The organism is Mesorhizobium sp. ES1-6, assembly GCF_020164775.1.
Classification (GTDB): Bacteria; Pseudomonadota; Alphaproteobacteria; order Rhizobiales; family Rhizobiaceae; genus Mesorhizobium.
In genome coordinates this window covers 225,634-274,239 of sequence record NZ_JAIUGU010000007.1, presented here as the reverse complement: position 1 = coordinate 274,239, position 48,606 = coordinate 225,634, and the positions used below count along the sequence as shown (strand labels likewise).

Annotated in this window: 47 protein-coding genes, 1 tRNA gene, 1 pseudogene and 1 riboswitch (1 of these 50 only partly in view); of the genes and pseudogenes, 12 read left to right on the top strand and 37 right to left on the bottom strand. The window is 63.9% G+C overall.

The genetic code is table 11. The features are described 5' to 3' along the window. Positions 1 to 104: 104 nt before the first annotated feature. From LB564_RS19605 to LB564_RS19575, 7 genes are all read right to left on the bottom strand, one after another. Positions 105 to 692: an NAD(P)H-dependent oxidoreductase gene (locus LB564_RS19605; protein ID WP_224540195.1), complete on the bottom strand. Its 588-nt coding sequence runs from the start codon at positions 690 to 692 to the stop codon at positions 105 to 107. Next, entirely contained in the window at positions 692 to 1,273 is a 582-nt protein-coding gene (locus LB564_RS19600; RefSeq protein ID WP_140701740.1) for an NAD(P)H-dependent oxidoreductase, read from the bottom strand. Before LB564_RS19600 ends, LB564_RS19605 begins: the two co-directional genes overlap by 1 nt. A 205-nt stretch (positions 1,274 to 1,478) precedes the next feature. Beyond that, a complete protein-coding gene (locus tag LB564_RS19595) occupies positions 1,479 to 2,882 on the bottom strand; it encodes an FAD-binding oxidoreductase (protein WP_224540213.1) in 1,404 nt (467 codons plus the stop codon). A gap of 10 nt (positions 2,883 to 2,892) precedes the next feature. Further along, positions 2,893 to 4,197, bottom strand: coding sequence for a cytosine deaminase (locus LB564_RS19590; protein WP_224540193.1), 1,305 nt, complete (start codon positions 4,195 to 4,197; stop codon positions 2,893 to 2,895). Between the two features lie 4 nt (positions 4,198 to 4,201). Continuing rightward, the gene (locus tag LB564_RS19585) at positions 4,202 to 5,053 is read right to left on the bottom strand and encodes an ABC transporter permease (RefSeq protein WP_140701742.1); all 852 of its coding nucleotides are present in this window, start codon (positions 5,051 to 5,053) and stop codon (positions 4,202 to 4,204) included. Continuing rightward, positions 5,040 to 5,864 (bottom strand): ABC transporter ATP-binding protein, encoded by an 825-nt coding sequence (locus LB564_RS19580; RefSeq protein ID WP_224540191.1) that lies wholly within the window; start codon positions 5,862 to 5,864, stop codon positions 5,040 to 5,042. The genes LB564_RS19585 and LB564_RS19580 overlap by 14 nt, the downstream gene beginning before the upstream one ends. Positions 5,865 to 5,876: 12 nt before the next feature. Beyond that, positions 5,877 to 6,881, bottom strand: coding sequence for an ABC transporter substrate-binding protein (locus LB564_RS19575; protein WP_224540188.1), 1,005 nt, complete (start codon positions 6,879 to 6,881; stop codon positions 5,877 to 5,879). Positions 6,882 to 7,144: 263 nt separating this feature from the next. On the opposite strand from LB564_RS19575, the gene LB564_RS19570 reads away from it, so the two are divergent. Then, positions 7,145 to 7,528: a RidA family protein gene (locus LB564_RS19570; protein ID WP_224540187.1), complete on the top strand. Its 384-nt coding sequence runs from the start codon at positions 7,145 to 7,147 to the stop codon at positions 7,526 to 7,528. A 219-nt stretch (positions 7,529 to 7,747) separates the two neighbouring features. Next, a complete protein-coding gene (locus tag LB564_RS19565) occupies positions 7,748 to 8,551 on the top strand; it encodes a creatininase family protein (RefSeq protein ID WP_224540185.1) in 804 nt (267 codons plus the stop codon). A 348-nt stretch (positions 8,552 to 8,899) separates the two neighbouring features. On the opposite strand, the gene LB564_RS19560 is transcribed toward LB564_RS19565, so the two are convergent. Next, entirely contained in the window at positions 8,900 to 9,409 is a 510-nt protein-coding gene (locus LB564_RS19560) for a tyrosine phosphatase family protein (protein ID WP_224540183.1), read from the bottom strand. 29 nt (positions 9,410 to 9,438) lie between these two features. Then, on the bottom strand, positions 9,439 to 10,452 hold the full coding sequence (gene cobD / locus LB564_RS19555; RefSeq protein ID WP_224540181.1) for a threonine-phosphate decarboxylase CobD: 1,014 nt from the start codon (positions 10,450 to 10,452) through the stop codon (positions 9,439 to 9,441). Between cobD and cbiB the strand changes: the two genes are divergently transcribed. Beyond that, positions 10,451 to 11,425, top strand: coding sequence for an adenosylcobinamide-phosphate synthase CbiB (gene cbiB / locus LB564_RS19550; RefSeq protein WP_140701749.1), 975 nt, complete (start codon positions 10,451 to 10,453; stop codon positions 11,423 to 11,425). The genes cobD and cbiB overlap by 2 nt on opposite strands. Here the strand turns inward: cbiB and cobO are convergent. From cobO to LB564_RS19530, 4 genes are read right to left on the bottom strand one after another with little or no spacing between them, the layout of a single operon-like run. Beyond that, the gene (gene cobO / locus LB564_RS19545; RefSeq protein WP_224540179.1) at positions 11,422 to 12,051 is read right to left on the bottom strand and encodes a cob(I)yrinic acid a,c-diamide adenosyltransferase; all 630 of its coding nucleotides are present in this window, start codon (positions 12,049 to 12,051) and stop codon (positions 11,422 to 11,424) included. The genes cbiB and cobO overlap by 4 nt on opposite strands. A 1-nt stretch (position 12,052) precedes the next feature. Continuing rightward, entirely contained in the window at positions 12,053 to 12,568 is a 516-nt protein-coding gene (gene cobU / locus LB564_RS19540; RefSeq protein ID WP_224540177.1) for a bifunctional adenosylcobinamide kinase/adenosylcobinamide-phosphate guanylyltransferase, read from the bottom strand. Continuing rightward, positions 12,561 to 13,364: a CbtA family protein gene (locus tag LB564_RS19535; protein WP_224540175.1), complete on the bottom strand. Its 804-nt coding sequence runs from the start codon at positions 13,362 to 13,364 to the stop codon at positions 12,561 to 12,563. The genes cobU and LB564_RS19535 overlap by 8 nt, the downstream gene beginning before the upstream one ends. A 15-nt stretch (positions 13,365 to 13,379) precedes the next feature. Continuing rightward, positions 13,380 to 13,559 carry a CbtB domain-containing protein gene (locus LB564_RS19530; protein WP_127280551.1) on the bottom strand — a complete coding sequence of 60 codons (180 nt, stop codon included), beginning with the start codon at positions 13,557 to 13,559 and terminating at the stop codon, positions 13,380 to 13,382. A 36-nt stretch (positions 13,560 to 13,595) separates the two neighbouring features. Beyond that, positions 13,596 to 13,795, bottom strand: a riboswitch (cobalamin riboswitch). A gap of 143 nt (positions 13,796 to 13,938) precedes the next feature. Between LB564_RS19530 and LB564_RS19525 the strand changes: the two genes are divergently transcribed. Continuing rightward, on the top strand, positions 13,939 to 15,105 hold the full coding sequence (locus LB564_RS19525; protein ID WP_224540173.1) for an aromatic ring-hydroxylating oxygenase subunit alpha: 1,167 nt from the start codon (positions 13,939 to 13,941) through the stop codon (positions 15,103 to 15,105). Between the two features lie 50 nt (positions 15,106 to 15,155). Here LB564_RS19525 and LB564_RS19520 read toward each other — a convergent pair whose 3' ends face one another. Beyond that, entirely contained in the window at positions 15,156 to 16,355 is a 1,200-nt protein-coding gene (locus tag LB564_RS19520; protein ID WP_224540172.1) for an MFS transporter, read from the bottom strand. Positions 16,356 to 16,590: 235 nt separating this feature from the next. Between LB564_RS19520 and LB564_RS19515 the strand changes: the two genes are divergently transcribed. Continuing rightward, positions 16,591 to 17,589 (top strand): DUF1624 domain-containing protein, encoded by a 999-nt coding sequence (locus LB564_RS19515; protein WP_224540170.1) that lies wholly within the window; start codon positions 16,591 to 16,593, stop codon positions 17,587 to 17,589. Then, positions 17,586 to 18,074, top strand: coding sequence for a methyltransferase family protein (locus LB564_RS19510; protein WP_140701755.1), 489 nt, complete (start codon positions 17,586 to 17,588; stop codon positions 18,072 to 18,074). Before LB564_RS19515 ends, LB564_RS19510 begins: the two co-directional genes overlap by 4 nt. Positions 18,075 to 18,135: 61 nt before the next feature. On the opposite strand, the gene LB564_RS19505 is transcribed toward LB564_RS19510, so the two are convergent. Both LB564_RS19505 and mgtE read right to left on the bottom strand, forming a co-directional pair. Then, positions 18,136 to 18,522: a MerR family transcriptional regulator gene (locus tag LB564_RS19505; protein ID WP_006203215.1), complete on the bottom strand. Its 387-nt coding sequence runs from the start codon at positions 18,520 to 18,522 to the stop codon at positions 18,136 to 18,138. Positions 18,523 to 18,658: 136 nt separating this feature from the next. Further along, positions 18,659 to 20,071, bottom strand: a complete 1,413-nt coding sequence (mgtE, locus tag LB564_RS19500) for a magnesium transporter (protein WP_140701756.1) — start codon at positions 20,069 to 20,071, stop codon at positions 18,659 to 18,661. 425 nt (positions 20,072 to 20,496) lie between these two features. Here mgtE and LB564_RS19495 point away from each other — a divergent pair, with 425 nt between their 5' ends. The 5 genes from LB564_RS19495 (at position 20,497) to sucD (ending at position 25,536) form a co-directional block, all read left to right on the top strand. Then, positions 20,497 to 21,117: a response regulator transcription factor gene (locus LB564_RS19495; RefSeq protein ID WP_224540211.1), complete on the top strand. Its 621-nt coding sequence runs from the start codon at positions 20,497 to 20,499 to the stop codon at positions 21,115 to 21,117. A 137-nt stretch (positions 21,118 to 21,254) separates the two neighbouring features. Continuing rightward, a complete protein-coding gene (locus LB564_RS19490; protein WP_140701758.1) occupies positions 21,255 to 22,445 on the top strand; it encodes an aminotransferase class V-fold PLP-dependent enzyme in 1,191 nt (396 codons plus the stop codon). Between the two features lie 12 nt (positions 22,446 to 22,457). Continuing rightward, positions 22,458 to 23,420, top strand: a complete 963-nt coding sequence (locus tag LB564_RS19485) for an HpcH/HpaI aldolase/citrate lyase family protein (protein ID WP_140701759.1) — start codon at positions 22,458 to 22,460, stop codon at positions 23,418 to 23,420. Positions 23,421 to 23,440: 20 nt separating this feature from the next. After that, the gene (locus LB564_RS19480; RefSeq protein ID WP_224540168.1) at positions 23,441 to 24,622 is read left to right on the top strand and encodes a malate--CoA ligase subunit beta; all 1,182 of its coding nucleotides are present in this window, start codon (positions 23,441 to 23,443) and stop codon (positions 24,620 to 24,622) included. A gap of 14 nt (positions 24,623 to 24,636) precedes the next feature. Further along, positions 24,637 to 25,536, top strand: coding sequence for a succinate--CoA ligase subunit alpha (gene sucD, locus LB564_RS19475; RefSeq protein WP_224540167.1), 900 nt, complete (start codon positions 24,637 to 24,639; stop codon positions 25,534 to 25,536). A gap of 201 nt (positions 25,537 to 25,737) precedes the next feature. Here the strand turns inward: sucD and LB564_RS19470 are convergent. After that, positions 25,738 to 25,822, bottom strand: a tRNA-Leu gene (locus LB564_RS19470). Positions 25,823 to 26,002: 180 nt separating this feature from the next. On the opposite strand from LB564_RS19470, the gene lipB reads away from it, so the two are divergent. Further along, on the top strand, positions 26,003 to 26,746 hold the full coding sequence (gene lipB, locus LB564_RS19465) for a lipoyl(octanoyl) transferase LipB (RefSeq protein ID WP_140701762.1): 744 nt from the start codon (positions 26,003 to 26,005) through the stop codon (positions 26,744 to 26,746). 95 nt (positions 26,747 to 26,841) lie between these two features. Here lipB and LB564_RS19460 read toward each other — a convergent pair whose 3' ends face one another. The 20 genes and pseudogenes from LB564_RS19460 to nuoE form a co-directional block, all read right to left on the bottom strand. Beyond that, on the bottom strand, positions 26,842 to 28,092 hold the full coding sequence (locus tag LB564_RS19460) for a site-2 protease family protein (RefSeq protein WP_224540165.1): 1,251 nt from the start codon (positions 28,090 to 28,092) through the stop codon (positions 26,842 to 26,844). Positions 28,093 to 28,578: 486 nt separating this feature from the next. Continuing rightward, positions 28,579 to 29,307, bottom strand: coding sequence for an ABC transporter ATP-binding protein (locus tag LB564_RS19455; protein WP_224540163.1), 729 nt, complete (start codon positions 29,305 to 29,307; stop codon positions 28,579 to 28,581). After that, on the bottom strand, positions 29,259 to 30,545 hold the full coding sequence (locus tag LB564_RS19450; protein WP_224540161.1) for a lipoprotein-releasing ABC transporter permease subunit: 1,287 nt from the start codon (positions 30,543 to 30,545) through the stop codon (positions 29,259 to 29,261). Before LB564_RS19450 ends, LB564_RS19455 begins: the two co-directional genes overlap by 49 nt. Further along, entirely contained in the window at positions 30,542 to 31,870 is a 1,329-nt protein-coding gene (gene proS, locus LB564_RS19445; protein ID WP_224540159.1) for a proline--tRNA ligase, read from the bottom strand. Before proS ends, LB564_RS19450 begins: the two co-directional genes overlap by 4 nt. Before the next feature lie 641 nt (positions 31,871 to 32,511). Then, entirely contained in the window at positions 32,512 to 32,796 is a 285-nt protein-coding gene (locus LB564_RS19440; RefSeq protein WP_140701767.1) for a DUF1467 family protein, read from the bottom strand. Then, positions 32,793 to 33,197 carry a methylmalonyl-CoA epimerase gene (mce, locus tag LB564_RS19435; RefSeq protein ID WP_140701768.1) on the bottom strand — a complete coding sequence of 135 codons (405 nt, stop codon included), beginning with the start codon at positions 33,195 to 33,197 and terminating at the stop codon, positions 32,793 to 32,795. The genes LB564_RS19440 and mce overlap by 4 nt, the downstream gene beginning before the upstream one ends. A 74-nt stretch (positions 33,198 to 33,271) precedes the next feature. Continuing rightward, complete coding sequence (locus LB564_RS19430; protein WP_224540157.1) at positions 33,272 to 34,942, bottom strand: ribonuclease J; 1,671 nt, start codon at positions 34,940 to 34,942, stop codon at positions 33,272 to 33,274. 94 nt (positions 34,943 to 35,036) lie between these two features. Further along, entirely contained in the window at positions 35,037 to 35,858 is an 822-nt protein-coding gene (locus LB564_RS19425; RefSeq protein WP_224540154.1) for a biotin--[acetyl-CoA-carboxylase] ligase, read from the bottom strand. A gap of 4 nt (positions 35,859 to 35,862) precedes the next feature. After that, positions 35,863 to 37,299 (bottom strand): NADH-quinone oxidoreductase subunit NuoN, encoded by a 1,437-nt coding sequence (gene nuoN / locus LB564_RS19420; protein ID WP_224540152.1) that lies wholly within the window; start codon positions 37,297 to 37,299, stop codon positions 35,863 to 35,865. Between the two features lie 19 nt (positions 37,300 to 37,318). Continuing rightward, the gene (locus LB564_RS19415; protein WP_140701772.1) at positions 37,319 to 38,824 is read right to left on the bottom strand and encodes an NADH-quinone oxidoreductase subunit M; all 1,506 of its coding nucleotides are present in this window, start codon (positions 38,822 to 38,824) and stop codon (positions 37,319 to 37,321) included. Next, a complete protein-coding gene (gene nuoL / locus LB564_RS19410; RefSeq protein WP_224540150.1) occupies positions 38,824 to 40,797 on the bottom strand; it encodes an NADH-quinone oxidoreductase subunit L in 1,974 nt (657 codons plus the stop codon). The genes LB564_RS19415 and nuoL overlap by 1 nt, the downstream gene beginning before the upstream one ends. A gap of 10 nt (positions 40,798 to 40,807) precedes the next feature. Continuing rightward, positions 40,808 to 41,116: an NADH-quinone oxidoreductase subunit NuoK gene (nuoK, locus tag LB564_RS19405; RefSeq protein ID WP_019858930.1), complete on the bottom strand. Its 309-nt coding sequence runs from the start codon at positions 41,114 to 41,116 to the stop codon at positions 40,808 to 40,810. A 1-nt stretch (position 41,117) separates the two neighbouring features. Continuing rightward, the gene (locus LB564_RS19400; RefSeq protein WP_224540148.1) at positions 41,118 to 41,738 is read right to left on the bottom strand and encodes an NADH-quinone oxidoreductase subunit J; all 621 of its coding nucleotides are present in this window, start codon (positions 41,736 to 41,738) and stop codon (positions 41,118 to 41,120) included. A gap of 261 nt (positions 41,739 to 41,999) precedes the next feature. Further along, the gene (nuoI, locus tag LB564_RS19395; protein ID WP_023812382.1) at positions 42,000 to 42,491 is read right to left on the bottom strand and encodes an NADH-quinone oxidoreductase subunit NuoI; all 492 of its coding nucleotides are present in this window, start codon (positions 42,489 to 42,491) and stop codon (positions 42,000 to 42,002) included. Continuing rightward, positions 42,488 to 42,745, bottom strand: a complete 258-nt coding sequence (locus tag LB564_RS19390) for a hypothetical protein (RefSeq protein ID WP_140701775.1) — start codon at positions 42,743 to 42,745, stop codon at positions 42,488 to 42,490. The genes nuoI and LB564_RS19390 overlap by 4 nt, the downstream gene beginning before the upstream one ends. Next, positions 42,745 to 43,788 carry an NADH-quinone oxidoreductase subunit NuoH gene (gene nuoH / locus LB564_RS19385; protein WP_140701776.1) on the bottom strand — a complete coding sequence of 348 codons (1,044 nt, stop codon included), beginning with the start codon at positions 43,786 to 43,788 and terminating at the stop codon, positions 42,745 to 42,747. Before nuoH ends, LB564_RS19390 begins: the two co-directional genes overlap by 1 nt. Before the next feature lie 2 nt (positions 43,789 to 43,790). Next, positions 43,791 to 45,872, bottom strand: a complete 2,082-nt coding sequence (gene nuoG / locus LB564_RS19380) for an NADH-quinone oxidoreductase subunit NuoG (RefSeq protein ID WP_224540147.1) — start codon at positions 45,870 to 45,872, stop codon at positions 43,791 to 43,793. Between the two features lie 73 nt (positions 45,873 to 45,945). Then, positions 45,946 to 46,641 (bottom strand): NADH-ubiquinone dehydrogenase, encoded by a 696-nt coding sequence (locus LB564_RS19375; protein WP_224540144.1) that lies wholly within the window; start codon positions 46,639 to 46,641, stop codon positions 45,946 to 45,948. Between the two features lie 65 nt (positions 46,642 to 46,706). Beyond that, positions 46,707 to 48,011 (bottom strand): NADH-quinone oxidoreductase subunit NuoF, encoded by a 1,305-nt coding sequence (nuoF, locus tag LB564_RS19370; RefSeq protein ID WP_224540142.1) that lies wholly within the window; start codon positions 48,009 to 48,011, stop codon positions 46,707 to 46,709. A gap of 22 nt (positions 48,012 to 48,033) precedes the next feature. Further along, positions 48,034 to 48,606 (bottom strand): annotated as a pseudogene (gene nuoE, locus LB564_RS19365) (NADH-quinone oxidoreductase subunit NuoE) (its annotated part continues 438 nt past the right edge of the window); the annotation flags it as partial.

The window sequence follows — 48,606 nt, the reverse complement described above, 5'->3', positions numbered from 1 at the left end:
GACGGAAAACAACCGTCTCACGGGGCATGCGCATGCGGCATTTCGATTCACCAGATACTTTCCCCGGACAGCCCTGCGTAAACGGGGAGAAGGACGCTATCCCCTTAAAACCGCTCCAATCTCGCCCGCACCTTCACCAGAAACGCCGCCCTCGTCGCCGGCGTCGAGGCGTCCATCAGATAATGTGCCAGGAAGAACGTCTTGCAGCGTCTGGCGCACAGCGCCCGCATGCCGCGCAGCAGGGTCTTGCGGCCGGGCTGGCCGACGACGACGCTCCACCAGGTCGGCGCACCGCAGGTGGTGATGACGCCAACCTTGGTGACATGCGTCATCAGCGACTTGATCCCGCCCTTGCCCGCCGGCAGCTTGAAGGCGATGTCGGTCGCCCACACCCGGTCGAGCCAGCCCTTGAGCATGGCTGGCAGGCCGTACCACCAGGTCGGGTAGACAAACAGGATCGCCTCGGCCCAGGCGAGCAGCTCGAAATGCGGTTTCAGTGCCGGATCCTGTGGCGCCTGGTTGTTGTAGCTGCGCCGCTCCTCGCAGCCCATCACCGGATCGAACTTTTCCGCATAGAGGTCCAGCAGCCGCACCTCCCAGCCTCGCCGCGTCAGCACATCCACGGCGGTGTCGCGAATCCCTGCGCAAAAGCTCTCTGGCACCGGATGGCAATAGACGACAAGCACACGCATCAGAACGCATCCATGCTGGCCGCGACCTTCGTCATGAAAGCCTTGCGCGTTTCGTCGGTCGACAGGTTCATCGCGTAGTGGGCGAGGTAAGTCACCGACGCGCCGGGTTTTACGGTTGCGCGCAGCATGCGCTTGATCAGTTTGCGCGGCGGGTCACCCATCAGCACGGCGCGGAACCGGCTGCCGCCATAGGTGGTGATCGCCGCGACCTTCCTGATGTTGTGCAGCGACGGCTGCACCTTGCCTTCGACCAGCTTGAACGAAACGCCGGGCAGGAAAACGCGGTCGAAAAACCCTTTCAGGATCGCCGGAAAGCCGTAGTTCCAGACCGGATAGGCAAGCACCAGCGCATCAGCGCGCAGCAGGCGCTCGACATAAGGCGCCGCCGGATCCTCGGGGCCACGCTGGTTGTGATAGTCCAGCCTCTCCCCGCGCGTCAGCCGCGGATCGAAATCCTCGGCGTAGAGATCGCAATCATCGATCGTATGCCCCGCCGCCGTCAGCCGCTCGACGATCAACCGGTGCAGACCGGCATTGAAGCTGGTCTCGACCGGATGGGCGTAGAGGACGAGGATGTTCACGGGAGAACATTCCGAAGGTCAGCGCGAGACGCCCCCCTCTGCCCTGCCGGGCATCTCCCCCTCAAGTGGGGAGATTGGCAGCTTCTGGGCCGCACCTGTCTTTCCAGAGTTGGAGATTGGCGAAAGCGGCGAAGCAAATAATCTCCCCCCTTGAGGGGGAGATGGCCGGCAGGCCAGAGGGGGGTGCAGCGCCATACGCTGGTCATCAGCTCGCCTTTTGCAGCCCCTTGAACAAAAAAGTCCGGCCGGATCGGTAGTCGTAGTCCGGGTTTTCCCAGGCGATCATCTTGCCGGGGTTGAGCAGGCCTTGCGGATCGGTCTCGCGCTTGAAGGCGAGCTGCACGGCGTCGGTCTGCTTCATGCCGCCCTCTTCCAGCGTGTAGCGGTGCGGGTTGAAGATCGGACAGCCATTGTCCTCGTGCAGGCGGATGATCTCGTCGAGCCGCGCCTCGGTGGTGAACTTGACCAGCGGCAGGCCAAAGCAGGTGATGTTGCCATCCAGCCGCACGAATTCGAGATGCGAGAACACCTCGCCAGGGAACATCGCATCCATCTTCTCGACCAGCGCCAGCTGGTTCGGGAAAGGATAGAGCGATTGCAGATAGGTGATCGACGGATCGACCCGCAGCGCCCTCAGCGTCGTGTGGTTCCAGGCCAGCTCATAGGCCGGCGGCAGGCCCTTTTTATCCTCCGGCGCGGCAAGGGCGGCGTCGTAGATAACCTCGCCACCAGCCCGGCGCGTAAAGGCCAGAAAAGCGTCCAGCCCATGCCGCGCAACCATGACGACGCAGATGCTTTGCCCTTCCCTGAAAAACTTCTGGTGCCGCTTGAAATAGAGTTGCGGCACGGGTGCCGCGATCGGCGTGATCAGCTTGGTCAGAATGCCGTCCTGGCAGGCCAGCGCATTGCCATAGCGCGCCGCATCCATGAATTGGTTGAAGCCGACGATGACGTCGATCCAGTCATAGGCCGCTGTCAGCGGCATCTCGACCTCGGATATGATGCCGTTGGTGCCATAGGCATGGGTCACCTTGTGCAGGTCCTCGCCGGTGAGTTCGAGCACTTTCGGCTCGGCCTCCATCGTCACCACGCTCAGCCGCAGCACATTGCCGAAATCGCGCAACCCGCCGAAGTTGATTGAGCCGACGCCGCCCGAACCCCCGGCGATGAAGCCGCCGATCGAGGCGGTGTTGTAGGTCGAGGGCGACAGCCTGAGCTCCTGGCCGGAATGCGCCCGCGTCGCCTTGTCGATGTCGGCCAGGATCGCGCCCGGCCCGGTCACCACGCGGCCCGGCGCGATCGACTTGATCTCGTTCATCTCGGCGAGGTTGAGCACGACCCCACCCGACAGCGGCATTGCCTGGCCGTAATTGCCGGTGCCGCTGCCGCGCGGCGTCACCGGCACGCCATGGCGGTGACAGGCGGCCAGCACGCGGATCAGTTCGGCCTCGCTCTTCGGCGTCACGATGAGGTCGCCGGTGACATGGTCGAGCTGCCGTTTCAGCACCGGGCTATACCAGTAGAAGTCGCGGCTCTTCTGCTGGACGATCGCCGGATTATCGTCGAGTTTTATCCCGTCGAGATCACGTTTGAGTGCCGAAACATCCATCATTCCACCATCAGCTCGCCACCATCAGCTCGTCGAGTTCGGCATAGTCGGGCAATTGCCGGTCGATCGCGCGTCCGGCGCGCACGACGATGCGATCCGATTCGGGCCGCGACAGCAATTCCGTCCAGCTTCGACCTTTGAACAGGACGAAATCCGCGTCACCGCCGGCGGCAAGCGTGCCGAAGCCATCGAGCCGCATTATCTTGGCCGGCGTCGCGGCGACCGCTTGCGGCCAGTCGGCGACCGGATGGTCGAAATGCAGGATGCGCGTCGCCATGCGGTAGACCTCCAGCATGTCGAGATCGCCATAGGCATGAAACGGGTCGCGCGTGTTGTCGGAAGCAACGGCCACCGGAATGTCTCTCGCCTTCATCTCGTGAAGCAGCGTCACGCCGCGCCAGCGCGGCGTGGTGCCGTCGCTCCGTCGATCCTGCAGATAGAGATTGCACATCGGCAGCGACACGATTGCCAACCCGGCCTTCGCCGCCTTGTCCAGCGTGTCCAGCACTTCGAGATCTGGCTGCCGCGCCAGCGAGCAGCAATGGCCGACGAGGATCTTGCCCTCGAAGCCGTTCCATAGGGCTGCCTCGGCGATCTTCTTCAGCGAGATCGCGGCGACATCGTCGGTCTCGTCGGCGTGGAAATCGAGGTCGAGCCCATGCTTGATCGCTTGCGCGAAGACGTGGTCGAGCAACTCCTCCAGGTCCGGCACCATATAGGTGACCACGCCCAGCACGCCCTTGGCGGCGGCCACCCGTTTGGCCAGCCTGTCGAACCATTTCCTGTCGCGCACGCCCTCAATGCCGAGCAGGCAGGCGCCCTGCAATTCGATGCGGCCGCGCCATGCCTCGCGCATCGCCTCGAACACCGGCCAGGAGATCTCCTCCTGCGGGGCGACGCTGTCGATATGCGTTCTGAGCGCCCTGGTGCCATGCGCGTAGGCCGAGCGCAGCGAGAAATCCATGCGCTTGGCAAGATCCTCGGCGCTCCAGCGGGCCACGCGGTCGGCGCCGGTGGCGTTCAAAGCGCCCATGAAAGTGCCATCGGGATTGGGCTTTCGCGGCCAGATATGGCCCTTGTCGATATGCGTGTGGCAATCGACAAAACACGGCAGCACGATACGGCCGCCCAGGTCGATGGCGCCGGCTGGTACCTTCGATGCGGCATGCGCGCCGATGCTGGAAATCTTGCCATCGACGACAATGATGTCGGCCGGCGCGAAACCGTCGAGGTCGAACGGCGCGGCGAGGCTCGGCGTCAGCGACGCATGAAGCCGGGCATTGGTCAGGTGGTAGGGACCGGAGGTTGGTATCAAGGCACTAGCGCTCCTGCTTCAGCGCGCTTTCGTGCCAGCGCCGCAGAATGAGATGCGATATCAGCGACAGCACGAGGAAGATCAGGATGCCGGTGAGCGAGATCAAGAACAGCGCCGCGAAAAGCCTGGGCGCGTTCAGCCGGTAGCCTGCCTCGATGATGCGCGAGGCGAGCCCCGACGACTGGCCGGTGGCGCCGGCGACGAACTCCGCCACCACGGCGCCGATCAGCGAAAGGCCGCCGGCAATCTTCAGCCCGCCGAGAAAATACGGCATCGCCGCCGGCAGCCTGAGATAGCGCAGTTGCTGCCAGCGCGTCGCGCCATTGAGCTTGAACAGGTCGCGCAGATTGCGGTCGACGGAGTTGAGGCCAAGCGTGGTGTTGGACAGGATCGGAAAGAAAGCGACGATCCAGGCACACAGCAGGAGCTTGGTCGTCTGGTTGTCGACATAGATGTTGATCAGCGGAAAGATCGCCACGATCGGCGTCACCTGCAACACGATGGCGAACGGGAAGAACGACATCTCTACCCATTTCGACTGCGCGAACAACACCGCCAGGCCGACGCCGCCGACGACCGCGAGGAGCAGGCTGAGGAAGGTGATGCGCAAGGTGACCAGCAGCGCCGAGAACAGCAGGCCGGCATCGTTGTAGAGCGTCGACAGCACCACACCGGGGCGCGGCAGTATGTATTGTGGAATCCCGTTCCAGACGCAGATGCGGTCCCACAGCCAGATCGCCAGGATCATGATCGCCAGCGGCAGCACCCAGCGGCCGATGCGCTCGAACCGCTCCTGACGCACCCGCCGTGCTTCCTCGGGGTCAAGTTTGAGCACCCCTTCGTCAATGACCGTCATGATGCGCGCCCGCGGTTGAATTGATGGCATTGACCAGAACGTCGGAGGCCTGCCGGCAGAGCGCCGCATAATCCGGCGACGTGCGAAACGCCTCGTCGCGCGGATAGGCCGCCTCGATGGCAAGTTCGTCGAACACCCTGCCCGGCCGTGCCGCCATGACGACGACCCGGTTCGAGAGAAACACGCTTTCGAACACGCTGTGGGTGACGAAGACGACGGTGAAGCGCTCGTCCTGCCACAGTTCAAGCAGGTCGTTGTTGAGCTTGAAGCGAGTGATCTCGTCGAGCGCTGCAAATGGCTCGTCCATCAACAGCACGCGCGGCTTGGTCACCATGGCCCGCGCGATCGAGACGCGCATCTTCATGCCGCCCGACAGTTCGCGCGGCACGGCATCCTCGAAGCCAGTGAGGTGCACCCTTTCCAGCATTTCCTTCACCGCTGGTGCGGCCTTGGCGCGAGAAATGCCCTTCAGCCTGAGGGGCAGCCAGACATTGTCGAAGACACTGGCCCACGGCAGCAGCGTCGGCTCCTGGAAGACGAAGCCGATATTGGCGCGGTCGAGCGAGCCGCCGCCGCGCCAGTCGAGCACGCCTGACGTCGGCGTCGACAGGCCGGCGATCAGCCGCAGCGCCGTCGACTTGCCGCAACCGGACGGTCCGAGCAGGCTGAGGAAATCGCCTTCCCGGATCGTCAGGTCGACGTCGCTCAGCGCCGTCACGCCGTTGGAAAACACCTTGCCGACGCCACGCAACGCCAGCAAGGTCGGAGCAACATCCGAGGCTGGCGCTTGCGCCATCTTTTCCCTGGTCATGCCGGGGCCGGCCTATTTCTTCAGGTCGAGCCCGACACCCTTGTTGATGAAGGCCAGCGTGTAGGCCTTCGTGATGTCGATGCCTGCGGGCGTGACCTTGGCCTTGACCATCTTGTCGTAGAAGCTCTTGATACGTTCTTCCTTCATGGCGCCGATGCCGAGCTTCTCGGTGTCGCCGGAATCGGCAAGGCCGAACTTCTTCATCTGCTCGATCGAGAAGGCGATCTGCTCGTCGCTCATGTCAGGATTGTCTTTCTTGATCATGTCGTTGGCGGCCTTGTTGTCGCCGTAGAGATATTTGTACCAGCCCTTGGCCGAGCCATCGACGAAGCACTGGACCATCTCGGGCTTCTTGTCGATCGTGTCCTGCATCACCTCGATCGTCGTCGAATAGGTATCCCAACCGTAGTCGGCGAGCAGGAACTGGTTCGGCACGAAGCCACCTTCCTTCTTGACCGCGAACGGCTCCGAGGTGACGTAGCCCTGCTGGATCGACTTCTTGTTGGCGAGGAAAGGAGCGGTGTTGTAGGTGTAGGGCACGCGCTTTGAAGCGTCGAAACCGAGCTCGATGACCATCCATTGGAAGAAGGTCTGCGCGCCTTCGTCACCCAATATGTACTGCTCGGCGTTCTTCAGGTCTTCCCATTTGTCGAGCCCCTCGCCCGGGTGAGACATGATGACCTGCGGATCCTTCTGGAAGTCGGCGGCCACCACGCGCATCGGAATGCCTTGCTGGACGGCATCGAAGGCCGACAGCAGATTGCCGCCCATGTAGAAATCGATCTTGCCGGCGAGCAGCATCGGCCGGCCGCTGACCTGCGGGCCGCCTGGCATGATGGTGACGTCGAGGCCGCAGGCGGCATAGGTGCCGTCCGCCACGGCCTGGTAATAGCCGCCATGTTCCGGCTCGGCGAGCCAGTTGGTGCCGAAGGTGACTTTCTCATTCGCCGCAGCGCCCAGCGTGCTGGCCGCAAGCAGGGCCACCACCGCCACCGAAATCTTCTGTTTCAAGTACATTGACACCACCCTTTTTCGCTCCGGCGCGTCGTGCGCCGTGCTGGACACCAAAGATTCAAGAAGCAAGACACATGCCACCGGCGTCGCGCGCCGGGACCCGCCCGCCTGCACCACAGCCATCTGCAAAAGCCGGAAAGGTCGTGCTGCACCGGAGGCATCGTGCCTATTTTTTGAACGCCTGTCCACAATCGCTCCGGCAACATGCACCGCCATCTTGAGGGTGTGGCGGATCCGGTCTTAAGTGACGGTATCAGGAGATTGCCATGTTCAAGTTTCTCACCCCGAAGTCGATCAAGCCGCCCTTTGCCCGCTACAGCCACGGTGTCGAGGTGCCTGCCGGCAAGCGGCTGGTGCTGTGCTCGGGTCAGGTCGCCATCACGGCGGACGACCAGATCCCTGAAGACGCCGGCGCGCAGGCCGAACTCTGCTTCCAGAACATCGCCGCCATCCTCGGTGAGGCCGGGCTGGGGCTCGGCGATATCGTGCGCATCAACGCCTATGTCACCGACCGCGCGCATCTGCGGCCCTATATGGATGTCCGCGACCGGCTGTTTTCCAGCCCGGCGCCCGCCTCGACGCTGATGATCGTTTCCGGCTTCGCCCGGCCCGAATTCAAGGTCGAGGTCGAAGCCATAGCGGCCGGGTGAGAAGCGCCGGCTTAGCGCTACGATTCGACGGGCCGATGGTCTAAGGTCAAACTATCGGGGTTGGCGCCGCCCCTCATCCGCCTGCCGGCACCTTCTCCCCGTATAGTGACGGGGAGAAGGGTCTGGCTCCAACGCTGGCGATCCCTCCCCGTTCTTCACGGGGAGAGGGTAAGGGTGAGGGGCAGCGCCGACGCCAAATCAGTTCCGTCGAGGCACAAAATGAACGAGACAAAAAGACGCGCGTGGTGGGGCGATTACCGGACATCGGAATACGCCTCGATCGATCCCGAGGCGACGATAGCGGTGCTGCCGCTGGCGGCGATCGAGCAGCACGGGCCGCATCTGCCTGTGTCGACCGACACCTCGATCATGAACGGCATGCTCGACACGGTGATCGCCCGCCTGCCCGACGATCTCGACATCCGCATCCTGCCGGTCCAGGCGGTGGGCAAGTCGAACGAACACCTGCACGCGCCCGGTACATTGACCTTGCCGGCAACGACGCTGGTCGAGGCGTGGACGGAGCTTGGCCTTTCGATCGCGCGCGCCGGCGTGCGCAAGCTCATCGTCGTCAACTCGCATGGCGGCAATGAGGAGATCATGGGCATCGTCACGCGCGAATTGCGCGTGCGCGAGAATATGCTGGCGGTGAAGACGAGCTGGCAGCGCTTCGGCCGCCCGGCCGGTATGTACACCGAGCTTGAGGACCGCCACGGCATCCATGGCGGCGATGTCGAGACCTCCTTGATGCTGCATTTCCGGCCTGACCTTGTCGACATGGGCAAAGCCGACAATTTCATTTCCAACGTCGCCAAGGCCGAGAAGGACTTCACGCTGCTGCGTCATACCGGCACGCATGCCTTCGCCTGGATCGCTGGGGATCTCAACCCAAACGGCGTGGTCGGCGACGCCAGCATCGCGACAGCCGAGAAAGGTCGGCTGACCGCGGAGCATCAGGCCGACGGGTTCATCAGCCTGCTGCGGGACGTGCGCAAGGCCAAGCTCGCGGAGTGGTTGAAGTAGCCATCGTTCGATGCCACGTCTCGCCCTTCCAGGGTGGGCAGAAGCCTCCCCAACTTCGTCATCCACGGGCGAAGCAGGAGCGAAGCTCCGTCGCGGAGACCCGAGGATCCATGCCGCGACCTCAGCCGCAGAGTGCAGCGGCGCAGAATTCTGCACCGTCGCAGCGCTTCCGAGTCCCGGCATGGATCCTATGGTCTGCGCCGCGTCGCTTCGCTCCTTGCTCCGCCATAGGATGACGAAAGACGAGGCTTCGCCCCACCCTGGAATGGCGCATCAGTCCGACAGAACGAACGACAGATGGCGCCTGACCAACAAACTGGAGTCGGCGAAAATCACGAGGTCGAAGGGCTACACGTCGATCTTCAGCCCAAACGGCGTGCCTTCAAACGCATCCGCCCCGCGCCCGATAGACTGGATCGCCTCGACCATGCGGCCATTGCGCTCGAGCAACGTGTCCGCCACCGCGATCAGCCGTGGATTGGGTGTCGCCGAGGGGGACAGCGCCCGCAGCGTTCGGGCCAGTTCGGCCTCGTCGCGTTTCGGCGCCAGTGCGGCGGCAATGATGTAGGCCGACGCCGTTGAGCGGCTGATGCCGGCGTAGCAATGCACGACCATCGGCCTGGCCCGGTCCCAGCGGCGCGCGAAGTCGAGCAAATTGCGAACATGCTCCTCGCCAGGCATGGTCATGCCGTCCTGCGCGACCGCGATGTCATGCATGACCAGATGGAGATGGTTTTCCCTCGGGATCGAGGCCGGACGCGTCACATCGGTCCCGACAGAGAGCAGCGACAGCATGTGGCCGGCACCGGTCCTTGCCACGGTTTCATCGATCTTCGCCAGCGAGCAGACATGGATCATCGTTTTGAACCCTTCGATCGATTCTCGCGCTACAACGCCCATTCGGCAAGGGCGGATTCGAGCCGCTGCCATTCCCCCTGACTCCCCGGCAGACCAGCGCGCAAGACATCAGGCCGATCGGCAAAATGCCGAAGCAGGATGCCGCTCTCGCCAAGCGCGGAAAACAGGCCGTCGGCATCGGGCAGGCTGAGATAGCGGAACAATGTGGTGCCACCCACAACAGGCGCGCCAAAGCGGCCGAACAACGCGTCGAGCCGCGCCGCCGCATCCGCCAGCGACGCCCGCATCGCATCCTGCCAGTCGATATCGGCAAGCGCGCGGATGCCGTATTCCAACGCCGGCCCGGCGACGGCCCACGGCCCGAATTGTGTCTCCAGCCGCTCGACAGTCGGCGCATCGGCAAGCGCGAACCCAAGCCGCAACCCGGCCAGGCCAAAGAACTTTCCGAATGAACGCAACACGACGATGCCGCCCTCGGGGACGTCGCCGGCGAGACTGTGTTCGCGCGGGCCGACATCCATGAACGCCTCGTCGACGACCAGCAGCCCGCCCTTGGCGCGCAGTTTGGCGGCCAGCGTCAGCAGCCGGTCACGTTCGATGACGCGCCCATCCGGATTGTTCGGATTGACGATGATGGCGAGATCGGCGTCGACAAGCGTCGCGAGATCGCCGACCTCGGCCACCTCGTGCCCGGCAATCGCCGCGGCTCGCGCATGTTCGGCATAGGTCGGCCCCAGCACCAATGCCTTTCCGGGCCGCACCAGCGATGCCACGCGCGGCAGCAGAATCTGCGTGCCAGGCGCCGCCACGACGTTGTCTGGGGAAGGCGCGCCATAGGTGCTGGCCGCGATCTCTATTAGCTCAACGCTGCGCGCGGCCTCCGGCAATCGCCACAGGGAGGTGGCGGGCAGGTCGAAAAGCGGGTAGGAGTGCGGATTGATACCGGTCGAGAGGTCGACGAAAGGCAGCACGGCATTGGGGAAAAGCGCCCTTGCCCGGCCAAGACTTCCCCCATGGTCCACCGCTCCTTCAAGAAGCTTCATGTCAGTTCTGATCGCTTTCCTGTCATTGGCCGTCGAACTCGTCCTGGGTTATCCAGACTGGCTGTTTCGCGCCATCGGCCATCCCGTAACATGGTTCGGCAGGCTGATATCCTTTCTCGATGTCAGGCTCAACCGCGCCACTGATCCCGACGCGCTGCGTCGCCAACGTGGTGTCCAGGCGCTTCTGGTCATCGTGCTGGTGCCGGCGGTGATTGGTCTTTGCCTACAGCTTGTCCTGCTCTGGTTCGTCCCCTTGGGATTGATCATTGCCGTCTTTCTGGCGACATCGCTTCTGTCGCAGAAGAGCCTCTATGAACATGTCGAAGCCGTCGCCGACGCGCTCGACAGTGGCGGACTCGATATGGGCCGGGCCGCCGTGTCGCGGATCGTTGGCCGCGATCCCGAAACGCTGGACCGCGCCGGCGTCTGCCGCGCGGCGATCGAGAGCCTGGCGGAGAATTTCTCCGACGGCATCGTCGCCCCTGCCTTCTGGACCGGTGTCGGTGGCCTTGCTGGCGGTGCTGCCTACAAAGCCGCCAACACCGCCGATTCGATGATCGGCCACCGCACTCCGCGCCATGAGGCGTTCGGCTGGGCGGCGGCGCGCTTCGACGATTGGATCAACCTGCCGGCATCACGGCTGACGGCGCTGCTGATCGTGCTGGCGGCTTTCCTGGTCAAGGATGCCGACCCCGGCAATGCCTGGCAGGCGGTATGGCGCGACGCGAAAAAACACCGCTCGCCCAATGCCGGCTGGCCCGAAGCGGCCATGGCCGGTGCGCTTGGCCTCGCGCTCGCCGGACCGCGCAGCTATGGCGGCGTCGTGGTCGACGATATCTTCATGGGCGAAGGCGGCCGCCGCGACGTCGACAGCGGCGACATCAGGCGGGCGCTGCAACTCTATCGTGTCGCCGACTATTTGCTGATTGGCCTGTTTGGCCTGGTCGCGGTGATCGCGGTCATGGCGTTCTAGAACTCGATGCCCTGCTGCGCTTTTACGCCAGCGGAAAAATGGTGCTTCGTCAGTCCCATCTCGGTGACAAGATCAGCGGCCTCGACCAAGGCCGGCTTGGCGTTGCGGCCGGTGACGACGACATGCAGGCCCTCGCGGCGGACCTTGAGCGCACCCACCACCTTGTCGAGATCGAGATAGTCGTAGCGCAGCGCGATGTTGAGTTCATCGAGCACGACGAGGCTGATCGAGGGATCGTCGATCAATTCCAGCGCCTTGGCCCAGGCGGCCTCGGCGGCCGCGATGTCGCGCTTCAGATCCTGCGTTTCCCAGGTGAAGCCCTCGCCCATCGCGTGCCAGACGACGCGGTCGCCGAAGGCGGCGAAAGCGTCCTTCTCGCCGGTGTGCCATTTGCCCTTGATGAACTGGACGACGCCGACCCGCTTGCCGTAGCCGAGCATGCGCAGCGCGAGACCGAAGGCAGCCGTGGTCTTGCCCTTGCCGGGGCCGGTGTTGACGATGAGCAGACCTTTCTCGATCGTCTTACCCGCCACCTCGGCGTCCTGCACGGCCTTGCGCTTGGCCATCTTGGCGCGATGGCGTTCTTCATCCCGATCTTTGGCGTCCTTGTCGTCGATGTCAGTCATTTCACTTCACCTTGAGCGGTAGTCCCGCCACCATCAGCAGCACCGTATCGGCGACCGCGGCGACCCGCTGGTTGAGCCGGCCGGCGTCGTCGCGAAACCGCCGCGCCAGTACATTGTCGGGCACGATGCCTTGGCCGACCTCGTTCGACACCACGAACCACGGCCCGCGCGGCCGTGACAGCACGTCCGCCAACCGTCGGCAAACCGCGTCGACGTCGTGATCGGCCAGCATGTGATTGGTCAGCCACAGCGTCAGGCAGTCGACAAGCACCGGCTGACCGTCCGGCAACGCCTCAAGCGCTTCGGCAAGATCGAGCGGCGCGTCGATGGTCTGCCAGCCCTCGCCGCGCCGCGAGCGGTGCAGCGCGATGCGCTCATGCATCTCGTCATCGTAAGCTTGCGCGGTGGCGATATAGGCCCATGGCGAGGGCAATGCCGCCACCAGGGTTTCGGCGTGCGCGCTCTTGCCTGAGCGCGCACCACCTATGATGAAGGTCAGCTTGCCCAGATCAGGCAAAGCTGTCGCGCAGACCGGTCGCCGTGCCTGTGAAGCGCCCACGCACCACGCCGACGACCGCGCCGAGCACAAGCCAGAACACCAGGTTGGTCACCGTCACCGCCACCACGAACTGATGATGCAGGCCCTCCGGGATCGGTGTCTCGAAACTGTCTGGCTGCGGCGCGCCGACAATATGCGGCGCGACGATCAGCAGGACGGCAAGGATGGCCAGCGGCAGCGATTTGCGGAAGGCGATCAGGCCGAGGCCGATCGCGGTCGCCACGACTGTCGCGGTCCACCAGATCTGCCGCGGAAGCAGTTCGGCCGCGGGCATTGCCGGCAGTTCCGGCGGCAGGCCGAGGCCGGGCGCCAGCGTGAACACGGCAAAGCCGGCCAGGCCCCAGAACACGCCTTGGCGCCAGGTGCCGATGCCGCCGGCGAATTCCGAAACCGCGACCAGGACCAGCGCGAAGCCGATGCCGGTGACGATGTTGGCAAGCACGCTGAAGGCGAACCGCTCGAAGCCGTCGGCCGGCGCCCAGCCTTCATCCTCCGCCGCCGGAGCGGCTGCTTCCGCCGCCGGCGCGGCCGAACTCATGGCATTGCCTGCCGGGGCGATTGTACTCATGGCGTTGGTATCGGTCGCGGCGGGTGCCGCGCCATGGTCATGGTGATGGCCGCCGCCGGCCTGTTCGTAGACTTCCGCTTTCAGGATCAGCGGAACGGTCGCATAGGCCTGCATGCAGGCGAGAACGACGCCGGCCACGAGCCCCGCGATCGCCGCGACGAACACGACGTTGCGAAAAAGGTTCATGATGTCAGATCCCTATCAGTGGCAGGGAAAGGCCATCGAATGGCGGTAGTCGTGGGCGGCGTTGTGGACCGCGTCGATATGCGAGAAGCCGACGAAGCCGACGACGAAGATGCCGAGCAGCGCGGCGAGCGCGAGCTGCATGAAGCGCGACTGCGAGGAGACGGAGGCGCCGAGGGAGACGGTAGCAGTGGTCATGTCTTGTCCTTTCGCCCTCCACCCGAGGGCATAGAAGTCAGTCTTTTCGCCGCCGGCAGGTCTCCTGGCTCGCGGATCAGCGCCCTTCCCCACCTTCCCGAAGAAAAACCTTCAGTGGCATATGGAGAGGACTACCGCACACAGTTGCGGGGGCAGCCACGGCATTGGGCGAAACCTCGCCCGCACCGCATTCCCTCTTGGTTCCAAAAAAAGGAACCGACGACGTTGGTGACTATAGGGAAATTCGCCGCGCGCGGCAAACCAAATTCCGACAGCCGACAGCGCAGGAGCGTCGTATCGGCAAAACCGTTCCCATCCCGCCCTGATTGACAAACTTCATGGCCGGGTGTCGGCTGGCAACCCTCACAGGAAGCCAGCCATGCAGCCCAATGCCAGCGAGCGCGATCCCTATAACGGCCTGACTCGAACCGAGCCGACGCTGCCCTCATCGGCATATTGGGACCAGCAGAACTATCAGCTTGATCTCGATGCGATCTGGTACAGAAGCTGGCTGCTGGTCTGCCGCGAGGCCGATCTGGCCCAGCCGCTGGCCTTTCGCCGATTCCGCATCGGCACGCAGGACATCCTCGTGCTGCGCGACGACACTGGCGAGCTGCGCGCCTTCCACAACACCTGCCGCCATCGCGGCTCGCAGCTTTGCCAGGAGAGCGAAGGCCGGCTGAAGGCACGGCTGATCACCTGCCCCTATCACGCCTGGTCCTACTCGCTGCGCGGCGATCTTGTGCGCGTGCCGTCGAAATCGCTGCCCGACGGCTTCGACAAGGCCGATCACCCGCTCTACCGCGTCGCGCTCTCGGTGTGGCGGGGTTTCGTCTTCGTCAATCTGCGGGAAGACGCGGACGGCTCGGCGCAATCCTCCTTCGATCCCGCTTCCGGCAACCTGGGCAACTGGCCGCTCGAATCGCTGGTCTCAGGCCATGTGCTGCGCAAGGTGATGCACTGCAACTGGAAGATCTTTTGGGAGAACTTCAACGAGTGCCTGCATTGCCCGGGTGTTCACAGGGATCTGTCGCGGCTGGTGCCGATCTATGGCCGCGGTCTGATGAGCCGGCATGACGACCCCGAATGGGTGCGCCACGCCGACAATGACGCGCCGGAATTTTCCGGCGGCTTGCGTGCTGGCGCGCAGACATGGTCGCGCGATGGCCAGGCGCATGGGCCGGTCTTCCCGGACTTGACGCCGGCTGAACGCAGCGCCGGCCAGACCTATGCCACCAGCCTGCCTTCGATGTTCATCGTCGGCCATGTCGACTATGTCAGGACCGTGCGCCTGGTGCCGCTCGGTCCCGAACAGACCGAGCTTGTCGCGGAGTGGCTGTTCGCGCCCGAGGCGTTGGCCGCGACCGACATCGACAACATCGTCGCCTTCGGCACACAGGTGCTGGAAGAGGACGCCGCCATCTGCGAGGTGAACCAGAGGGGCTTGCGCTCGATGCGTCATACGGCCGGCGTGCTGATGCCCGAGGAATATGAGTTGCACCGCTTCCACAATTGGGTGCGCGAGCGCCATGTTGCGGTGACATGAGGGTAGGTTGGGTTTCAGATCAGGCCGGCATCAGCTGAATATCGACATGCCTACAGGGATTTCGGCAGGTAGCGCCAAGTCATGAAGCCGCAAAACGCCGCCAGCAGGCTGAGCGTGACGAACACCGAGCCTAACCCGAAGAAGGCCAGCACCACCGAATAGACCAGCGGCGGCGTCAGTTCGGAAAAGTCGAGATAGGTGCGGTAGACCGCCGCCATCTGCGCCCGCTCATAGGAGCGCACCGAGCGCATGAAGGCGGTCGAGCCCAGCGCGTCGAGCGCGATGGTGAAGAAGGCGCCGCACAACAGGAAGGCGCCGGTCAGCAACGGCGCTGCCGCTCCGATCGTGCCGGCGGCCAGCAGCGCCGCCGACATGGCGAAATAGGCAAATGTCATCGTCCGCCGGCCGCCGAAGCGCTTGCCCGCCTTGCCCCAGAAGATCGCCATGAACAAGAGCGCGTTGCCGGCCGAGACCAGCAGGCCGCCAGCCAATTCGCCCTGCCCGGTGATGACCATGAACAGCGGCCCGTAGACGAAGAACGTCGTCCAGAAGCAGGAACGGCCAAAGGCGATCAGCCACGCCAACCTCAGTCTCGGCTGCGCGACGAAACGGCCGATATTGGCGAGCGGATTGGCCGGCCGCGTCTTGCCCGGACGGATCGACGGGTTGTCGCTCAGCCGATAGAACCAGAACAGGGCCAGCAAGGCGATCGCGAACACGGCCACCGCGCCATGCGCGGCGTAGATGCCGAAATGCGCGTAAAGAAAGATGCCGAGCGTCGGCCCGCAGGTCCAGGCAACCATCGACCACGCCATGCGCAGCGATTCGGCCTGCATGAAATCGGTCTTGCGGATGTGGTCCATGATGTAGAGGTTGAGGGTGATCGACAGCGCGCTGGCGCCCATGACGCGGCACAACATGCCGGCCAGTTGCCCGGCGAGCGTATGGGTAACGAAGAACAGCGAACCGATGGCGAGCAGGCAGGCGCCTGCCGTGTAGACCCAGCGCCGGGCAAAGCGGCGGATCAGCATCGGCATGAACAAGGTCACCGACAGGCCGATCAGCGACACGACCGTGTAGAGGATCGAGACGATCTGCTCATTGTGCAGGATTTCGTAGGCCTGGATCGGGATGACGCTCGACACCATGGCGCGGGCGAAGGATTCGACCGCGTAGAGCGAGGCGAAGGTGCGCGCATCCGCGGCCTTGAGGGCCGGAAGCCAGATCGGATGACGCACATGGGTGGACATTGCTTCCCCAAAGCAGAATCGTGGCACCAAATCTGCCGTGGGCATTTCAGGCCCATTAAGACGAAACCGACGCCCGCCCGGCAAAAGCGAAGCCGGTCAAAGGCTTTCCCGCGCTGGCCCAACCCGGCGGCTGGCACGGGCGCCGTCGCGCCGCCCAGGCCAGGGCGACCGGCCTTCTTCTATCCAGGGCAACCGTGATAGTCGTCTTGGAGAGGCTGAATCAGATCGCGAGACCATGAGCATCCACACGCCGACCGCACCCGCCCCTGAGCCATCGAAGCGCATCGTCGCCATCGATATCTTGCGCGGCATCGCGCTAATCGCGATGGCGAGCTACCATTTCACCTGGGATCTCGAATTCTTCGGCTACACCGATCCTGGCCTCACCGCCTTCGGCTGGTGGAAGTTCTACGCTCGCTGCATCGCCTCGACCTTCCTGTTCCTGGTCGGCGTCAGTCTCTATCTCGCCCATGGCCGGCAAATCCGCTGGAACGGTTTCTGGAAGCGGTTCGCCATGGTTGCGGGCGCGGCGGTCGCCATCTCCGTCGTTACCCGCATCGCCACGCCCGACGGTTTCATCTTTTTCGGCATCCTGCACGAGATCGCGCTCGCCAGCCTGCTTGGGCTCGTCTTCCTGCGCCTGCCGGCGCTGCTGACGCTTGTCGTCGCGGCACTCGTCATCGCGGCACCCGTCTACCTGCGCTTCGAGGCCCTCGATCATCCCTGGCTGTGGTGGATCGGCCTGTCTGCGATCAATCCGCGCTCCAACGATTACGTGCCGCTGTTTCCCTGGTTTGGCGCGGTGCTTACGGGCATTGCGGTGGCGAAATTCGCGTCCACATCAGGCATAAGGGCGCGTTTGGCGAAGCTGATGCCCGGACGCTGGTCGAACCCGCTGGTCTTCATCGGCCGCCACAGCCTGGCCTTCTACCTGATCCACCAGCCGCTGTTGATCGGCTGCGTCTGGCTGTTCTCGCAGGTGATGCCGGCGCAGGTCGAAACCCCGCAGGTCAATTTCCTCAAAACCTGCCAGCGCTCGTGCGAGCAGATGCGCAACGCAACCTTCTGTTCGAGCTATTGCGGCTGCATGCTCGAGACGCTCGAAGGTGAAGCGTCTCTTGATCGGCTCTTCAACAACGACCAGACTGCGGACTTCAGGGCGCATCTGTCCGATCTTGCAGCAACATGCACTGCCAAGACCGACGACAAGATGACGGAGGGAGGGACACAATGATCGAGCCGAAGCCTGGGACCGAACCGAAGCCTGGGCTGATACCGTGGCCGCCGGTGATCTACGTCGCCGCCATCCTCATCAGTGTCGCGCTTGGCCTCTACGTCCCCCTGCCCTGGATCGGCGATCTCCTGGGCGACATCCTGTTTGCCGCCGGCTGGGTGGCGTTGTTCGCCGTCGCCGTACTCTGGTTCACCGCGATCCGCACCATGATACGGGCCAGGACAACGCTCAATCCCAACGCCGTGCCCGATCATCTCGTCACCTCAGGCCCCTTCGGCGTCACCCGCAACCCGATGTACCTGGCCAACACGCTGATGCTGATCGGCGTCGCCTTTGTCTCGGGCATCGCCTGGTTCTTCCTGCTTGCCTTCGTCGCCGCCTTCCTGACACAGAAGGTCGCGATCGAGGGCGAGGAAAAAATCCTGGCGGCGAAATTCGGCAAGAAATACCGGGATTACGCCAAAAGAGTGCGGCGCTGGATTTGAGGCGGCGCGTGGTCGCCGGCAGGACAGCAGACTTCCGCGATCAGCCGGCACGCCCGAAGGCTCAGGTGTTGACACCCAGCTCGACCAGCCGCTCGACGCAGGACTCTTCGGCCTGGTCGAGTTCGGCCAGCGTCTCCTCGAGGTCGCGGCGCTTTTGCCGGAGATCCTCGCGCTTTTCCTCGATGCGCTTGATCATCAGCTTGAGCTGCCCGACCTCGCCCGGCGGCTCCTTGTACATCTGAATAATCTCGCGGATCTCGTTGATAGAGAAGCCGAGCCGTTTTCCCCGCATGATCTGCCGGATGAGATGGCGATCGGACGGTCGAAACAGACGCGTGCGGCCGCGCCGCACCGGCTGCACCAGCCCCTCGTCCTCGTAGAAACGCAGCGTCCGCGTCGACACGTCGAATTCGCGGGTCAGTTCAGTGATCGAATAATATTCCCGCATTGTCACTCCACGCCGGAATTCCGGGTGATCGCCATGCGTCCCCTTCCGTCCCGAACAAACCCTTTGCCATGCCGGAATCGACGTGGCACCCCGCACAAGCCTCGCACGGCATTTACGTAAAAGTCAATTGAGCCACTCACCCGGCGCCGAACCACCAGGTGGCGAGACCGAGGAAGGCAAAAAAGCCGACGACATCGGTGACCGTGGTGACGAAGACAGCCGAAGCGACCGCCGGATCGACCTTGAAGCGATCGAGCAGCAGCGGGATCAGGATGCCGGCGAGTGCGGCCACGAACATGTTGATGATCATGGCCGCCGCGATGATGCCGCCCAGATTGGGATCGTGGAACCAGACAGCCGCGACGATGCCGATCAGAATGGCGAAAACGATGCCGTTGATGAAGCCGACGCCCATTTCGCGGCGGATGATGCGGCCGGCATTGTAGATGTCGATTTCCTTGGTCGCCAGCGCCCGCACGGTGACGGTCATGGTCTGCGAACCGGCATTGCCGCCCATGCCGGCCACGATCGGCATCAGCACGGCGAGCGCCACGATCCGCTCGATCGTATGGTCGAACAGGCCGATCACCGATGCCGCCAGAAACGCCGTCAGCAGATTGACGAGCAGCCAGGGAACGCGCGAGCGCGAGGTCGCCAGAATGCTGTCGGAGAGCTCCTCGTCGCCGACGCCGCCCATGCGCAGCAGGTCTTCCTCCGCTTCCTGCTGGATGACGTCGACGACATCGTCGATGGTCAGCACGCCGACCAGCCGCTCGTTCTCGTCGACCACGGCGGCCGACAAGAGATCGTATTGTTCGAAGTCCCGCGCCGCCTCTTCCTGGTCCATGGTGGCCGGGATGGCGTGCCGCGTCTCATGCATGACCTCCTCGACCTTGACCGCGCGCTTGGTGCGCAGGATCTGGTCGAGATCGATTGCCCCCAGCAGCTTGAAGGTCGGATCGATGACGAAGATCTGGCTGAAGCGCTCGGGAAGGTTCTTGTCCTCGCGCATGTAGTCGATGGTCTGGCCGATGGTCCAGAAGGGCGGCACCGCGACGAACTCGGTCTGCATGCGCCGTCCGGCGGTCTCTTCCGGGTAGTCGAGCGAGCGGCGCAGCCTGATCCGCTCTGTGAACGGCAGCTGCGACAGGATCTCGTCCTGGTCCTCCGGCTCGAGGTCTTCGAGAATGTAGACCGCGTCGTCGGAATCGAGCTCCTGCACCGCCTGCGCGATCTGCGCATTGGGCAGGTTGTCGACGATATCCATGCGGATCGCCTCGTCGACCTCGGTCAAGGCGGAGAAGTCGAAGTCGGCGCCCAGCAACTCGACCAGGGCAAGCCGCTGTTCGGGCTGCAGTGCCTCGATGAGATCGCCAAGTTCCGACTGATGCAGGTCGTCGACTTCGCGCTTCAGGGTCAGCGTATCGCGGTCGGCGATCGCGGCACCGATCCGGGCAAGAAAGGAGGAAAGGACGGCACCGTCCTCGCCATAGATATCGGCGTGGGCGTCTTCAGCCGCCTTGGCGGGGGTCGTCTGCTTGTCCTCCACCAGCGCCTCCCGCCACTCCGGAAAAATTGCGTCTCAGCTCTAGTGCATCGGACCTTAAAGCGGAAACCGGTTTCGCGAAAAATCCGATGCAGCGGGCGCACAGACACGATTCGATTTGAGAACTTATCCCCCTAAGGCGCGGAATATCAAACGAAACGCGCGTTCAACGCTGCCCTTACAAAGGTATCGCTTATGCCCGGCCTGGCAATGTCCGCCCCGTCAAAAACCCCGGAAACCCGGTTCAGCGGGCGCGACAGAGCATGTCGCTGGGGAAAGAGCGTGTCTTCGCGGTAAGGGCAGAATTGTCATGATGCAGGTCCAGGGCTTCGCGCTGGGGCATGAGCAATGTTTGCAATCGGCCAGGGATAAAACAGCCCTTGAACAGCAAGCCCGGGAAAACGAGCAAGGCAATCGGCGACCGGCGCATGCGCATTGTCGTCGCCGAACGCAATCCGCTCGTCATATCGGCGCTGCGCGAAATGCTCGAATGCGACGGTCGTTTCGAATTGCTGGGCACGGCGCAGAGTGGCAAGCAGTTCCTGGACCTGGCGGCCGAAGGCGGGTTCGACGTTGCCGTCATCGGCTGGAAGCTCGCCGATATGGATGGCGCCGACGTGTTGGCCGAGGTCCAGAGCCGCAAGCTCAACGTCCGCATCGCGGTCTTTTCGAACGACCACGACATCGGCATCCTGAAACAGTGCGTGCGCCTGGGGGCCCAGGGCTACTGCTTCCAGTTCGACGATCCCGCCATCATCTTCGACACGATCCTGGCCGTCGCGCACGGCCGCATCTGCATTCCCTATATCGACATCAACAAGGTCAACGACACGCCTTTGTCCCGGCTTACGGTGCGCGAGCGCGAACTGCTGGCGGTGCTGTCCGACGGCTGGACCAATTTGCAGATCGCGACCCGGACCGGCATCTCGGAGAACACGGTGAAATACCACCTCAAGAATCTCTACGACAAGCTGGATGTCCGCAACCGCGCCATGGCGGTCGCGCTCTATTCGAGCGAAAAGCGCACCCATAAGCAGCCTTTCGGGTAGGGCGACCGGGTAGGCCAATCGGGTAGTCTTGCCCCACCCGCACGCGGCAAATTCTTACCCGCCAAGGTGTTGTCGGCATTAGCCGTCGAAACGAAACTCCCCATCACCGCTTTGCTGGATCAGGAGGAGTTCGCACCATGGCCGGTTTCACCCATCTTTTCATTCCCGGGCCGACCAACATCCCCGAGCAGGTGCGGCAGGCGATGAACCTTCCGATGGAGGACATGCGCGCGGGCTCCTTCCCCGACCTCACCTTGCCGCTGTTCGAGGACATCAAACGCGTCTTCAAGAACGAGACCGGCCGCGTCTTCATCTACCCGTCCTCCGGCACCGGTGCCTGGGAGGCGGCGATGACCAATGTGCTCAGCCCCGGCGACCGGGTGCTGATGTCACGCTTCGGCCAGTTCTCGCATCTGTGGGTCGACATGGCCGAGCGGCTCGGCTTCGAGGTCGACGTGATCGACTGCGAATGGGGAACCGGCGTTCCACTGGACCTCTATGCGGAGCGGCTGAAGGCCGACAAGACGCATCGCATCAAGGCCGTCTTCTGCACCCAGAACGAGACCGCGACCGGCGTCACCAGCGACGTCGCCGGCTGCCGCGCGGCGCTCGACGATGCGAACCACCCCGCTCTACTCTTCGTCGACGGCGTCTCGTCGATCGGCTCGATCGACTTCCGCCAGGAAGAATGGGGCGTCGATTGCGCCGTCAGCGGCTCGCAAAAAGGCTTCATGCTGCCGGCCGGCCTCGGCTTCCTGTCGGTCAGCAGGAAGGCGCTGATCGCCGCCAGGACCGCGACCCACCGGCGCTGCTTCTTCTCCTTCGAGGACATGATCCGCGCCAACGACGCCGGCTATTTCCCCTACACGCCGGCGACGCAATTGCTGCGCGGCCTGCGCGCCTCGCTCGACCTGATCGCCGAGGAAGGGCTGGAGACCATCTTCGCCCGTCACCATCGCCTCGCCGAAGGCGTGCGCAAGGCGGTCGATGCCTGGGGGCTGAAACTCTGCGCCAAGGCGCCGAAATGGCATTCCGACACGGTCAGCGCTATCCTGGTGCCGGATGGCATCGACAGCGGCGACGTCGTCAAGCGCGCCTACAGCGCCTACCAGACATCGCTCGGCGGCGGCCTCAACAAAGTGTTCGGCAAGGTGTTCCGCATCGGCCATCTCGGCTGGCTGAACGAGGTGATGGTGCTGGCATCGCTGTCGGCGGTCGAAATGGCGCTGCTCGATTGCGGCGTGCGGCTGGCGCCGGGCTCCGGTGTCGGCGCCGCCATCCAGCATTTCCGCGCCTCGGCCGCGCTGCCGGTCGCGGAAGCCGCCTGAGGGGGAGAGACGATGAGCCACACCATCAACCATCTCAGGAAACTGAGGCTCCAACGCAGCGAGCTGGCGGTTCCCGGCTCCAGCCCGGAGATGATCGACAAGGCGGCCAACAGCGCCGCCGACTTCGTCTTCCTCGACATCGAGGACGCGGTCGCGCCGCCCGACAAGGAACGCGCCCGCAAGAACATCATCCAGGCGCTGAACGACATCGACTGGCGCGCCAAGGGCAAGACCGTTTCGGTGCGCATCAACGGGCTCGACACCCACTATATGTACCGCGACGTCGTCGATGTGATGGAACAGGCCGGCGACCGGCTGGACACGATCCTGGTGCCGAAGGTCGGCGTGCCGGCCGATCTCTATATGGTCGAGGCCATGGTCAACCAGATCGAGATGGCCAAGGGCTTCAAGACCCGCGTCGGCCTGGAGGCGCTGATCGAGACCGCGCTCGGCATGGCCAATGTCGAGGCCATCGCCGCGACGCCAGGCCGGCTGGAAGCCATGCATTTCGGCGTTGCCGATTATGCCGCCTCAAACAAGGCGCGTACCGTCAACATTGGCGGCCTCAACCCCGACTATCCCGGCGACCAGTGGCATTTCGCCCTGTCACGCATGACCGTCGCCTGCCGCGCCTATGGTCTGCGCGCCATTGACGGGCCGTTCGGCGATTTCTCCGATCCTGAAGGCTACAAGGCGGCCGCCCGGCGCGCCGCAGCCCTCGGTATCGAAGGCAAATGGGCGATCCATCCCTCGCAGATTGCCTTGGCCAACGACGTGTTCTCGCCGCCGGAGAAGGAAGTCACCCGCGCCCGCCGCATCCTGGAGGTGCTGAAGGAGGCGGAGGCGCAGGGCAAGGGAGCAGCAGCACTCGATGGCAAGATGATCGACGCCGCGTCGGAACGCATGGCCAGGAACGTTCTGGTGGTCAACGACGCCATCGAACGCGCCGGCCAGACATACGCCGCCGCACTTTGAGGATTGGGGAGGAGAAAAGAATGGACATCCACGAATATCAGGCCAAGGAACTGCTCGCCCGGCATGGCATCCACGTGCCGCGCGGAGGGCTGGCCTATAGCCCCGAACAGGCGACTTACCGGGCGCGCGAGATTGGCGGCGGCAAATGGGTGCTGAAGGCGCAGGTTCATTCCGGCGCGCGCGGCAAGGCCGGCGGCATCAAGCTTTGTTCCAATGACGAGGAGATTTCCAGCGCCGCCGAGGCCATGCTCGGGCGTAAGCTGGTGACCCACCAGACCGGCCCGCGCGGCAAGCTGATCTCGCGCCTCTATCTCGAGGAAGCCGTCGACATCGCGCAGGAGCTTTATCTCGGCTTCGTGCTCGACCGCAAGGAAGAGCGCGTCATGATCGTGGCCTCGGCCGCCGGCGGCATGGAGATCGAGGAGATCGCCGAGAAGGCGCCCGATTCGATCATCCGCGCCACCGTCGACCCAGGCGTCGGCATGCAGCGCTTCCAGGCGCGCGAGATCGCCTTCGGGCTCGGGCTGGAGGACAGCCTGATCGGCAAGGCGACCGAGACCATCTTCAGCTGCTACCAGGTGTTCCGCGATTACGACGCCTCGATGCTGGAGATCAACCCGCTGGTGGTGACCCGCGACGGCAGCCTGGTCGCGCTCGATGCGAAAATGTCGTTCGACGAGAACGCGCTGTTTCGGCGGCCGGAAATCTCCGAATTGCGCGACAAGAGCCAGGAAGACCCGCGCGAAACTTTCGCCAGCGACCGCGGCCTCTCCTATGTCGGCCTCGACGGCAATATCGGCTGCATCATCAACGGCGCCGGGCTCGCCATGGCGACGATGGACATGATCAAGATCGCCGGCGGCGAACCGGCCAACTTCCTTGACATCGGCGGCGGCGCTTCGCCCGAGCGTGTGGCGAAATCCTTCCGCGCCGTGCTCGGCGACAAGAATGTCGAGACCATCCTGGTCAACATCTTCGCCGGCATCAACCGCTGCGACTGGGTTGCCGAAGGCGTCATCAAGGCGATCCGCGAGGTCGGCGTCAACGTGCCGCTGGTGGTGCGGCTCTCCGGCACCAGGGCCGAGGAAGGGCGCAGGATCCTGGCCGATTCCGGCGAGGCGGTGATCGTCGCCGACACGCTCGCCGAAGCCGCCGAAAAAGCCGTCGCCGCCTGGCGCGCGGCCAAGAAAAAAGCAGCCTGAGGGAGGACAGAAAAATGGCAATCCTGCTCAACCGCGGCACGCGCGTCATCGTGCAAGGTTTCACCGGCAAGATCGGCAGCTTCCATGCCGAGGACATGAAGCGCTACGGCACCAAGCTCGTCGGCGGCGTCACCCCCGGCAAGGGCGGCCAGACGCATCTCGGCCTGCCCGTCTTCAACACCGTAAAGGGCGCGGTGCGCGAGACCCGCGCCGAGGCCAGCATCGTCTTCGTGCCGCCGCCCTTCGCCGCCGATTCGATCATGGAGGCGGCGGATGCGGGGATAAAGCTCTGCGTCTGCATCACCGACGGCATCCCCTCGCAGGACATGATGCAGGTCAAGCGCTACATGCGCCGCTACCGCTTCGAGGACCGCATGCGGCTGGTCGGGCCGAACTGCGCCGGCATGATCACGCCCGGACAGGCGCTGATGGGCATCATGCCCGGCTCGATCTACCTGCCCGGCCGCATCGGCATCGTCGGCCGCTCGGGAACGCTGGGCTACGAGGCCGCCTCGCAGATGAAGGCGCTCGGCATCGGCGTCTCGACCAGCGTCGGCATCGGCGGCGATCCGATCAACGGCTCCTCCTTCAAGGACATTCTGAAGCTGTTCGAGCAGGACGACGAGACCGACGCCGTGGTGATGATCGGCGAGATCGGCGGACCGCAGGAAGCCGAAGCCGCGATCTGGGCGCGCGACAACATGCGAAAGCCGCTGATCGCCTACATAGCTGGTTTGTCCGCCCCAAAAGGCCGCCGCATGGGCCATGCCGGCGCCATCATCTCGGCCTTCGGCGAGTCCGCGCAGGAGAAGGTCGAGATCCTGAAAGAAGCCGGGGTGATTATCGTGCCGACGCCGTCGTCGTTTGGCGAGGTGGTGGCCGACACGCTGGCGCGGATGAAGAAGGCGGCGTGAGTCAGGATCGGGCGAATTCAGGCAGTTCGAAGACACAGAACGGCGGTCATGGCACGACGCGCCGCCGCTTCGTTTAAAGAGCCGGTGGCTGCATCAAGGCGTTCACGCCGGCACAGCGCGACCGAAGGATTTGGACGAGAGGCGGGTCCCTGGCACGATCGGGAGCTGCCGCTAGAGAACAGAGATTTGCCAGGGAGAAAATGGTGCGGTCGAGAAGACTCGAACTTCCACGGGTTGCCCCACAGCGACCTCAACGCTGCGCGTCTACCAATTCCGCCACGACCGCACGTGGTAGGAGCCGGAACCGACCGGCTCGCGGCGTGTAGCAAATCGTTTCCAGCGAAACAAGTGCGCAATGCGCAATAATCCCAGGCGATTGGCATAACGGTCCACAGGATTGGAATGAGCGCCCCGAACTGGACGTTTGCGCCCGATATCGCCATATGGAGGCAACACGAGACACGTCATGACAGAACGCAGCCAGATCGCCACGTCGTTCCTGCCCCTGCCCGGTTCGGCGCCGGTCGAATGGCTGGTCCAGCCCGGCCTCACCGCCTATCCCGACGCGCTTGCCTTCATGGAGGCGCGCGCCGAGGCGATCCGTAGCGGGGCCGCCGGAGAGATGGTCTGGCTGGTCGAGCATCCGCCCCTCTACACCGCCGGCACCAGCGCCCGCATCGAGGACCTGATCGAACCCGACCGCTTCCCGGTCTTTTCGGCAGGACGGGGCGGCGAATACACCTATCATGGACCCGGCCAGCGGGTTGCCTATGTCATGCTCGACCTGAAGCGCCGGCGCGAGGACGTGCGCGCCTTCGTCGCCGCGCTCGAACAATGGATCATCGGCACGCTCGCCGCCTTCAACGTGCGCGGGGAACGCCGCGAGGACCGGGTCGGCGTCTGGGTGGTGCGGCCGGACCGCCCTGCTTTGCCCGACGGTTCACCGGCCGAGGACAAGATCGCGGCGATCGGCATCCGGCTGCGGCGCTGGGTGAGCTTTCACGGCATCGCCATCAATGTCGAGCCGGACCTCGCCCATTTCGGCGGCATCGTGCCATGCGGTGTGCAGGATCACGGCGTCACCAGCCTCGTCGACCTTGGCCTGCCCCTGACCATGGCCGATCTCGACCTGGCACTGAAATCCGCTTTCGAGGATGTGTTCGGTGCCGCCGCGGCCTTGCCCGCCGAAGCGGCCCGCAAGACCGGCTGACCCTCTCGGTCTGAGAACTGCCTAAGGTGTGTTGAGATTCAGGTCAGGCCGAGCCCACCGTTTGCAGGTCGGCATCACCTGAATATCGACACACCTTAGATCAGCTGGGCGGAAGCCCACAGCACGCCGCAGCCATGGATGGCGAACGCCGCCAGCAAGGCGCCCGCGAGGGCAATACGATCGAAGGTGCCGATCGGCTCCAGTTCGTGACGTGGCTTCACCCCGCTGCCGACGGTGAGCAGGCTGAGGACCGAAAACACCGCACCGGCCGCCAGCAGGAAACCCAGGGAAAAGCCAGCCTGCCAGCCAAGCGCCAGAAAGGCAGACAGCAGGAAGAACGACGCCAGCGCGAGCACGATCGGCCCCGGGCAGATCTGGCGCAGCACCTGACCGCCGTCGAATTTCCACACCGGCACCAGATTGGCGATGTTGAACAGGGCCGCGCAGCCTGCCAGCGCCGCCAGCAGCGCGGCCGCCACCTTGTGGCCCTCCTCGCCGGCAAACACGCTGGCGGCAATGACGATCGGCACCAGGAAGGCGGAGAACCCCGCCCCCATCAACGCCACGAAGGCCACTTCGAAACGGCTGTTGTAGGGCCGGCCGCCAATGGCGATGCCGCCGAGCAGCGGGATGAAGATCATCCGCACCCTGCGATGGCCGGTCAGCCGGAACGCCGCCATGTGGCCGAGTTCATGCAGCGCCACCACCGATGTCAGGATCGCGGCCAACGCCAGCCCGCCGAGATGGAGGCCGAAGAACGGCCACAGGATCAACGCCGACAGCACGGCAAAGCCGACCTGGCTCAACGGATGCTCGAACCAGCCACCCTTGCGGTACTGCCCGGTTACCGCCCAACGCTGCAGCTTGGAGAGCTCCCGACGCATGGCGAAGTAGCGAAACACCAGAAGGGCAACGCCACGGTAGCGGTCGGTCCGGCCGAGTGTCACGCGCGTGGCGCTGCCCTCCGAAACCAGTTCGGCGGTCTCGCTGTAATCCTTCCAGAACGAGGCATCGAGCGCGGTGTCCTCGATCACCCGCATCGAGAAGCGGCTGCCCTCGACGACATCTTCGAACCGCGCCCTGCGCTGGATCGGCTTGCCGTCGCGGCCTTCCCACGACAGCATGATGCGGCCCACGCCCTCTTCGTCCAGCGGCTGCGCCGACAGGATCTCGCCGGACCAGCCGGCATCGCTGCCAAGCGGCCACAGCGCCTGCCACAGGCGCTGCCGGTCCATTGCCACGATGCGGCTCGACCGGACCGTGCGCAAACCAAGCGGCACCGTCATCAAGAGAAAGATCAGCCCGAGATTGCTGGCCACCAGAATGGCCGTGACGATGGGCGACACCTGGACATTGCTCCCTGCCTTGGAAGCGCATCCTAACTTTGCCGCGGCAAGAAAAGCTTAACGGCGGAGCGCCCTTCGCCATCGAGGAACAGCGACGGCGGGCGCCGCCAAATCACATGGCTCCGATCCAGATCGCCATGGAAACAAGGAAGGCACTCATGCAAACCAGCGAGACGACATCCTGAACCAGATCGGTCATAACTCTCTCCTGTTGTTGTTATGTTCGCAATTTGTTCTAATTTTGTTTCAATGTCAACGCACCTCAAAGCCCCCGGATGCGAATTCGTGGGGAGTCGGTTTCGCAGGGTTAAGAAAAGGTTGATGGAGATTTCTCGGCGCGATTCGAGGCGCGTCGAGATTCGGACCAGGCCGAACCGAGGATGGTAGGTTCCGAGAACCGGAACGGAGCGTACTTAACGTACGTGAGTAACGGAAGCGCAGGAACCTGCCATCCGCAGGCCGGCCTCATCCGAATATCGGCGTGCCTTAAAGCGGCACCACCTTGCCGTCGGCGAGCGTCACGCGCCGGTCCATGCGCGAGGCCAGTTCGTGATTGTGGGTGGCGATCAGCGCGGCGAGCCCCGATTGCCGGACCAGCGCCTCCAGCGCCTCGAAGACGTAGGAAGCGGTGACCGGGTCGAGATTGCCGGTCGGCTCGTCGGCAAGCAGCACCAGCGGCGCGTTGGCGACCGCGCGCGCGATGGCGACGCGCTGCTGTTCGCCGCCGGACAGCTCGGATGGCCGGTGCGACGCTCGCTTGCCGATCTGCATGTAGTCGAGCAGCTGCGCCGCGCGTTCGGCCGCTTCCTTACGCGACAGCCCCTTGATGAGCTGCGGCATCATGATGTTTTCAAGCGCCGAAAACTCCGGCAGCAAATGGTGGAACTGATAGACGAAGCCGACGTCGTTGCGGCGGATCGAGGTGCGCTCGTCGTCGGACAGCCGGCCGCAGGCCCGGCCGGACAGGATCACGTCGCCGGCGTCGGGGCGTTCCAGCAGGCCAGCGGTGTGCAGCAGCGTCGACTTGCCGGTGCCGGACGGCGCCACCAGCGCCACCATCTCGCCGCGCCGCAGCGAGAAATCGGCGCCGTTCAGGATGGTGAGCTTGCGCGGCCCCTGGACATAGTGCCGCTCGACGCTCTTCAGCTCGATAATGACCTCGGCCACTACTCGTACCTCAAGGCTTCGACCGGATCGAGGCGGGCGGCCCGCCATGCGGGAAACACGGTTGCCAGGAAGGACAGCGCCAGCGCCATGATGATGACATAGGTCGTCTCGCGCGGATCCATCTTGGCCGGCAACTGGCTGAGGAAATAGAGCTCCGGATTGAACAGCACCTTGCCGGTCATCCAGGAGAAGAACTGGCGGATCGATTCGATGTTGGTGCAGATGACGACGCCGAGCAGCACGCCGGCGAGCGTGCCGGTGACGCCGATCGCGGCTCCCGTCATCAGGAAGATGCGCAGGATGGCGCCGCGTGAGGCGCCCATGGTGCGCAGGATGGCGATGTCGTGCCCCTTGTCCTTCACCAGCATGATCAGCCCGGAAATGATGTTGAGCGCCGCCACCAGCACGATCAGCGTCAGGATCATGAACATGACGTTGCGCTCGACCTGCAGCGCGGAAAAGAAGGTTTCGTTGCGCTGGCGCCAGTCGACCATGTCGATCGGCCGCTGCGCCGCCGCCTCCACCTTCGGCTTCAGCGCGTCGACATCGTCGGGATTGTCGACATAGATCTCGATCGTCTGCGCCCGGCCGTCCATGTTGAAATAGAGCTGCGCTTCGGAGAACGGCATATAGACGATGGAGGTGTCATATTCCGACATGCCGACTTCGAAGATCGCCGATATCTTGTAGCCCTTCATGCGCGGCGTCGTGCCGATCGGCGTCACGTCGCCATCCGGCGAGATGAGCGTGATGGTATCGCCCAGCGTCAGGCCGAGATTCTCGGCCATGCGCTTGCCGATGGCCACGCCCTCGCCGGTATCGAAATCGGCGAGCGTGCCTTGCTTGATGTTGCTGGCCACGATGGCGATCTTGCCGAGATCTTCGCCCCTGATACCGCGCACCAGCGCGCCGGTGCCGCCACCGACATTGCCTTGCGCCAGCACCTGGCCATCGATCAGTGGAATGGCGTATTTGACGCCCGGTACACCGTTGATGCGGGCCGCGACCTGGGCGTAGTCCTCAAGCGGAGAATCGAGCGGCTGCACGATCAGATGGCCGTTGACGCCAAGGATGCGCGTCAAGAGCTCGGCGCGAAACCCGTTCATCACGGCCATGACAACGATCAGCGTCGCCACCCCCAGCATGATGCCGAGGAAGGAGATCGAGGCGATCACCGAGATCACCGTCTCCTTGCGCCGCGAACGCAAATAGCGCCACGCGACCGTGCGTTCGAAGATGGAAAACGGCCCGGCGCCCGCCGATCTCGCTGCCGCCGCCTCGCTCATGCGGCGGCACCGAAGCGTTTCGCCGCGTCGGCGATCGGCAGCGTCACGCGCTCACCGGTCTTGCGGTTCTTGATCTCGACTTCGCCGGCGGCCACGCCGCGCGGGCCGACGATCACCTGCCAGGGCAGGCCGATCAGGTCGGCCGTGGCGAACTTGCCGCCCGGCCGCTGGTCGGTGTCGTCGTAGAGCACGTCCTTGCCGGCGGCGGTGAAGGCGGCGTTGAGCTCTTCGCAGACGCGGTCGCAGTCGGCGTCGCCCGCCTTCATGTTGATCAGGCCGATATCGAACGGCGCCACGGCATCGGGCCAGATGATGCCGTTCTCGTCGTGACTGGCCTCGATGATCGCCGCCACCAGCCGCGACGGGCCGATACCGTAGGAGCCGCCCGAGGCGAAATGATCCTTGCCGTCGGGCCCGGTCACCTTGGCGCCCATGGGCTTGGAATATTTTTCGCCGAAGTGGAAGATGTGTCCGACCTCGATGCCGCGCGCCGACACCTGGTCGGCTGACGGAACCTTCTCCCAGGCCGCTTCGTCATGCATCTCGTCGGTGGCGGCGTAAGGCGTCGTCCAAATCTTGACGATATCGGCGATCTCCCCGTCATCGGCGAAATCGGTGTTGGCGCCGGGCACGGCGAGCGACAGGTAATCGCGATGGCAGAAGACCTGGCTTTCGCCGGTGTCGGCCAGGATGATGAATTCGTGGCTGAGATCGCCGCCGATCGGCCCGGTGTCGGCCCGCATCGGGATGGCCTGCAGCCCCATGCGCGTGAAGGTCCTGAGGTAGGAGACGAACATCCTGTTATAGGCGGCCCGCGCTCCCTCGAAGTCGAGATCGAAGGAATAGGCGTCCTTCATCAGGAATTCGCGCGAACGCATGACGCCGAAGCGCGGCCGCACCTCGTCACGGAACTTCCACTGGATATGGTAGAGGTTGAGCGGCAGGTCCTTGTAGGACTTGACGTAGGCGCGAAAAATCTCGGTGACCATTTCCTCGTTGGTCGGACCGTAGAGCATGTCGCGGTCCTGCCGGTCCTTGATGCGCAGCATCTCCTTGCCGTAGTCGTTGTAACGACCGCTCTCGCGCCAAAGATCGGCCGACTGGATGGTCGGCATCAGGATCTCCAGCGCGCCAGCGCGGTTCTGCTCCTCGCGGATGATCTTGCAGACCTTGTCCAGCACCCGCTTGCCCAATGGCAGCCAGGAAAAACTGCCCTGCCCCTGCTGGCGAATCATGCCGGCGCGCAGCATCAGCCGATGCGAGACGATTTCGGCCTCGCGCGGATTTTCTTTGAGGATAGGCAGGAAATAGCGCGACAAACGCATGGACTGGTCCGTGAATGAGAATGGCCACGCCAGAATCGACGCGGCGCAGGCTTGCTTGCCCCGGCTTCATAGCGATTTCATGACGGAATGGAAACCCGGACATGCCGGCACATCGGCCGCTTCCGGCCCGGAATCCCTCGCTTCCGGATATGCCGGCGCCGACAATGGAACCCACCGAACCTCTTAGGGTTGACGCGCCAATTCTTTCCGCGCGTCAATCGTGAACATGGCGCGAAGGCTTGCTGTTCGTTTCAAAAGCAAAGCCTGCCGCACTATTGTGCAGTGCAGCACGAGAATGCCCGTTTCAAGGCAAAATTCTTCGTGACATTTTCATTTCGGTTGGGCTAATGTGCCCCGATAACCGAGAGGGCAGAAAAAAATCTGCCTTCCTACGCGGTCAAAGTCTTGGGAGGATGCGATCTAGGCGCGGTTACTCGCTGCCGCCGGAAACCGGAAACAGATCGGACGCGTTTAATTGCAAGGCCTCGTGCCTTGCATTTTTTTTGTGCAATCATCTGGTTAGCACCATGATTTGCCGGGCTACATGACCTTGCGTCAGCAGCTCATGGCCGCCAGACCGGGCGGCGTCCCGATGCCCATCCGCGGCTTCGATCTCGTCGAAGCACCTTTGCCGGGGCTACCTACTTGGCCGGGGTCTGGCCGAAATCCGGCACGATGTGCGGGATGTCATTGAGGCTGTATCCCAGCCCATGCGTCAGGCCATAGAAAATGCCCATCAGAACAGCCGTCGCGATGGTGGTGCGGATCACGGCGCGCAACATATGTGGCCCGCGCGGCGCGCTCGGAACCGTGCCCAGCGTCACCTCGCGATCGTCGTCCTGCGTCCTGACGCTGAACGGCAGGACGGCAAACAGCACCACCCACCAGGTCGCGAAAAACAGCGCCGTGAACGAGACCCAGCTCATGATTGCTCCAGTTCGATCAGCGTGCCGAAGAAATCCTTCGGATGCAGGAACAGTACCGGCTTGCCATGCGCCCCTGGCTTCGGATTGCCGTCGCCCAGCACGCGGGCACCGGCGGCCTTGAGCTGGTCGCGCGCTGCCAGGATGTCGTCGACCTCGTAGCAGAGATGATGCATGCCGCCGGACGGGTTCTTCGCCAGGAACGCCGCGATCGGCGAGTTCTCGCCCAGCGGCTCCAGCAATTCGATCTTGGTGTTGCCGACATTGACGAACACCACGGTGACGCCATGCTCCGGCAACGCCTGCGGCTCGGTCACTTCGGCGCCGAGCGTGTCGCGGTAAGCGGCAATGGCTGCAGCCAGATCCGGCACCGCAAGCGCGACATGGTTCAGCCGTCCGAGCATTGGTTCACTCCGGGGGGTAGTGAGTAGTGAGTGGTACCAAACAGCGGACATGACTATTCATTATTCACTACTCACTACCTGGTCACAAACACCGTCACCAGCGGCTTCTTGCCCCAGGCTTCGTTGGCCGCGCCACGCACCGCGCGCCGTACCGCCTCCTGCACCAGGTCGAGGTCCTTGCGGCGCTGCCGCGGGATCGAATCGACCGCGCCGACGGCCGCGTCGATCATCAAATCCTCGAGCGCCTCGCCGCTGGCATCCGCCTCGGCGACGCCGATGGCGACCAGATCGGGATCGCCGGCCAGCTCATACTTGTCATCGAGCACGACATTGACCGCGACATGGCCGGCAAAGGACAGTTTGCGGCGGTCGCGAATGCCCATCGCCTGATCGCTGCCGATCAGGTTGCCGTCCTTGTAGACGCGGCCGAACGGCACCTGGTCGATGATCGTGGCGGGACCTGGCGCGAGCCGCAGCATGTCGCCGTCGCGCACCTGCGCCACCTGGCCGATGCCGGAGGTCGACATCAGCGAGCCCTGCGCCACCAGGTGCGCTGCCTCGCCATGCACGGGAACGCCGATTTGCGGGCGCACCCATTCGTACATTTTGCGCAATTCGCTGCGCCGGGGGTGGCCGGAGACGTGCACCAGCGCATCGCCGTCCTCGATGATCTTTATGCCGAGATCGATGAGGCGGTTCTTGATTTCGAGGATCGCCTTCTCGTTGCCGGGAATGGTGCGCGAGGAAAACACCACCGTGTCGCCCGCCGTCAGCGACACCGATTTCATCTCGTCGCGCGACAGCTTGGCAAGGGCCGCCAGCGGCTCCCCCTGGCTGCCGGTGCAGATGATGACCAGGTTTTCGCGCGGGATGAAGCCGAAGTCCTCCTCGGCGATGAACTCCGGCAGCCCGTCCATGTAGCCAAGCTCGTCGGCCACATCGATGACGCGCTTCAGCGAGCGGCCGAGCACGAGACACTGGCGGCCGGCATCGCGCGCCGCCCGGGCGATCGAAACGATGCGCCCGACATTGGAGGAGAATGTGGTGACGGCGACGCGGCCCTTGGCGGCCTGGATGACGCCTTTCAGGCCTTCGCCGACGGCCACTTCCGAAGGCGACTCGCCTTCGCGCAGCGCATTGGTCGAATCGCAGATCAGCGCCAGCACGCCCTTGTCGCCATAGGCACGGAAGCGCGCCTCGTCGGTCTTGGGACCGATCGTCGGTTCCGGGTCGATCTTCCAGTCGCCGGTGTGGATGACGGTGCCCGCCGGCGACGTGATTGCCAGCGACATCGGTTCTGGAATCGAGTGCGCCACCGGAATGGCTTCGATCTCGAAGGGACCGACGGTGAACTTTTCGCCGGCCCGGTAGATCGTCACCGGGATTTTCGGCGCGCCCTGCTCGCCTTGCCGCTTGGCGTCCAGCAGGCCGGCGCTGAACGGCGTCATCCAGACTGGCGCCTTCAGCTTCGGCCAGATGTCGAGCAGTGCGCCGTAATGGTCCTCATGCGCGTGGGTGATGATGATGCCGCGCAAATTGGCGAGGTTCTCCTCGATGAAGCGCGTGTCGGGCAGGATCAGGTCGACGCCCGGATGCGCCGCGTCGGGAAAGGTGACGCCGACATCGATGACGATCCACTCGCGCGCGCTCGGTGGGCCGTAGCCGTAGAGGGCGAAGTTCATGCCGATCTCGCCGACGCCGCCGAGCGGCACGAAGACGAGTTCGGCGTTGTCCGCTTTCGCCATTATTTTTCCCTTCCTGGCCCTCGGGCCAAGCCGTTAAAGCAATTCCAGCAAACGTATCTAACGGTTTTCAGGCCGGAATTGCTCAAAAACAAAACTATATCCGCGCGGACGCAACCGCGCCGAAATGCACATCGCCGGCGGCGACCGTCAGGACAGAACCCTCATCGTCGCGGATCACGAAACGGCAGTCCTCGTCAATGGTCTCGAACACGCCACGCACCACATTACCGTCAATTCTGACAGCAACCTCGCCGCCGAGGCCCGCGGCGCGGGCCAACCAGTGCTTCCTGATGGCGGCAAGGCCACGCCCTTCGTCCCAAAGGCGGGCATTCTCGCTCCAGGCGTCGGATAGCGCCAGAAACAGCGTCTCGGCATCGCAAGCCGCGCCCAGCGCGTGGAGCGATGTCGCGGGATAGGGCAGATCTTGCGGGTGCGCCACGACATTGACGCCGATGCCGACCGCCACCGCGAAGCGGCCGCCGTCGAGCATAGCCGACTCCAGCAGGATGCCGGCGAGTTTCGCCCCTGACGCCAGCACATCGTTCGGCCATTTCAGCTCGAAGCGGTTCTGTCCCTGGCTCGCGCCGTCCAGCCCAATCGCGATGCGGCCCTTCGGCACCACCGCGTCGAGCGCGTCGGCCAGCGCCAGTCCAGCGACGAAACCGAGCGTCGCGGCGAGGCGCAGCTCGCCGCCGGTGAGCACGAGCAGCGTCGCCGCCAGATTGCCTTGCGGCGTTGCCCAGGCCCGGCCGCGCCGGCCTCGCCCGCTTTCCTGCTTCTTGGAAACGACCCAGAGCTTGCCGGGATCGCCGGCGCGGGCATGGTCCAGCGCCAGCGCGTTGGTGGAGCCAACACTGTCATGCGCCTCGAGCCGGAACCCTTCCGACGCCGAGGTTGGAGCCAGCCGAAATGCCATCCCGTCAGAAAAATGTCTTGGCGGCGGCTTCGGCATAGGTGCCGATCGGCCCGCCGATCAGCACGTAGAACAGCACGAAGGCGCCGCTGACGCCGAGCACGAGCCGCAATTCGCTGGCCATCGGCACGAAACCGCCGACCGGCTCATCGAACCACATGATCTTGATGATACGCAGATAATAGTAGGCGCCCACCACCGAGGCCAGCACGCCGATGATCGCCAGCGCGTAGAGATGGGCGTTGATGGCGGCGAGGAAGACGTACCACTTCCCCCAGAAGCCGGCGAGCGGCGGAATGCCGGCCAGCGAGAACATCAGGATGGTCAGGATCGTCGCCATGACCGGGTTGGTCGACGACAGGCCGGCGAGATCGCTGATCTGCTCGACATTGCCCTCCTTGCGCCGCATGGCGAGGATGAAGGCGAAAGTGCCGAGCGTCATCACCAGGTAGATCAGCATGTAGATGGCAACACCGCGCACGCCGGCCTGGCTGTTGGCGGCAAGGCCGACCAGCGCATAGCCCATATGGCCGATCGAGGAATAGGCCATCAGCCGCTTGATGTTGGTCTGGCCGATGGCGGCGAAGGCGCCGAGCGCCATCGAGGCGATCGAGATGAAGACGATGATCTGCTGCCAGTCGGAAGCGATCGGCTTGAACGCGCCCATGGTGACGCGCACGATCAGCGCCATCGCCGCCATCTTCGGTGCCGCGGCCAGGAAAGCCGTCACCGGGGTTGGCGCGCCCTCATAGACGTCCGGCGTCCACATGTGGAACGGCACCGCCGAGATCTTGAAGGCAAGCCCGGCCAGCACGAAGACGAGGCCGAAGACGAGGCCAAGCTGGCGTTCGCCGCTGCCGAGCGCCGTGGCGATCTCCTGGAAGCCGGTGTTGCCGGTGTAACCGTAGACCAGGCTGATGCCGTAGAGCAGCATGCCCGACGACAGCGCGCCGAGGACGAAATATTTCAGGCCGGCTTCGGTCGAACGCAGATTGTCGCGGTTGATCGCGGCCAGCACATAGATCGCCAGCGACTGCAGTTCGAGGCCGAGATAGAGCCCGATCATGCCGTTGGCCGAGATCATCAGCATCATGCCCAGCGTGCAGAGCAGGATCAGCACCGGATATTCGAACTTGTCGAAACGCTCCGCCTTGGCAAAGCGCATCGACATCACCAGCGTCACCGCCGAGCCGACCAGCGCCAGCACCTTCATGAAGCGGGCGAAGGAATCCTGGACGAAGGCGTTGCCATAGGCGCTGCCCTGCCCCGTCGAAAAGATCAGCCAGGCGCCCGCGATCACCAGCACGGCGACGGCAAGGCCGGTCACCGTATTGGCGGTGTTGGAACGCGAATAGGCCCCGACCATCAGCAGCGCGAGCGCGCCGATGGCAAGGATCAGCTCGGGCGTCGAGAGCGACAGGCTGGAGAGAAGGTCCGGCGTCATGATTCGCAAAACCCCTGGGTCAGTTCGCCGCCGCGGTCTGCGCGGCGCCGATGGATGCGGTGACATTGGTGACGAGCGACTTGACCGACTGGGCCGTCGCGTCGAAGACGGGGGCGGGATAGACGCCGAAGAAGATGACCAGGATGACCAGCGGATAGATGATCGCCTTCTCGCGGGTCGAGAGGTCGAGCAGGCCCTTCAGGCTGTCCTTGGTCAGCGCGCCGAAGATCACCCGGCGGTAGAGCCAGAGCGCGTAGGCGGCCGACAGGATGACGCCGGTGGCGGCGAAGAACGCCACCCAGGTGTTGACCCGGAAGACGCCCAGCATGGTCAGGAATTCGCCGACGAAGCCCGACGTGCCCGGCAGGCCGACATTGGCCATGGTGAAGATCAGGAACACGGTGGCGTATTTCGGCATGTTGTTGACCAGGCCGCCATAGGCCGCGATCTCACGCGTGTGCATGCGGTCGTAGATGACGCCGACGCACAGGAACAGCGCGCCCGAGACCAGGCCGTGGCTGAGCATCTGAAAGATCGCGCCCTGCACGCCTTCCTGGTTCATGGCGAAGATGCCCATGGTGACGAAGCCCATATGGGCGACCGACGAATAGGCGATCAGCTTCTTCATGTCCTCCTGCATCAGCGCCACCAGCGAGGTGTAGATGATGGCGACGACCGAGAGCGTGAACACCAGCGGCGCGAACATTTCGGAGGCCAGCGGGAACATCGGCAAGGAGAAGCGCAGGAAACCGTACCCGCCCATTTTCAGGAGGATGCCGGCCAAGATGACGGAACCGGCCGTCGGCGCCTCGACGTGCGCGTCGGGCAGCCAGGTGTGCACCGGCCACATCGGCATCTTCACCGCGAAGGAAGCGAAGAAGGCAAGCCATAGCCAGGTCTGCATGTTGGCCGGGAAATTGTGCGTCAGAAGCGTCGGGATGTCGGTCGTGCCGGCCTGGAAGAACATCGCCATGATGGCGAGCAGCATCAGCACCGAACCGGCGAGCGTATAGAGGAAGAACTTGAACGAGGCGTAGACGCGCCGTTTGCCGCCCCACACGCCGATGATGATGAACATCGGGATCAGGCCGGCTTCGAAGAAGACGTAGAACAGCACGATGTCGAGCGCGCAGAACACGCCGATCATCAGCGTTTCCAAGAGCAAGAAGGCGATCATATAGGCCTTGACGCGCTTCTCGATCGCTTCCCACGAGGCCAGGATGCAAAGCGGCATCAGGAAGGTCGTCAGGATGACGAACAGCATGGAAATGCCGTCGACGCCCATATGGTAGGAAATGCCGGAGTCGAGCCAGGCGGTCTTCTCGACGAACTGGAAGCCGGCCTGCGAATTATCGAAGCCGGTCCAGATGAACAGCGATACCACGAAGGTGAAAGCCGTGGTTATGAACGCGATCGCGCGGATGTTGCGGCGCGCGTTTTCGCTGTCATCCCTGATGAACAGGATCAACAGCGCACCAACCAGCGGCAGGAAGGTGACCAGCGAGAGGATTGGCCAGGCGGTCATCAGAGCATCATCCAGGTGACGAGTGCGGCAACGCCGATCAGCATGGCGAAGGCGTAGTGGTAGAGATAGCCGGTCTGCAGCTTGACGACGCGGTTGGTGACATCGACGACGCGTGCCGAAATGCCGTCAGGTCCGAGCCCGTCGATAATGGTCCCGTCGCCGGTCTTCCACAGGAAGTGGCCGAGTGCCTTCGCCGGGCGCACGAACAAGAAGTCGTAGAGCTCGTCGAAATACCACTTGTTGAGCAGGAAGGCGTAGAGCCCGCGATGCTGCGCGGCGAGATTGGCCGGCATTTCCGGCGAGCGGATATAGAACTTCCACGCCAGCGCCAGGCCGATCAGCATGGCGATGAAGGGCGACAACTCCACCCACAGCGGCAGTTCATGGATTTCATGCAGGATATGGTTGTCCGGCAGCGTGAACAGCGACGCCTTCCAGAACTCGGCATAGCCTTCGCCGATGAAGGAATTGTGGAAGATGATGCCGGCAAACAGCGCGCCGGCCGCCAGGATGAACAGCGGCACCAGCATCACCGGCGGCGATTCATGGACGTGATGCATCACCTCGTGGCTCGCCCGCGGCTTGCCATGGAAGGTCATGAAGATCAGCCGCCAGGAATAGAAGGAGGTGAAGCCGGCGGCGATCACCAGCAGCACGAAAGCCATGCCCGCGACGGAATTGTGCCCGGCAAAGGCCGTCTCGATGATGGCATCCTTGGAGAAGAAGCCGGCGGTACCGATGACGGTCACCGGAATGCCGACGCCGGTCAGCGCCAGCGTGCCGATCACCATCATCCAGTAGGTGGTCGGGATCAGCTTCCTCAGACCGCCCATCTTGCGCATGTCCTGCTCGTCGGAAACGGCATGGATGACCGAGCCCGAGCCGAGGAACAGCAGCGCCTTGAAGAAGGCGTGCGTGAACAAATGGAAGATCGCCGCGCCATAGGCGCCGACGCCGAGCGCCACGAACATGTAGCCGAGCTGCGAGCAGGTCGAATAGGCGATGACGCGCTTGATGTCGTTCTGGACGAGACCGACGGTCGCCGCGAAGAAAGCGGTGAAGGCGCCGATGAAGGTCACCACCGTCAGCGCCGAATGCGACAGTTCGAACAGCGGCGACAGCCGCGCCAGCATGAACACGCCGGCCGTCACCATGGTGGCGGCATGGATGAGCGCCGACACCGGTGTCGGGCCTTCCATGGCGTCCGGCAGCCAGGTGTGCAACGGCACCTGCGCCGACTTGCCCATGGCGCCCATGAACAGCAGCAGGCACACGACCGTCATCGCAGCCTGCTTGTCGAGCGCATGGCCAAGGAAAGTGAGCACGGCCGCACCCTGCGGCGCGCCTTCAGCGGGAATGAACGTCGCCGCATTGGCGAAGATGGTGCCGAGATTGACCGAGCCGAACAGCACGAACACGCCGAAAATGCCGAGCGCGAAGCCGAAATCGCCGACGCGGTTGACGACGAAGGCCTTGATGGCCGCGGCATTGGCGGAGGGCTTCTTGTACCAGAAACCGATCAGCAGGTAGGACGCGAGGCCCACTCCTTCCCAGCCGAAGAACATCTGCACCAGGTTGTCTGCCGTCACCAGCATCAGCATGGCGAAGGTGAACAGCGACAGATAGGCGAAGAAACGCGGCCGGTTCGGATCGTGGTGCATGTAGCCGATCGAATAGATATGAACCAGCGCCGACACGGTGTTGACCACCACCAGCATCACCACCGTCAGCGTGTCGATCCTGAGCGCCCAGGAGACGTCCAGCCCGCCGGACTGGATCCAGTGCAGCACCGGCACGGTGAACACTTCGCCATGGCCGAAGCCGACGCTGAAGAAGGCAACCCAAGACAGCACCGCCGAGATCACCAGGAAGCCCGAGGTGATGTATTCGGATGCCTTGGCGCCGAGCGCGTTGCCGAACAGGCCCACGATCAGGAAGCCGAGCAGCGGAAGGAAGACGATCGCTTGATACATAGTCGCCCCGTCAACCCTTCATCATGTTCACGTCTTCGACCGCGATCGAGCCGCGGTTGCGGAAGAAGACGACGAGAATGGCAAGTCCGATCGCGGCTTCAGCCGCCGCGACCGTCAGCACGAACAGCGCGAACACCTGGCCGACCAGATCGCCGAGCGCCGCCGAGAAGGCGACGAAATTGATGTTGACCGCCAGCAGAATCAGCTCGACCGACATCAGGATGACGATGACGTTCTTGCGGTTCAGGAAGATGCCGAACACGCCGAGCGTGAACAGGATCGCCGATACGGTCAGATAATGTGCGATGCCGACGACCATCTCAGACTCCTTCGCCCGACTTGACCTTGCGGATTTCCATGCCGGTCGCCGGCGTGCGGCCGACCTGGGCTGCGATCGACTGCCGCTTGACCCCTTCCTTGTGGCGCAGCGTCAAGACGATGGCGCCGATCATGGCGACCAGCAGGATGAGGCCCGAAATCTGGAAGTAGTAGAGGTAGTCGGTATAGAGGATGTCGCCGAGCGCGGCCGTGTTAGAACGCGCGGCGAGGTCCGGAATTGGCTTTGCGACCGTCGAGGCGAGTTTTGGCGCGAAGGTGTAGCCGCCGAGCACGATGATCAGCTCCGCCGCCAGGATCAGCCCGACCAGCGCGCCGATCGGCGCGTATTGCAGGGCGCCGCTCTTCAGCTCGGCGAAATCGACGTCGAGCATCATGACGACGAACAGGAACAGCACCATCACCGCGCCGACATAGACGACGAGCAGGATCATCGCCAGGAACTCGGCGCCGGTCAGCATGAACAGACCGGCGGCGTTGAAGAAGGTCAGGATCAGGAACAGCACCGAATGCACGGGGTTGCGCGACGAAATGACCATGAACGCCGATGCCACCGCGACAAAGGCGAAGAGGTAGAAAAAGGCCGCCTCTAGTCCACTCAGCATTGGGGATCCCCCGGGTTCCTGTCCAAACAGGACGCTCGTCCTGTTTGTTGTCTTTGGCTTCGTCCCGCCTCCGGTAGCGAAGCCGCGTTGTCCTTAGACGTGCGACGTCGCGCCGTCCACTTTCTTGTTCCTTCTCCCCGTTCACGGGGAGAAGGTGGCCCGAAGGGCCGGATGAGGGGCAGCGCGGAGATTTGCAGCCTTGGCGCCGCCCTCATCTGCCTGCCGGCATCTTCTCCCCGTGAATGGGGAGAAGCACGCTAATCACCGATAAGGCGAGTCCAGCGAGATGTTGCGCGCCAGTTCGCGCTCCCACCGGTCGCCATTCGCCAACAGCTTGTCCTTGTCGTAGTAGAGTTCCTCGCGCGTCTCCGTCGCGAACTCGAAATTCGGCCCCTCGACAATGGCGTCGACCGGGCAGGCTTCCTGGCAGAAGCCGCAATAGATGCACTTCACCATATCGATGTCGTAGCGCACGGTGCGGCGCGTGCCGTCATTGCGGCGCGGCCCGGCCTCGATGGTGATGGCCTGCGCCGGGCAGATCGCCTCGCACAATTTGCAGGCAATGCAGCGTTCCTCGCCATTGGGATAGCGGCGCAGCGCATGCTCGCCCCGGAAGCGCGGGCTGGTCGGCCCCTTCTCATGCGGATAGTTGATCGTCTCCTTCGGCGCGAAGAACTGGCGCATCGACAGGAAGAAGGCGCTGACGAAATCCTGCAGCAGCAGCGATTTGGCGGCCTGGGACAGAGCACTCATTCAGCACCCCCAAATACTTGAATTGCGGTGACGGCGCCAACAAACCCGAACAGGATCGGCATCAGGAAGCGATACGCGGCTCTCGTGAGCGACGCCACTTGCTGCCTATCCCAACTAAATATAGGAGCGCGGTAGTTTGCGGAGAGCTTCTGCCCCTGCTGTCGTAGCACATAAGGCAACACAACAACATTGCCGAACATGGCAACAAGCAGGCCGGCAACAACTCCCAAAAAACCCGCAGATATATCACTCATCACGCAAACCCCGTGATCTTGAGGAAAGCAGCGGTGGCGACGACCATGAACAGCGAGATCGGCAGGAACACTTTCCAGCCCAGCCGCATCAGCTGGTCGTAGCGGTAGCGCGGCACGAAGGCCTTCACCATCGAGATGCCGAAGAACACGAAGCAGACCTTCAGCACGAACCAGATGACGCCCGGCACCCAGGTGAAGGGCGCGAAGTCGAAGGGCGGCAGCCAGCCGCCGAGGAACAGGATGGTGGCCAGCGCGCACATCAGGACGATGGCGACATACTCGCCCAGGAAGAACAGCAGGAACGGCGTCGAGGAATATTCGACCATGTGGCCGGCGACCAGCTCCGATTCGGCTTCGACCAGATCGAAGGGCGGCCGGTTCGTCTCGGCCAGCGCCGAGATGAAGAAGATGATGAACATCGGGAACAGCGCCAGCCAGTTCCAGTCGAGGAAGGTGTTGGGCAGGCCAAGCCGCGTGCCAATTCCGTCATGCTGCGACAGCACGATATCGCTGAGGTTGAGCGAGCCGGCGGTCAGCAGAACGGTGACGATGACGAAGCCGATCGAGACCTCGTAGGACACCATCTGCGCCGCCGAACGCAGCGCGCCGAGGAATGGATATTTCGAGTTGGACGCCCAGCCGCCCATGATAACGCCATAAACCTCCAGCGAGGAGATGGCGAAGACATAGAGGATGCCGACATTGACGTTGGCGATCGCCCAGCCCTCATTGACCGGAATGACCGCCCAGGCCGAGATCGCCAGCACCGCCGAGACCAGCGGCGCCAGGAGGAACACCCCCTTGTTGGCGCCGGACGGGATGACCGGTTCCTTAAAGACGAATTTCAGCAGGTCGGCAAAGGCCTGCAGCGTACCCCAGGGGCCGACGACATTCGGGCCGCGGCGCAATTGCACGGCCGCCCAGATCTTGCGGTCGGCGTAGAGAATGTAGGCGACGAAGACCAAAAGGATAACGATCAGCACGACCGATTTCAGTAGAATGATCAGCGCCGGCAGCACGTAGAAGGAGAAGAAGGTGTCCATGCTTATTCCGCCGCCTGCTTGAAGCCGCTCTTGGCCAATGCCGAGCATTCAGCCATCACGGCCGACGCGCGCGCGATCGGATTGGTCAGGTAGAAATCCGTGACCGGCGAGGTGAACGTGCCCTTGTTCAGCCGCCCGCCGAGCTTCGCCACATTGGCGATGTCCTCGGCATTGCCGGCCGCGACCTGATCGATGCGGGCCAGATGCGGGTATTCGCCATAAAGCTTGGCACGCAGCTGCGGCAGCGAGTCGAACGGCAGCTTCTTGCCCAGCACATCCGATAGGGCTCTCAAGATCGCCCAATCCTCGCGCGCATCGCCCGGCGCGAAGCCGGCGCGGTTGGTCTGCTGCACACGCCCCTCGGTGTTGACATAGGTGCCGGACTTCTCGGTATAGGCCGCCGCCGGCAGGATGACATTGGCGCGGTGCGCGCCGGCGTCGCCATGCGTGCCGACATAGACGACGAAGGCGCCGCCGGTCTTCGACATATCGATCTCGTCGGCGCCGAGCAGGAACAGCACATCCGTCTCGCCCAGCATGCCGGCAACGTCCTTGCCGCCCTCGCCCGGCACGAAGCCGAGGTCGAGGCCGCCGACGCGCGCCGCCGCATTGTGCAGCACGGCAAAGCCGTTCCAGTCCGCGCGAGCAGCATTCACCGCCGCAGCGAGCCTGGCCGCCTGGCCGAGCACGGCCGCGCCATCGGCGCGCGCCAGCGCGCCCTGGCCGACGATGATCAGGGGATGCGTCGCCTTCTTCAGCGTCTGGAAGAACTTGCCGTTGCCGTCCGCCAGATCCTTCAGCGAATCCGGTCCGGCGCCCAGCTGTTCATAGTCATAGCGTGTGTCGCCGATATCGCCGATGACGCCGACCGGGAGATTGCCGAGACGCCAGCGCTTGCGGATGCGGGCATTGAGCACCGAAGCCTCGTAGCGCGGATTGGCGCCGATGATCAGCACCGCGTCGGCCTGCTCGATGCCTTCAATGGTCGGGTTGAAGATATAGCTGGCGCGTCCGAGCGCCGGATCGAGTGCCGCGCCATCCTGGCGGCAATCGGTGTTCTTCGAGCCAAGCGAGGCCATCAGGAGCTTCAGAGCGTAGATCTCCTCCACCGCCGCCAGATCGCCTGATATCGCGCCAATCTTGTCGGGAGCTGCCGCCGAAACCGCGCCCTTGATCGCCGCGAAGGCCTCGGCCCAGCTTGCCGGAACCAGCTTGCCGTCCTTGCGTACATAGGGGCGGTCGAGGCGCTGCGTGCGCAGGCCGTCCCAGATGAAGCGGGTCTTGTCGGAAATCCATTCCTCGTTCACCTGCTCGTTGACGCGCGGCAGGATGCGCATCACTTCGCGGCCACGGCTGTCGACGCGGATCGCCGAGCCGACGGCGTCCATGACGTCGATGGATTCGGTCTTGGTCAGTTCCCACGGCCGCGCCTGGAAGGCGAAAGGCTTGGAGGTCAGCGCGCCGACCGGGCAGAGATCGATGACATTGCCCTGCAGCTCCGAGGTCATCGCCTGTTCGAGATAGGTGGTGATCTCCGCATCCTCGCCACGGCCGATCAGACCAAGTTCGGAAATGCCGGCAACCTCGGTGGTGAAACGGACGCAGCGCGTGCAGTGGATGCAGCGGTTCATCACCGTCTTGACCAGCGGCCCGATATACTTGTCTTCGACCGCGCGCTTGTTCTCGTGATAGCGCGAGGAATCGACGCCGAAGGCCATCGCCTGGTCCTGCAGGTCGCACTCGCCGCCCTGGTCGCATATCGGGCAATCCAGCGGATGGTTGATCAGCAGGAATTCCATCACGCCTTCCCGGGCCTTCTTGACCATCGGCGTGTTGGTGAAGATTTCCGGCGGCTCGCCATTGGGGCCGGGGCGCAGGTCGCGCACGCCCATGGCGCAGGAGGCCTGAGGCTTGGGCGGCCCGCCCTTCACCTCGATCAGGCACATGCGGCAGTTGCCGGCGATCGACAGCCGCTCATGGAAGCAGAAACGCGGCACTTCCGCGCCCGCGTCCTCCGCAGCCTGCAGCAGCGTGTAGTGGTCGGGTACAGTGATTTCTTTCCCGTCGACCTTGAGCTTTGCCATTCGTCTCAAACCCCTGCGGATTTCCCGCAATCTCATTTTCCGGGCGCGGCAGACGCAGCGCCCGACATTTCATTCACTTCTTCGCGGCCAGCGCCGTGGCTTGGCCTGTCCAGTCGTCGCGGCCGATGCGGCCGTTGAACGACAGATAATCGTCGACCCAGGCGATCTCTTGCGGCGACCATGCGGCGATCTGGGCGTAAGTCCAGACACCCAGGTCGTTCAGCACCTTCTCCAGCTTCGGGCCGATGCCCGATATCGCCTTCAGGTCCGAAGGCTTCGCCGGCCTGTCCATGGCCTTGGGCTGCCGGAAATCCTCGGGCATCAGCACGTCGGGCACATCGCCCGTTGCCGGACGCGCGGCGGCCGCTGGCGCCGTGGTGGCGGCTTCCCTGGCGGCAATGTCGGTGACTTCCTGGGCAAAGGACTGCGCCTCGGCGATCAGGGTCTTGGCCCTCGCCCGCGCCCGGGTGGACGAAGAGTTCGCATCCTCGAATTGCTCGATCCTGGCCTCGAAATCCTCGATCAGCGGCTGCATGAGGCGCTGCGACGCCTCGGCGGCGCCCGAAAGCGCGCCCATCCATACGCCGAACGCATGATTGGCGAGCCCGATGCCAAGCGCCGACATCGCTGCCGCACCCGCGACAGGATGCACGAAAAGGTTGACGGCGCTGGCCATCTCCTTCGGCATCATCCTGGTCAGGTCCTGGTTCATCTTCTCGATCTGGTCCAAATTGGGCATCAATGGGTAGGGTGTCGAATACGGCGCCATAGGGTTCTCCTGGTCGTTTCTTCGTTCGCCCCGCCCCGTTTTCTTCCCGCCTTCAAAGTTTCTTCTTATTCCGCCGCCACCATCACCGGTTCGGCCCGGTGCGCGTTGCGCGAAAACTCGTCGATGCGCCGCTCCACCTCGCCGCGGAAATGCCGCATCAGGCCCTGGATCGGCCAGGCCGCCGCGTCGCCCAGCGCGCAGATCGTATGGCCCTCGACCTGCTTGGTGACGTCGAGCAGCATGTCGATCTCGCGCTTCTGCGCCTCGCCGCGCACCAACCGCTCCATCACCCGCCACATCCAGCCTGTGCCCTCGCGGCACGGCGTGCACTGGCCGCAGCTCTCGTGCTTGTAGAAGTAGGACAACCGCGCGATCGCCTTCACGACGTCGGTCGACTTGTCCATGACGATGACCGCCGCCGTGCCGAGGCCGGACTTGAGGTCGCGCAGCGCGTCGAAGTCCATCGGCGTGTCGATGATCTGCTCGGCCGGCACCAGCGGCACCGAGGCGCCGCCCGGAATGACCGCCAGAAGGTTGTCCCAGCCGCCGCGAATGCCGCCGCAATGCGTCTCGATCAGTTCACGGAACGGGATCGACATCGCCTCTTCGACGGTGCACGGATTGTTGACGTGGCCGGAGATGCAGAACAGCTTGGTGCCGACATTGTTGGGCCGGCCGAAGGACGAGAACCAGGCAGCCCCCCGGCGCAGAATGGTCGGCGCCACGGCGATCGATTCGACATTGTTGACCGTGGTCGGGCAGCCATAGAGGCCGACATTGGCCGGGAATGGCGGCTTAAGCCGGGGCTGGCCCTTCTTGCCTTCGAGGCTTTCCAGCAGCGCCGTTTCCTCGCCGCAGATATAGGCGCCGGCGCCGTGATGCATGTAGATTTCGAAATCGTAGCCCGATGTGTTGTTCTTGCCGATCAGCTTGGCCTCGTAAGCCTCCTCGATCGCCCGCTGTAGCGCCTCGCGCTCGCGGATGAACTCACCGCGCACATAGATGTAGGCGGCAATCGCGCCCATGGCGAAGCCGGCCAGAAACGCGCCTTCGACCAGCGTGTGCGGATCGTTGCGCAGGATATCGCGGTCCTTGCAGGTGCCGGGCTCGGATTCGTCGGCGTTGATGACGAGATAGCTCGGCCGGCCGTCGCTCTGCTTGGGCATGAACGACCATTTGAGGCCGGTCGGGAAGCCGGCGCCGCCGCGTCCGCGCAAGCCGGACGCCTTCATCTCGTTGACGATCCAGTCACGGCCCTTGGCAACGAGGCCCGGCGTATTGTCCCAGGCGCCCCGCGCCATGGCGCCGGCCAGCGACTTGTCGAAGAGGCCGTAGATGTTGGTGAAGATGCGGTCTTTGTCCTGAAGCATTTTTCGTCCCTCAGACCGGCTTCTTGGTCGGCTTGGCGGCAGGCTGCTTGGTCTCCGGCGCCTTGAAGGCGCCGCCCGGTTCGGCCCGGTTCTTCGGTCCACTGCGTTGCTTTGGAGTCGCCTCGACCTCAGGAGCGGCCTTGTTGGCGTTGGCGGCCGAGTGGAGTGGTGCCGCAACGCTGGCAGCGCTCTCGGTGACCGGCGCGACCTTGGCCGGCGACGGCGTCTTCAACGTCGGGTTGGTCTCCGGCGCGGCGGTCTTTGGCCTGCTGGATTTTGACGGAGCGACCGGACCGGGCGCGGCTGGCGCGGCGGGGGCCGCCGGTGCCGGCACTGGCGCGGCGATGATCGCGTCTGGCGCCGCCTTGGCGGCCCTGGCCGCTTCCCGGGCTTCCCGATCGCGGGTCGATTTGAGGATCGCCTTTTCACTCTTCAGCGTGGTGAGGCCGGAGGCCGGCTCCGAGCCGGTGCGGCCGTTCTGCGGCCCCGGCGCCACCGAAGCGCCCTTGCCGGCATCGTAGAGATCGATGATTTCGGCCAGCCGTTCCGGCGTCAGATCCTCGAACGTATCCTTGAACACCATGACCATCGGCGC

Coding starts and splice junctions, on each gene's coding strand:
- LB564_RS19585 (WP_140701742.1), bottom strand. CDS start 5,053: ATGACGGTCATTGACGAAGGGGTGCTCAAACTTGACCCCGAGGAAGCA.
- sucD (WP_224540167.1), top strand. CDS start 24,637: ATGGCAATCCTGCTCAACCGCGGCACGCGCGTCATCGTGCAAGGTTTC.
- LB564_RS19390 (WP_140701775.1), bottom strand. CDS start 42,745: ATGAGTGATATATCTGCGGGTTTTTTGGGAGTTGTTGCCGGCCTGCTT.
- nuoI (WP_023812382.1), bottom strand. CDS start 42,491: ATGAGTGCTCTGTCCCAGGCCGCCAAATCGCTGCTGCTGCAGGATTTC.
- LB564_RS19495 (WP_224540211.1), top strand. CDS start 20,497: ATGCGCATTGTCGTCGCCGAACGCAATCCGCTCGTCATATCGGCGCTG.
- LB564_RS19520 (WP_224540172.1), bottom strand. CDS start 16,355: ATGTCCACCCATGTGCGTCATCCGATCTGGCTTCCGGCCCTCAAGGCC.
- nuoK (WP_019858930.1), bottom strand. CDS start 41,116: ATGGTCGTCGGCATCGCACATTATCTGACCGTATCGGCGATCCTGTTC.
- LB564_RS19575 (WP_224540188.1), bottom strand. CDS start 6,881: ATGTACTTGAAACAGAAGATTTCGGTGGCGGTGGTGGCCCTGCTTGCG.
- lipB (WP_140701762.1), top strand. CDS start 26,003: ATGACAGAACGCAGCCAGATCGCCACGTCGTTCCTGCCCCTGCCCGGT.
- proS (WP_224540159.1), bottom strand. CDS start 31,870: ATGCGTTTGTCGCGCTATTTCCTGCCTATCCTCAAAGAAAATCCGCGC.
- LB564_RS19580 (WP_224540191.1), bottom strand. CDS start 5,864: ATGACCAGGGAAAAGATGGCGCAAGCGCCAGCCTCGGATGTTGCTCCG.
- nuoG (WP_224540147.1), bottom strand. CDS start 45,872: ATGGCAAAGCTCAAGGTCGACGGGAAAGAAATCACTGTACCCGACCAC.
- LB564_RS19485 (WP_140701759.1), top strand. CDS start 22,458: ATGAGCCACACCATCAACCATCTCAGGAAACTGAGGCTCCAACGCAGC.
- LB564_RS19570 (WP_224540187.1), top strand. CDS start 7,145: ATGTTCAAGTTTCTCACCCCGAAGTCGATCAAGCCGCCCTTTGCCCGC.
- LB564_RS19560 (WP_224540183.1), bottom strand. CDS start 9,409: ATGATCCATGTCTGCTCGCTGGCGAAGATCGATGAAACCGTGGCAAGG.
- LB564_RS19480 (WP_224540168.1), top strand. CDS start 23,441: ATGGACATCCACGAATATCAGGCCAAGGAACTGCTCGCCCGGCATGGC.
- LB564_RS19515 (WP_224540170.1), top strand. CDS start 16,591: ATGAGCATCCACACGCCGACCGCACCCGCCCCTGAGCCATCGAAGCGC.
- LB564_RS19605 (WP_224540195.1), bottom strand. CDS start 692: ATGCGTGTGCTTGTCGTCTATTGCCATCCGGTGCCAGAGAGCTTTTGC.
- LB564_RS19535 (WP_224540175.1), bottom strand. CDS start 13,364: ATGAACCTTTTTCGCAACGTCGTGTTCGTCGCGGCGATCGCGGGGCTC.
- nuoL (WP_224540150.1), bottom strand. CDS start 40,797: ATGTATCAAGCGATCGTCTTCCTTCCGCTGCTCGGCTTCCTGATCGTG.
- LB564_RS19565 (WP_224540185.1), top strand. CDS start 7,748: ATGAACGAGACAAAAAGACGCGCGTGGTGGGGCGATTACCGGACATCG.
- LB564_RS19510 (WP_140701755.1), top strand. CDS start 17,586: ATGATCGAGCCGAAGCCTGGGACCGAACCGAAGCCTGGGCTGATACCG.
- LB564_RS19450 (WP_224540161.1), bottom strand. CDS start 30,545: ATGAGCGAGGCGGCGGCAGCGAGATCGGCGGGCGCCGGGCCGTTTTCC.
- LB564_RS19430 (WP_224540157.1), bottom strand. CDS start 34,942: ATGGCGAAAGCGGACAACGCCGAACTCGTCTTCGTGCCGCTCGGCGGC.
- LB564_RS19505 (WP_006203215.1), bottom strand. CDS start 18,522: ATGCGGGAATATTATTCGATCACTGAACTGACCCGCGAATTCGACGTG.
- LB564_RS19595 (WP_224540213.1), bottom strand. CDS start 2,882: ATGGATGTTTCGGCACTCAAACGTGATCTCGACGGGATAAAACTCGAC.
- LB564_RS19400 (WP_224540148.1), bottom strand. CDS start 41,738: ATGCTGAGTGGACTAGAGGCGGCCTTTTTCTACCTCTTCGCCTTTGTC.
- LB564_RS19455 (WP_224540163.1), bottom strand. CDS start 29,307: ATGGCGGGCCGCCCGCCTCGATCCGGTCGAAGCCTTGAGGTACGAGTA.
- LB564_RS19490 (WP_140701758.1), top strand. CDS start 21,255: ATGGCCGGTTTCACCCATCTTTTCATTCCCGGGCCGACCAACATCCCC.
- LB564_RS19425 (WP_224540154.1), bottom strand. CDS start 35,858: ATGGCATTTCGGCTGGCTCCAACCTCGGCGTCGGAAGGGTTCCGGCTC.
- LB564_RS19375 (WP_224540144.1), bottom strand. CDS start 46,641: ATGGCGCCGTATTCGACACCCTACCCATTGATGCCCAATTTGGACCAG.
- LB564_RS19525 (WP_224540173.1), top strand. CDS start 13,939: ATGCAGCCCAATGCCAGCGAGCGCGATCCCTATAACGGCCTGACTCGA.
- nuoH (WP_140701776.1), bottom strand. CDS start 43,788: ATGGACACCTTCTTCTCCTTCTACGTGCTGCCGGCGCTGATCATTCTA.
- LB564_RS19530 (WP_127280551.1), bottom strand. CDS start 13,559: ATGACCACTGCTACCGTCTCCCTCGGCGCCTCCGTCTCCTCGCAGTCG.
- LB564_RS19440 (WP_140701767.1), bottom strand. CDS start 32,796: ATGAGCTGGGTCTCGTTCACGGCGCTGTTTTTCGCGACCTGGTGGGTG.
- nuoN (WP_224540152.1), bottom strand. CDS start 37,299: ATGACGCCGGACCTTCTCTCCAGCCTGTCGCTCTCGACGCCCGAGCTG.
- cobO (WP_224540179.1), bottom strand. CDS start 12,051: ATGACTGACATCGACGACAAGGACGCCAAAGATCGGGATGAAGAACGC.
- cobD (WP_224540181.1), bottom strand. CDS start 10,452: ATGAAGCTTCTTGAAGGAGCGGTGGACCATGGGGGAAGTCTTGGCCGG.
- mce (WP_140701768.1), bottom strand. CDS start 33,197: ATGCTCGGACGGCTGAACCATGTCGCGCTTGCGGTGCCGGATCTGGCT.
- nuoF (WP_224540142.1), bottom strand. CDS start 48,011: ATGCTTCAGGACAAAGACCGCATCTTCACCAACATCTACGGCCTCTTC.
- LB564_RS19415 (WP_140701772.1), bottom strand. CDS start 38,824: ATGACCGCCTGGCCAATCCTCTCGCTGGTCACCTTCCTGCCGCTGGTT.
- cbiB (WP_140701749.1), top strand. CDS start 10,451: ATGTCAGTTCTGATCGCTTTCCTGTCATTGGCCGTCGAACTCGTCCTG.